Origin of the sequence: Pantoea sp. DY-5, assembly GCF_019795955.1 — a bacterium.
GTDB lineage: Bacteria > Pseudomonadota > Gammaproteobacteria > Enterobacterales > Enterobacteriaceae > Pantoea > Pantoea leporis.
The window spans coordinates 345,288-402,958 of the sequence record NZ_JAIMIE010000002.1; the positions used below are offsets into that span (position 1 = coordinate 345,288).

A 57,671-nucleotide genomic window follows, 5' to 3' on the forward strand; every position below is an offset into this window, starting at 1 on the left:
AGTCGATGATGCGGCTGTTTATCATCACCATCGTGCTGTTCGCGGTGATTGATGTGCCGCTGACCAAATTCTTCTTCACCAAAAAAATGAAGATGTCGAAGAAAGAGGTGCGCGATGAGCACAAGAACAACGAAGGAAATCCGCAGGTAAAAGGCCGCATTCGTAACCTGCAGCGTCAGATGGCGATGGGCCAGATTAACAAGCAAGTGCCGCTGGCGGATGTGGTGCTCACCAACCCCACGCACTTCGCGGTGGCGCTGAAATACGACCCGAAAAAGGCCGCTGCACCCTACGTGGTGGCCAAAGGTGTGGATGACGTCGCGCTCTATATCCGCAGCGTGGCCGGTAAACACAAAATTGATGTGGTGGAGTTTCCGCCGCTGGCGCGTGCCGTTTATCACAGCACGCGTATCAACCAACAAATTCCTGCAGCCCTGTTCCGTCCGATTGCACAGGTGCTGACTTACGTGATGCAACTGCAAACCTGGCGCACCGGTCAGGGTGAAAAACCTCGGCTGGATACCCAACTGCCGAACTTAGATGAGGTAATGAAAGCTCATGAGCCAACTTAAAACGCGCCAGTTCACACAACTGCTGCGCCAGGCCCACATCGGCGTGCCAGTACTGCTGCTCAGCGTGCTGGCGATGGTGATTTTGCCGCTGCCGCCGATTGTGCTGGACGTGTTGTTCACCTTTAACATCGTGCTGGCGATCATGGTGCTGCTGGCCAGCGTGAACAGTAAACGCCCGCTGGATTTCTCCATCTTCCCGACCATTTTGCTGATCACCACGCTGATGCGTCTGACGCTCAACGTCGCCTCGACGCGCGTAGTGCTGCTCGACGGTCACGAAGGCGTCGGCGCTGCCGGTAAGGTGATTGAAGCCTTCGGTAACGTGGTGATTGGCGGTAACTTCGTCGTCGGCTTTGTGGTGTTCATCATCCTGATGATCATCAACTTTGTGGTGGTGACCAAAGGTGCTGAGCGTATCTCCGAAGTGTCAGCACGCTTTACCCTCGATGCGTTACCGGGCAAACAGATGGCGATCGATGCCGATCTGAATGCCGGTTTGATCAATCAGGAACAGGCGCGCACGCGTCGTCAGGATGTGGCCAACGAAGCTGACTTCTACGGAGCGATGGACGGTGCCTCGAAGTTCGTGCGTGGTGATGCTATCGCCGGGATCATGATCCTGATGATCAGCGTGATCGGCGGGATTTTGATCGGCATGTTCAAACACGGTTTACCGGCGGGCCAAGCCTTTGAGCAATATGTTCTGCTGACCATCGGTGATGGTTTGGTGGCGCAGATTCCATCGCTGCTGCTTTCGACCGCAGCGGCGATTATCGTGACGCGCATCAGTGATGGCGCGGATATGGGCGATGACATTAAGACGCAGCTGCTGGCACGACCGGGCACGCTGTATACCGCCTCCGCCGTGATGTTTGTGCTGGCGATTGTGCCGGGCATGCCGCATCTGGTGTTCCTGATCTTTACCGCGATGCTGCTGTTCGCTGCCTGGCGTCAAAGCCGTGGCGTGAAAGCGCCGACGCAAGATCACCACGATATGGAAGCGATCAACCAGGCGCTGACGCAGCCAGAAGATCAGCCTGCTATCGGTTGGGACAATATCCCGATGGTTGAGCCGATCGGCTTGAATCTCGGCTACAAGCTGGTGACGCTGGTAGATAAAGGCAAAGGCGCGCCGCTGACGCTGCGTATGCGCGGCGTGCGACAAGTGGTGTCAGAAACCAGCGGCGTGCTGCTGCCGGAAATCGCCCTGCGTGAGGATTTCCATCTCAAGCCGGCGCAGTACGCGATCAAGATCAACGGCGTGCGCACCGCTGTCGGCGAAGTGCATGCCGATCGTCTGATGGCGATCCCGACGCCGGAACAGTACGGTGAAATCGATGGCGTATTGGATACCGATCCGGCTTACGGCATGGCGGTGACGTGGATTCTGCCCGAGCAGAAAGCTAAAGCGCTGAACCTGGGTTATCAGGTAGTGGATTGCGCCAGCGTGGTGGCTACGCATGTGAATAAAGTGGTGCGCGAGAACCTGCCCGAGCTGTTTAACTACGATGACATTACCCAGCTGCATCAGCGTCTGGCGAACGTGGCGCCTAAGCTGTCTGAAGATGTGAATGCGGCGGTGAACTACAGCTTGCAGCTAAAAGTGTATCGTCTGCTGCTGAACGATCAGGTGTCGCTGAAAGACATCATCACCATCGCCACGACGTTGCTGGAGAGCGCGGCGATCACCAAAGATCCGATCCTGCTGACTTCCGATGTGCGCTATGCCTTGCGCCGTGCGATGGTGGCGGCGATTGCGCCGGACAACAAACCGCTGTCGGCGTATACGCTGGAAAACAGTTTGGAGAACCTGCTGCTGGCGGCGCTCAATCAGGCGCAGCAAGCCGGTAAAGTGGCGCTGGATAGCTTCCCGGTTGATCCAAATATCCTGACGCAGCTGCAGAGCACGCTGCCGGTGATGATGGAGCAGTTGAAAGCGCAGAACCTGACACAGGTGCTGCTGGTGACGCCGCAATTGCGTCCATTGATTGCGCGCTACGCACGTCTGTTTGCTAATGGCTTGAATGTGCTGTCTTACAACGAAGTGCCAGATGAGGCGAATTTGCAGATTGTGGGGCAAGTAAGTTAGATCGTGCTGGCTGTACCAGATTGTGCTCGCTGTCCCCCATCCCGGCCTTCCCCCGCTAGCGGGGGAAGGAGATGCTGCCACATGCAGCTTCATCACAGGCATGTGGCAGCATCTTCCTCCCCCATTTATGGGGGAGGACCGAGGAGGGGGACAACGGGCACACACATCACCCAGCACTATCCCATCAACGCCGCCATAATCACCGCAAAAACCGCGCCCGACTCGAGCATCACTTCATGATTCCAAAATCTCAGCACACGCCAGCCATGTCTATTCAACCGTTGCGTGCGTTCATCGTCATATCTGACGTTTTCACCATGTTGCGATCCATCGAGTTCAATCACTAGCCGTTTCTCCAGGCAGGCAAAATCCAAAATATACGGGCCGAAAGGATACTGGCGGCGAAACCGCATACCGCCACATTGTCTGGCACGCAGCAGAGACCAGAGCTTAAGCTCTGCTGGCGTCATGTTATTTCTCAACTCCTTAGCGCGCAGCACATGATGTCGCATGGTTATTCATCCTAAAAAGCGCATCTTGTTCCCGGTATGACACCATCTCAACGTGTGCAGTGCAATCTTGAGCAATACATCCCAACTGTTATAAAAAAACACACCAAATCTGTCTCTAATTCGCTTCACTGTTATGTGCTTTACTGGCAGGCAGTGATAATTAGAGGTGAACAATGGACGCGATCAAACAAATCCTGCTCGACGAAATCGCCACGCTGAACCGCGAGGGACAGCGCGATAATTTGCCGCGCTTTAGCTTTTCCTTCCTGAAAACCCATCCGGGGCTCTGGGCCATCATGTATCTGTGTTACGCGCTGTGCGTGGCGCTGATCTTCTCCACCGACATGCTCGGCTGGCCCGCCTTCTGGTTTGCCACGGTGTTTGTGGTGGTGATGAGCGTGCTGATGCTGATGGATATCAACCCGAAATATCGCTTCGAAGATATCGATACGCTGGATCTGCGCGTGTGCTACAACGGCGAGTGGTATTACGTGCAGCCGGTTTCGCAACAGGCACTGGACAAAATTCTCGATAATCCGCACACGCCGGATCGCGTGCGCAGCGGCATTGATCGCCTGATGAAGCAGAAAGGTGAAGTGGATTTCTACGACGTCTACTATCTCACCTGGGGCCACCAGCAGGCGGCCCAGGTTTAACGATTTAGCTCGGCAATCAGTTTTCCCAACGTCTCTACCGCCGCTTCGGCGCGTTCATCCCACGGCCAGGCGGTGTTGAAGCGGAAACAGTGGCTGAAGCCTTCGCTGCTGGAAAACAGCTGACCGGGAGCGATGCTGATTCCCTGCTGCAAGGCGAGATGATACAGCTCAGTGGTGTTGATCTGCGCTGGCAGCGCAACCCAGAGAAAATAGCCGCCCGGCGTGTCGCTGATGCTGGCATCGGCAGGCAACACGCGGCGCAGCGCCTGTTGCGCCAGCTGCTTGCGCTTTGCCAGCGTCTGCCGCAGCTTCTTCAGATGCGTATCATAGCTGCGCGTGCTGAGGAAATCGGCCAGCGCCAGCTGCATCGGCGCGCTGGTAGACAGCGTGCTCATCAACTGAATACGCTGCACGCGCTGTGCGTGACGTCCGGCTGCTACCCAACCAACGCGAAATCCCGCCACCAGATTCTTAGAGAAACTGCCGCAGTGCAGCACGTTGCCATCGCGATCAAAGGCTTTGGCCGGTAGCGGTTTGTCATGGCCTTCATACAGATCGCCGTAAACGTCGTCTTCAATCATCGCCACGTTGTAGCGCGCCAGCAGTCCCACCAGCTGCTGCTTGCGCTCGGCGCTCAAGGTAAAGCCGAGCGGATTTTGCCGGTTGGTCATCAGCCAGCAGGCTTTCACCGGCCAGCGCTGTAGCGCCTGCTCCAGCTCTTCCAAATCCATGCCTTGCTCCACATCGCTGGCGATGGCAATCGCGTTCAGCTTGAGGCGTTCAATCGCCTGCAGCGCGCCATAAAACGACGGATTTTCGAGGATTACCCAATCACCGGGTTCGGTAACGGCTTGCAGGCTGAGATTGAGCGCTTCCATCGCGCCGTTGGTGATGACGATGTCATCCGGCGACAGCGTGATGCCCTGCTGTGCATAGCGCTGCGCCAGAATTTTGCGCAGCGCTTCATTGCCTGGCGGCAGGTTGTTGAGCGCATCGGTGGGCTTTAAGTTGTGTGAGACTTTTACCAGCGAGCGCATCAGCTGGCGCTGCGGAAAAAGTTCGGGATCGGGAAAGGCTGAGCCAAACGGCATGATGGCGGGATTGCGGGTGGCTTGCAGCACATCAAACACGAAGCTGTTGGTATCCGCCTGATCGGTTTTAGCGACCTCATGAGTGGGCAGCCGGGGACGACTTTCGGCGGCGCGCGGCGCCACGTAATAGCCCGATTGCGGCTTTGAGACGATCCAGCCCTGACTTTCCAGCACTTCATAGGCGTGCATCACCGTCATCAGGCTCAATCCGCTCAGCTCCGCCTGCTGGCGTAGCGATGGCAGCTTTTCACCCGGCGGCCAGATCCCTGCTTCAATTTGCGTACGAAGCGTTTCCACCAACTGCTGATATTTCGCCACTGACTCTCCGTGCTACTGGATTTTTACCTCATAGTGTACAGAGGTTGATCGCGAGCGCCGCAGGAAAATATTTACGCTTATTTAACGCTTTCCATGCCTCTATTAACTTCATCCAGGATTTTTCCTACTTCGGGACATTTCTCGTACATGCATTTAAGTGTCCCTCTTACTCTCACGTCCGCCAGATTAACGAAACAATTAATCTTATCTAACCCCAGAAATCTATGTTGAAGGACACAACCATGAGTAACCCTATTGGTACCACGAACGAAAAATGGACTAAAGATCGACAGAGTAAATTCAGCGGCACCGAAGTCGCTGAAAAAGGCAGCACCATGGAGATCGTGCTGAATGGCATGGTCTACACCACGCTGATTGATCCCCTCACCGGCAAATGGGACTGGAAGCCGCCCTTTGAACTGGAAGATGGCCGCTACACCCTCACTTTCCGCATGATTGATCAGGCCAAGAATATCGGCGCGCCCTATATGATGATCCTCAACGTCGATAACACCGCCCCGGGCCAGCCGGAAATCCTGCGCGTGGAAGACAAAGCCGGAGATAAGACAGGCTGGTTAACCCCGGGCGCGCAAACCGATGATAAAAAACCGACCTTCAGCGGCAGCGCCGAAGCGGGCTCTATGGTGCGCCTTTTAGATGGTAATACGGAGATTGGCAGCGCCGTTGCCGATGAGAACGGCCGCTGGACAATTATTCCTAAAGATCCCCTGACTGACGGTGATCACAATTTCACTGTAACCAGCGCGGATAAACTGGGCAATATCAGCGTGCCTTCAGACAACTTCAAGCTGTCTATTGCTAAAGATCCAGCCGATAATCAATTTTTAAGGGGACATGAAAACTTTGATGACTATCAAAGTACGGGAAATTTATCTGAAATGGAATTTGATTCTGGCTTGAAATTCACCAGCAAGTCCAACAGCCTGAGTATAGGTACAGAACTTGACATGGGCCATCTACTGGAAATAAATACAGATCCAGCAACGATGAGTTTTGGTTCTGCAGTTGAGTCAGTATCCTTTAGATATCAAGCAGTACCTAATGGATCAGTCGTTTTTCTTGACGAAAATGGAAAAACCCTCGACAGATATAGTTTAGGAAAAGACGACTATGAATACTTCCATGATATGAATTATAAAGCACCATCCGGGAAGACAATTGCTTCAGTTAAATTTATACCTGAAGAGACTCCCGGCATCGACTATGGCGTGTTATTTATTGATACGATTAGTTGGAAATATCCTTCCTCATCCGTTAATAAGACAATGGATATTCAGGATGAAACTCATAACGACATCAGCATCCACGAAGTCTCACTGGATAAAATTTTAGCCGAGGGTGATAACAGTCTGTTTATTGACGACGGTAAAACCCAGTTTATGGTCAACGGCAATAACGGCGATGTTGTGCAGCTAAAAGACATTCTGCCGCAGGGCGAGGAGTTTACCGGCTGGCAGCAGCAGACGGGAACCGTCACTATCGCGGGGACGGAATATCACGTCTATAACCACGGCGAAGCTGAACTGCTGGTGCAGGAAGGCGTGAAAACCGAACTGGTTTAACCCCTTTTTTCCTCTTTTTGCAGGCGCACCGCGCCTGCCCTTTAACCCTGGGTGTTAACAATGAACACAGTACAAAACGCGTTAAAACAATGGATCAAGGATCCAAATTGGAAATTTAGTAGCAAAGCTCCTGGTGAAAATGGTTCAACTGTGGAGATCGTGCTTGATAATATAGTTTATACCGTCATTGTGCAAAATGAACGATGGGAGTGGACACCACCTACGCCGTTGAGCGAAGGCGAACACACTTTTAGCGTTCGCCTTATTGATGCAGCCGGTAATTATGGCGCTCCTCTGCTGGTAATATTAGACGTTGATACTCAACATCCCGATGCGCCGTTAATCCTTCAGGCATTTGATGATGCCGGGAAGCAAACGGGCATGCTTTCTCCGGGCGATATCACTGATGATAAAACGCCAACCCTGAAAGGCGTGGCAGCTCCTAATAGCAAGGTAAATATCTATGACGGTGACGAACTGATCAAAACTACCACGTCGGACAAAAACGGTTTCTGGGAGGCGTATGTTGAGTTGGAGGATGGTAAGCATGAACTGCGCGCCGAAACTGTTGATTCACACGATCGTAAAAGCAGCAAGTCAGAGCCCTTTACGCTGATAGTGGAAGCGCTTCCGGGTGGCATTGATGACGCGCCGGTGCTGGATCGCATCTATGATGATGTTGGCGCTGGTATTGGCGATCTGTCCAACGGCAGCAAGACCAACGACAACCAACCCACGCTGTATGGAACCGGCATCGCCGGACATAAGGTTGAGGTTTTTGATAATGGTGTATTGATTGGAGAGGCTCCCATCGCCGCCGATGGCAGCTGGAACTTTACTCCGGGGAGCAAGCTGGCGGAGGGCGCACACACCTTTAGCGTGGCGCATAAAGGAAGCGACGTAAAATCTCCTGTCTGGGATATAACAGTGGATACCATTAAGCCACCGTTGCCGATTATTAATGCAGTGCTGAGTGAGGCCACAGAAGGAATCTTTATCGCCAATGGTAAAACGCAGCAATTACTGGGCGGCGATGAAGCTGAGGTTGCACAGTGGCATGCCGCGCTTAATAACAGCGAAAGCGGTTGGACACAACAAGCCGGTACGTTGACGGTAGCTGGCGTGCAGTATCAGGTTTATAGCCAAGGTGAGAGTGAGTTGCTGGTGCAAACTGAGCAGTTCTAATAACTTTATTTATCTTATTAGCAGGCACTCTGTGCCTGCTTTTTTTTCAGTAATAAAAAAGCCACTCAAAGAGCGGCCTTTCTCATCATTATTACCACTGTAACACGGTGTTATTTCTTCACCGTTTCCATGCCCATCAAACCAATCTTCAGATAACCGGCTTCACGCAGTTGATCCATCACTTCCATCAGGGTGGCGTAATCAACCGATTTATCCGCCTGGAAGAAGATGGTGGTGTCTTTCTTGCCTTCGGTTTGTGCCGTCAACGCATTCACCAGCGTCTCTTTGGTGACCGCATCGTTACCGATGAAGATCTGCTTATCTTCCTTGATGGAGAGATAAACCGGTTTTTCCGGACGCGGCTGCGGCGCGCTGGTCGATGCTGGCAGGTTTACGCGCACATCGACTGTAGCTAATGGCGCGGCGACCATAAAGATGATCAGCAGAACTAACATGACGTCGATAAACGGCGTCACGTTGATTTCGTGCATTTCGCCATCGCCGACCGAGTCATCGTTTAAACGCATCGCCATAATACTTATCCTACGCGCAGTTTCTGTGCCGCCGCTGGACGGTTGGCTTCTTTCGCGGTATCGACGTTGCCGAGATCCAGATCGCGGCTCTGCAGCAACATCACCTGTGCGGCGACATCGCCCAGCGACGCTTTGTAGCTGGCAATCATACGCGCGAACACGTTGTAAATGACGACTGCTGGGATTGCTGCCACCAGACCAATCGCGGTAGCCAGCAGCGCCTCGGCGATGCCCGGCGCGACGACTGCGAGGTTAGTGGTTTGCGTTTTCGCGATGCCGATGAAGCTGTTCATGATGCCCCAAACGGTACCGAACAGACCGATAAACGGCGCAACGGAACCGATGGTGGCGAGGAATCCATTACCGCGACCGGCATGACGGCTAAATGCAGCCACGCGGCGTTCGAGACGGAAGCTGGTGCGCTCTTTGATGCCATCCAGATCTTCAGTACCAGCGGAGAGCTCCAGCTCATTCTGCGCGTCGTTTAGCAGCACAGCGCTGTGGCTGTTGCTTTTGAAGTTTTCAGCAGCACGGTAAGCATCGTTTAATGAGCGGGCTTCGCCCAGCGCTTGCTGCTCGCGTTTCAGGCGACGTTTCGCCCCGCTCAGCTCAGCAAACTTACCGAAGAAAATTGCCCAGGTGACAACCGAAGCCAGTAACAGGCCAATCATCACAATCTTTACCACGATATCGGCATGCTGATACATGCCCCAAACGGAAAGATCCGTTTGCATCAAATCACTGGCTACCACGCTGCATCTCCAACTTCTGTTGCACAGTTCACGATTGAAGCGCGGATCATAGCAAAAAAAACGACCGAAGTGATAGTGGTTCTCATTACTATTTACAAAGCAAAGATGCCCGCTATTTCCACAAGTTAGCTGATGTTATGCGCAATACTGGCCTCACTCTGATAATCCGCAATCAGGCTCAACCCGCTACACTGATTCGTGGTAACGTGAATGTTTTGTGGGAAATGTCAGGAAAGGCAGTGATGGCAACGAAAAAAATAGACACCACGCTTGTCAGCGCGGGACGCAGTAAACGTTATACGCAAGGCTCAGTAAACAGCGTAATTCAACGCGCTTCATCCCTGGTTTTTGACACGGTCGCCGACAAGAAACGCGCTACCGCTGGTCGCGCGTCAGGCGAGCTGTTTTATGGTCGTCGCGGCACCCTTACCCATTTCTCGCTACAAGACGCCATGACCGAGCTGGAAGGCGGCGCAGGTTGCGCGCTCTATCCGTGCGGCGCGGCGGCGGTCTCTAATGCCATTTTGTCCTTTGTCGAAGCCGGCGACCATATTCTGGTGAGCGGCGCCGTCTACGAACCGACGCAGGATTTCTGCTCGAAAATTCTCAGTAAGCTGAACGTCGCCACCACCTATTTCGATCACTGCATCGGCAGCGAAATTGGCGAACTGGTGCAGCCGAATACGCGCGTGGTGTTCCTGGAATCACCGGCATCGATCACCATGGAAGTGCAGGATATTCCAGCAATTGTTGCCGCCGTGCGCGCCAAAGCGCCGGAGGCGATCATCATGATCGATAACACCTGGGCGGCGGGCGTGTTGTTTAACGCGCTGGAGCATGGCATTGATATTTCGATTCAGGCCGGTACCAAATACATTATTGGTCACAGCGACGCGATGATTGGCACGGCGGTAGCGAATGAACGTTGCTGGCCGCAGCTGCGCGAGAACTCCTATCTGATGGGCCAGATGGTCGATGCCGATACCGCCTATATGGCGAGCCGCGGTATTCGTACATTGGGCACGCGTCTGCGTCAGCATGAAGAGAGCGGATTGCAGGTGGCCGAATGGCTGGCAACGCAGCCGGAAGTGGCGCGCGTTAACCATCCGGCGCTGGCGCAGTGTAAAGGCCACGAATTCTGGCAGCGCGATTTCAGCGGCAGCAGCGGTTTGTTCTCCTTCATCCTGCATGAAAAACTCAGCCGTGAGCAGCTGGCAAATTACCTCGATCATTTCCACCATTTCAGCATGGCGTATTCGTGGGGCGGCTATGAATCACTGATTCTGGCCAACCAGCCTGAAGAGCTGGCGGCGATTCGTCCGGCGGGCGGCGTGGATTTTGACGGCACGTTGGTGCGTCTGCATATCGGCCTTGAACATGTCGACGACTTGCTGGATGACCTTAAAGCCGGTTTTGCTCGTTTAAGAAGTTAAACAGAAGATAAACCACGCTGTGGCGGCGATAAGAGATCAACGTATGCAATGCCACAGAAGGTTAAAATTAGACTCCTTGTGACTCGATGGAATAGCTGATGGGTGTTTTACATGAGATTGTCCAGGCGCTTTGGCATCAGGATTTTGCCGCGCTCGGCAATCCGGATGTGGTTTGGATTGTCTACGGCGTGATGTTTTTAACGCTGTTTCTGGAAAACGGTTTGCTGCCCGCGTCATTCCTGCCGGGCGATAGCCTGCTGTTACTGGCGGGCGCGATGGTCGCCAAAGGGGTGATGGACTTCGTGCCGACCATTGTGATTCTGACCACGGCGGCCAGTCTCGGCTGCTGGCTCAGCTATCTGCAAGGACGCTGGCTCGGCAACACCAAACTGGTGAAAAGCTGGTTGCTGCATCTGCCCGCGCAATATCATCAGCGCGCGTGGAATATGTTTAACCGCCACGGTTTGATGGCGCTGCTGGTTGGCCGCTTCCTGGCCTTTGTGCGCACCTTACTGCCGACCATGGCCGGGATTTCCGGCTTAAACAATGGCCGCTTCCAGCTGTTTAACTGGCTGAGCGGCTTGTTGTGGGTTGGGATTGTGGTGACGCTAGGCTACGGCATCAGCCATGTGCCCTTTATCAAGCGCCATGAAGATCAGGTGATGGCGATCCTGATGATTCTGCCGATCGCGCTGCTGTTTATCGGCCTGGCCGGCAGCATTGTAGTGATCTGGAAAAAACGCCGTCAGAAACTCTCCTGATTACGACGCGGCGTCAAACGGTAAAGTTTGACGCACGCGGCTCGCCTCTTCTCCCGGCGTCACGCCGAAATAGCGCTTAAACTCACGCGAAAACTGCGATGGGCTTTCATAACCGACGCGCACCGCCGCCGCGCTGGCTTTCATGCCATCCTGCAGCATCATCAGGCGCGCCTGATGCAGGCGATAGCGCTTAAGGTATTGCAGCGGCGAGGTTTGCGTTACCGCTTTGAAGTTGTGATGAAACGCCGAAACGCTCATGTTCACTTCGGCGGCCAGCATATCGACGCTCAGGCTTTCAGCAAAATGGTTTTCGATGCGACGCAGCGCGCGTGCAATCTGGCTGAACTGCGTCTGCCGATTGACCAGCGACAGCAGCGCGCCGCCAATCGGTCCGGTTAACACGTAATAGATGATCTCGCGCACCAGCTGCGGACCAAGCACGCGGGCGTCGCGCGGGTTATTCATCACATCCAGCAAGCGTTCGGCCGCACACAGCATCTCTTCACTCATAAACGCCGAATGGATGCCGGAGGTTTGCGCCTGCGGCTGGAACTGCTCGTCATCGCCGATGTCCATCAGCAAATCCTGCAGGCTGGCAACATCCACGCTCAAACACATGCCGGCTAACGGCTCCGCCAGCGTGGCTTCGGTTTCGCACTCCACCGGCAGCGGCACGGTGAGCATCAGATATTTGGTGGCGTCGTAGTGGAAAACCGTGCTGCCGAGATAACCGGTTTTACGTCCCTGAAACAGAATCACGATGCCAGGTTGATACATCATCGGCGTACGCGGCAAGGTTTCGCAGGCGTAGATCAGTTTGACGTTTTCTACCGCGCACAGCGGCTTATGCAGATCACTCATCAGCGCAACTACACGCTGCGCTAGCTGACGGCAAAGGGCGTCGTTTGGCATGCATCTCTCTCGGGCAGCTAAAAAGTCAGTTTGCCGTAAGGCTGTGCAAAGCTCCACTATTCTGGAGAATCAGGCAAGATTCTTGCAGAAATCCATCAGGCAAAAGTGCCGCCCGCTTGCCACAATGATCCTGAGGTGAGGTTTGTTGACTAGACTTAAGCACATCTTTTCTACGGTAAGTCCCTGCAACAGATAAGGAGCAATTATGGCAGATCAACCCATTATTAAATTGCGCGACGGCAACATGATGCCGCAGCTTGGCCTCGGCGTGTGGCAAGCGAGCATTGAGGATGCGCGTAACGCCATCCTGGAAGCCCTGAAAGTCGGCTATCGCTCCATTGATACCGCCGCTATCTACAAAAATGAGGAAGCGGTTGGGCAAGCGCTGCAAGAGACCGACGTGGCACGCGATGAGATTTTTATCACCACCAAGCTGTGGAACGACGACCAGACCAACTGGCAACAGGCAATGGAAACCAGCCTGAAGAAGTTGCAGTTAGAGCAGGTGGATTTGTATCTCATGCACTGGCCGTGCCCGGAAAAAGATAACTACGTTGAAGCCTGGAAAGGTTTGATTGAGCTGCAGCAACAGGGCTTAACCAAGAGCATCGGCGTTTGTAACTTCCACGAGGCGCACCTGAAGCGTTTGATCGATGAAACCGGCGTATCGCCGGTGGTGAACCAGATCGAGCTGCATCCGATGCTGCAACAGCGCACGCTGCATGCGTGGAATGCGCTGCACCAGATTCAAACCGAATCCTGGAGTCCGCTGGCGCAAGGCGGTAAAGGCGTGTTTGATCAGGAGATTATCCGCGAGCTGGCCAAGAAATATAGCAAGACGCCGGCACAGATTGTTATCCGCTGGCATCTGGATAGCGGTTTGGTGGTGATTCCGAAGTCGATTACCCCGGAACGTATTCGTGAGAATTTCCAGGTGTTTGATTTTAGGTTGGATAAAACTGAAGTGAGTGAGATCAGTAAGCTGGATAGCGGTAACCGTTTGGGACCGGATCCGGAGGCGTTTAACGGATAGTGATGTGAAAAGGTCGCCATAAATGGCGACCTTACGGTGCGCGATTATGCGCACCGTTTTTTATTAAGACGCTGAATTCACCAATAACTGCCCCGCCGTCCCGCGATCCGCCATCTCTAGGGTCTGGCTGTAATAGACAAACGGGAAGTGATCCGACGAACTCTGCGGGAAACTCACCAGCAGCTCCACGCTGCCATCCACCCACACGGTATCTTTCCAGCCGCGATCTTCGCCCATCGGCTGCGCGCCATTGACGTTCTTAATCAGGAACATCACGCCCTGAATATGCAGCGACTGCGGGCGATCGGCGTGGATAATCCAGCGCTCGAAGGTGCCCTGCTGCACGGTAGTATCAATGCGGTTCATGTCCCACAACACGCCGTTAATGCCCGGCTCGCTATCACCAATACGGAATTCGCGCGTGCGCACCGCCACGCCATCGAGAATCTGATCCGCCAGCAAACGCATCGGCAGATTGTCAGTTACCAGCGGCAACAAGCCGGTTGGGCGTAAGCTCAGCACCAGCGTATTGGTCAGAATCGATGACGGCTCAAACAATCCGCGCAGGCGATCCATCAAACCCGCCGCCGTTCCGGCCATGATCGAAACTTCATCGCCCTGTGACATATCCACCAGCACTTCACGACGTTCGCCGGGAGCCAACGTCAGCAGCTGCACCGCCACCGGCGCAGGCAGGAAGCCCTGATCGCTGGAGATCACCGTAAAGGGGCGATTATCGGAGAAGGTGAGATCGAAGCGGCGCGCGTTCGAGCCGTTCAGCAAACGCAAACGCACCCAGCCGCGTGAGACTTCGACATAGGGATTTTGCACGCCGTTCACCAGCAGCACGTCGCCCATAAAACCGCCGCTGGAGGGCGGGTTATAAACCGGCGTGGCGAAGTTATCGAGGCGCTTGTCCTGAATAATCAGCGGGAAATCATCGACGCCATAATGCTTCGGTAGCGGCAGCGATTTACTGACGTCATCTTCCACCAGCCACATGCCGGCGAGTCCGTTGTAGACGTGCGGCGCCATGCGGTTTGGCGTATTGGCGTGATACCACAATGTGCCCGCGCCCTGACGAATCGGCAGCACCGGCGCCCAGTCAGCTCCGGCCGACATCATGCGCGGCGCACCGCCCATTAACGCGCCCGGCACCTGCAAACCGCTGACGGTCATCGATACCGGTTCGTTGAGGCGGTTACTGTAAATCAGCTTCACATCGTCGCCGCTATACACGCGCACCGTTGGGCCGAGATACATGCCGTTAAAGCCCCACACCGGCACTTTGTTGCTGTTGCCGCTGAACGACCAATGGCTGCGTTGCAAGGTGAGAAACAGCGGCTGACCGCGACGGGATTCAATCAGCGGTGGAATAGGAAGTGGCGTATCGCCCAATGGCGCGGCGGCGCGGGCGGCGAAAGGCATAGCACCGGAAGCCAGTGCGACACCGGCAGAAAGCTGAATAAACTGACGTCTGCTGCAAGACATAAAACTTCAGACCTTTTGAGCGTGGCGTGAGGACGCCGTGTCCATGTTGTTCTAATTAATTATTAGTTGCTGTGTGGCTTGAGAACGGGGCAGATGATCACCTGCCCCATTTTGGCTGCTCAGAGTTTACCGTTTTTTTCGCGTTCGGCGACTTCGGCGTTCAATTCTTCCAGTTTAGTCGACATTAATTCACGGCAGTGCGTGGCGAGCTTACGCACCGAGGTGGTGGCAAACTGCGAGGTATCGACCGGCGGCAACATCTCCACAATTACTAAACCGTTGTTCCAGCGGTTCAGCTTGATCTTGTCGTGGGTGTTGGAAACCACAATCGGGATGATTGGCACACCGGCTGCTACCGCTGCATGAAACGCACCGGTTTTGAACGGCAGCAAACCACGACCGCGGCTGCGCGTCCCTTCCGGGAACATCCAGAACGAAATGCGCTTTTTGTTGAACTGCTCCACCAACTCACCGATGGTGCCGTGCGCTTTGGAGCGGTTGTCACGGTCAATCAGCAGGTTACCGGTCAGCCAGTAGAGCTGGCCAAAGAACGGAATCCACAGCAGGCTTTTCTTGCCCACGGTCACGGTGGTCGGCTGCACAATTTTGGCCGCCGTGATCATGTCGTAGTTGTTCTGGTGGTTGGCGATATAGATCGCGTTACCGTAATGCGCGGCTTCCGCCGGTTTACGCAGTTCCACTTTGAGGCCAAACACCGTCGACAGCCGACCGAGCAGATGGCCGAACGTCGCGACGTGACGCGGATTACGCGGTGAAAACAGACACCAGATACAGCCAACAATACTGACCAGAATCGAATAAAAAATAACAATAATTGCTCGTAAAATTAGTAACATAGATTCCTCAAATGGGGCATTCCATCGCCTGAATTACAGCGTTACTCTTCACTCGCGTCGGCTTTCGGACGCGCTGGTGCATTCACTTCTACGCTATCGATACGTTGCAGGCCACGCGCCACGCTGCCGCGACGACCGCGCTCGGCACGCACTTTCTGCAGATCTTCATCACGCATGATCAGCTTACGTTTACCGACATATACGGTGATTGACGCGCCCGGCGGCAGAATCAGCAACCATTGTAGTTTGTCGGTGCCCGCCGCGGCTTCCGCCGCAGGAATCGAGATGATCTTGTTGCCTTTGCCTTTCGACATCTGCGGCAGATCGCCAACCGGGAACATCAACATGCGTCCGGCCTGGGTAATTGCCAGCAGCATATCATCGCCCGAATGTACCGCCATTGGCGTCATCACTTTGGCATTTTCCGGCAGCGTCAGCAGCGCTTTACCGGCACGGTTGCGCGACACCAGATCGGCAAAGGTACAGATGAAACCGTAACCGGCGTCAGACGCCATCAACAGCTTCTGATCGTCAGGCTCCATCAGCACCTGCTCAATCACCGCGCCCGGCGGTGGCGTCAGTTTGCCAGTGAGCGGCTCGCCCTGCCCGCGCGCAGACGGCAATGAGGTCGGATCCAGCGTGTAGCTGCGTCCGGTGGAGTCGATAAAGGCCACCGGCTGATTGCTCTTGCCGCGTGCGGCGGCCAGATAGCTGTCGCCCGCTTTGTAGCTTAAGCCCGCAGGATCGATATCGTGACCTTTGGCGCTGCGCACCCAGCCCATCTGCGACAGTACAATGGTCACCGGCTCGGCGCTCACCAGCTCGGTTTCGCTCAGCGCTTTGGCTTCTTCGCGTTCGCGCAGCGGCGAACGGCGATCGTCGCCGTAGGTTTGGCTATCGGCCAGCAGCTCTTTCTTCAGCAAATTGCTCATCTTGCGCTCGGACGCCAGAATCGCCTGCAGCTGATCGCGCTCTTTTTCCAGCTCCGCCTGCTCGCCGCGAATCTTCATCTCTTCCAGTTTGGCGAGATGGCGCAGTTTCAGTTCAAGAATCGCTTCGGCCTGGGTTTCGCTGATGTCAAAACGCGACATCAGCACCGGCTTCGGCTCATCCTCGGTACGGATGATGTGGATCACTTCATCAATATTGAGGAACGCCACCAGCATACCTTCAAGAATATGCAGGCGACGCAGCACGCGATCTAAACGATAGTTGAGGCGGCGCGTCACGGTATCACGGCGATACACCAGCCACTCAGAGAGGATTTCCAGCAGGTTTTTCACCGCCGGACGGTTATCCAGTCCGATCATATTCAGGTTAACGCGGTAGCTTTTTTCCAGATCGGTGGTGGCAAACAGGTGATTCATCACCTGCTCGAGATCCACGCGATTGGAGCGCGGCACAATCACTAAACGCGTCGGGTTTTCGTGGTTGGACTCATCACGCAGATCTTCCACCATCGGCAGCTTTTTATTGCGCATCTGGTTAGCGATCTGCTCCAGCACGCGTGCGCCCGACACCTGATGCGGCAACGCGGTGATCACCACATCACCATCTTCTTTTTTCCACACCGCACGCTGACGAATCGAACCGCGACCGCTCTGATAAATCTTACGGATTTCGCTGCGTGGCGTGATGATCTCCGCTTCGGTCGGGTAATCCGGACCTTGCACAATATCCAGCAGCTCATTCAGCGTGGTTTTCGGGTTGTCGATCAGCTTGACCGCTGCTTCCACTACTTCGCGCAGGTTATGCGGCGGAATGTCGGTCGCCATCCCCACGGCGATGCCGGTGGTGCCGTTGAGCAGAATGTTGGGCAGACGCGCCGGCAACATCTTCGGCTCCTGCAGGGTGCCGTCGAAGTTCGGAATGTAATCGGACGTGCCCTGACCGAGTTCACCCAGCAGGATTTCAGCGTATTTAGACAGGCGCGATTCGGTGTAACGCATCGCGGCGAAGGATTTCGGATCGTCCGGCGCCCCCCAGTTTCCCTGGCCATCCACCAGCGGATAGCGGTAGGAGAACGGCTGCGCCATCAACACCATCGCTTCATAACAGGCGCTGTCGCCGTGCGGATGGTATTTACCCAGCACGTCACCAACGGTACGCGCCGATTTTTTGAATTTGGCATTGGAATTGAGACCCAATTCCGACATGGCATACACAATACGGCGCTGCACTGGCTTGAGGCCATCGCCGATGTACGGCAGCGCGCGGTCCATGATCACGTACATGGAGTAGTTCAGGTACGCGTTTTCGGTAAACGTGTGCAGGGCAAGACGCTCTGCACCATCCTGCGTCAATTCGCTCATTCAGCTCGCATCCTCACTTCGTGTCCCGCAACGGCGGGACATCCGGCGGTCATTTGGCGAGGATATTACCTTATTCGTGCGGTTTAGTCACAGAGAAGCCCGTTCAGCAAACAGAATCGTCTTGCATTAAATAGCGTGATATTGGTTGGAAAATTAAAACGGAATGGGAGCCATGTCACAGTGAATATCGGCAATAATCTGTGAGCAACTTCGCAATTAATATCGCGAGGCATTTAGCGTATTAATGGTGTCCGCAAGCCGGGACAACATTTAGTATTGTTGCTTAGTGATTACTCTCCTAAATTCATACTCCACAAGCCCCACATTTTTGCGCGTCTGATTTCTGGCATGGAATAAATATAACCACCAATTAGCCATAAACGTTTTGCCAAAATAAGGGTGAACGAATGCAAATACTGACTTCGCGACAACACCGATTAGTAAAATTGCTGCTGCATCATGCCGCACCGCAGCCGACAAAAGAATTAGCTTTACAGCTTGGCGTGTCGGAGAAAACCATCCAGCGCGATTTGCAATGGCTGGAGAGTTGGCTTCGCGACTGGTCGCTGCAGCTGGAAAAAATGCCGGGACGCGGCATACGTCTGCGGGTAGACGATCTGCAGCAGCGTCTGCAACTGGAGCAGCAGCTTAACGGCGACGAAAGCAGTTCGGATGCGCTGAGCCACAACAGCCGACGGGTGAAGATTGCCTCGCAGCTGCTGAGTGATGCGCCACGCGCGACTTCAATCAGTAAATTGTCGGAACGCTACTTTATCAGTCATGCGTCAATCGTGAATGACCTGAAGGTGATCGAAGAGTGGCTGCAGCCGCTGGGTTTGGTGCTGCAGCGCGGCCCCGGCGGCACCCACATCGAAGGCAATGAGCAGACGCTGCGCCAGGCGATGGTCTCGCTAATTAATGATGTGATGCAGCAGAACGTCGCCGGCACGCCGCTGCTACCACGCCTCGATCCCGGCAGCCAGCAAGCGCTGGTGCACTATTTTGGCGACGAGGATGTGGCTTTTGTGCAGGCGCTGCTGCAGCAGATGGAGCAGCAACTGAGTTATCCGTTGGGCGACGCGTGGTACCTCAATCTCTGCACCCATATTCTGATCATGATGCATCGCATGGCGCAAGGTAACGCGCTGGCGCTGGAAACCCTGACCAGCGCGCAGGATCTCGATCAGCGCATTCTGAAGATTGCCCAAAACATGGTGGTGCAGATTGAACAGCGCATGTGCTGCGCATTGCCAGCCGATGAAGTGGGTTTTATTTATCAATATATTGTCTCGTCCGGCATTGTGGTAGAAGAGCGTGGCGATAATGCCCCGCTGCATAATCAATTTTCCACCGCTGAATCAGTGAAAATAACCTGTGAATTAATCGATCGCTTCGCGTCATTTATTCAGCAGGACTTAGCGCAGGACCGATTATTATTTGAAGGGTTATTAGTTCATATAAAGCCATTATTAAATCGACTCAAATATCATATTCATATTCGTAATCCGCTGCTGGAGGATATTCAGCAGGAAATGAAGGAAATATTTTCATTAACGCAACAGGCGATGCAATTAACCGCGCGCAGCCAGGGACTTTCATCGGTGGCGGATGACGAAATAGGTTATCTGTGCGTGCATTTCCAGGCAGCGCTGGAGCGACAAATCGCCCACAAACGCATTCTGGTGGTGTGCTCCAGCGGCGTGGGAACCTCGCATCTTTTGAAGAGTCGCATTCTGCGCGCCTTCCCGGATTGGGAGATTGTCGGCGTGGTTTCCGCCAGTAATCACGCGGAGTTTTGCCAGCGAGAAACGGTGGATTTGGTGATTACTACTATTCACCTCAACGCCGGAGCGGTTCCGGCGGTGTATGTCAGCGCCTTTTTTAACGATGACGATATTCGGCGGGTGACTGACGCCATGATTGGCAGCCAGCTGCCCGACGGCGCCTCCTGCGCTTTGGCTGAACATTAATTGAATGAGGATTGATCATGGATATTTCGCGCATTCTGACGCCACGCCGCGTTAACCTGGCGCTGACCGCCACCACCAAAGAGCAAGCGATTCATGAGCTCACCGATTTGCTCTACCACGACGGCGCCATCAGCGACCGCGCTGCCTTTATTGAAGACGTCTGGCTGCGGGAAGCTGAAGGTTCCACCGGCTTCGAAAATCATATCGCCATCCCGCACGGTAAATCCGCCGCGGTGAAACAAACCACGCTCGCCATCGGCCGCACCCAACACGACATTCCGTGGGAAACGCTCGATGGCAGCCAGGTGCGCTGCATCATCCTGTTCGCGGTGCGACTGGAAGATCAGAACACCACCCATATTCGCCTGTTGTCGCAGGTGGCCAGTGCGCTGGCCGATGATGAGGTGATAGCCCAACTGCTGGTGGAAAACGATGCCAGCAATATCATCCGGCTGTTTAGTCAGTACGCCGAAACCGACCTCTGTTAACACCCTAACTCTCTGAGGTGACACATGAATATCGTCTGTGTAGCGGCCTGCACGGCAGGCATCGCGCATACCTACATTGCGCGCGAAAAACTGATTAAAGGGGCCCACGCGCTGGGCCACACCATCCACGTTGAAACTCAGGGCACCATCGGCACCGAAACGGCGCTGACGCAGCAAGATATCGCCGCTGCGGACGTGGTGATCCTCGCCGTTGACGTGAAGATCAAAGGCGAGGAGCGCTTTCAGGGCAAACCCATTGTGCGAGTGAAAACCGAAGTAGTGATCAAATCACCGGTGAAATTCCTCGAAAAAGTGGCGGATTCACTGGCGCGCGCCTGAGGAGATCCATCATGAGTGACAACAAACGTCAGTACGGCCAGGAGATCAAAGGGCATTTGCTTACCGGGATCTCGTGGATGATCCCGCTGATCGTCGCCGCCGGGATCTGCATCGCGCTCGGCCAGGTGATCGGCGGGCCGGATGTCGGTAAACAGACCGGCACCCTCGCGTGGATGTTGAATCAGATCGGCGGTTGGGGCATGGGCCTGATTGTGCCGCTGATCAGCGCGGCGATTGCTTACTCGATTGCCGATCGTCCCGGCTTCGCGCCTGGCCTGATCGTCGGTTTTATCTGCGGGCAGATCGGTACCGGCTTTATCGGCGGCATCTTCGGTGGCTTCCTGGTCGGTTACACGGTGCTGCTGCTGCGCCGCACCATTAAGTTGCCGAAATCGATGCAGGGCTTGATGCCGATTATGGTGCTGCCGGTGCTGAGCACCATCATCGCCGGGCTGCTGATGATGACCTTTATCGGCCAGCCGATTGTCTGGCTGCAGAAGGCGCTGATTGCCCTACTGGAGTCGATGCAAGGCGGTTCGAAATTTGTAATGGGCGCGATCCTCGGCGCGATGGCCACCTTCGACTTCGGCGGTCCGGTGAATAAAACCATGTCGCTGTTCGCCGACGGCATGCTGGTTGACGGCATTTACGGACCGGAAGCGGTGAAGTTTGTCGGCTCAATGATTCCGCCGTTCGGCATCACGCTCTCTTATCTGCTGAGCCGCAACAAATATACCAAAGCGGAAAAAGAAGCGCTAAAAGCCGCCTTCCCGATGGGCATCTGCATGATTACCGAAGGCGTGATTCCGATTGCAGCGCGCGACCTGTTCCGCGTGGTCGGCAGCTGCGTGGTGGCCTCCGCCATCGCCGGTGGGCTGATTATGGTGTGGGGCGTCGGCGCACCGGTGCCGCACGGCGGCATGTTTGTGGTGCCGTTGTTCACCAAACCCTGGCTGTTCTGTTTGGCACTCGGTATCGGCACCACGGTGTGCGGCGTGATGCTGTCGGTACTGAAAAAGCCGGTGACGCAGGCGGATGAAGAGTTCGATGACGTGGAAGCCCCCGGCGTCCGCGATGAAGAGATCAAATTCACTCTGGAATAAGGAGCCACCATGTTTGCCATGATGAACGACCTGATTCAGGCCGCCGCCCAACAGCGCTATGCGGTGTTAGCGATCAACTGTTTCAACCTTGAAACCGCGCGCGCCGCCATTCAGGCCGCCGAGCAGCAGCGCGCTCCGCTGATCCTCAATGTTTATCAGGGACACAGCGCGCACTTCCCGCCTGCTATCGCGGTGCCGTTAGTGCATGCGCTGGCCGAGACCGCCAGCGTGCCGGTGGCGCTGGCACTCGATCACGGCAAAGCCTTTCCGCTGATTGGTCAGGCGTTTCGCGCTGGTTTTACCGGCTTGATGATCGATGCCTCTTCTGAACCGCTCGCCGAGAACATTCGCCAGACCGCCGCCGTGGTGAAAATGGCGCATACCGCCGGCGTGTGCGTCGAGGGCGAGCTAGGACATATCGCCGATGCGCCAACCTACGAACTGGCTGATGCCTCAGTGAAGATGACGCAGGTGGCCGATGTGCTGCCGTTTATCGAGCAAACCCACATTGATTTGCTGGCGATTTCGGTCGGTACCGCGCACGGGCTCTATCCGGCGGGCGTGAAGCCAAAGATAGACTTTCAGCGCTTGCAGGAGTTGCAGGCGGTTTCTTCGCGACCGCTGGCGCTGCACGGCGGATCGGGCACGCCCGCTGAGGATATTCGCCGCGTCAGTGAGTTTGGCGTAGCCAAGATCAACGTCGGCGCGGCAGTGTTTGATGCCGGAAAAATGGCGGTGGAACAGGCCTCGAAGCAGCATCCTCACGCTGAGTTAGCCGATGTGCTCGGGCTGATGGAGTCCGCCTGCCGCGAAGTGGTGGCGGAGTATCTGAGCTGGTCGGGATCGGCGGGCAAGGTTTAGTCATCAGGTTGGTTGGTGTTCGCCATGAATGGCGACACAAGGTCGCAATATCAATTTTACATTCATATCCACTATCGGGTCGGCGCATGCGTCGGCTCCGGTAAACATCACGCTGAGGAAATATTAACATGTTGATTTCAATGAAAGAGATGTTGGCACCGACTCGTGAGCACCGCTACGCGATTGGCGCTTTTAATGTGGCCGACAGCTGCTTTATCCGCGCGGTAGTTGAAGAAGCTGAAGCTACCCATACGCCGGCGATCATTTCCATCCATCCAAGCGAGCTGGAGTTTGTCACTGATGAGTTCTTTGGCTATGTGCGCGAGCGCACGCTGAAAAGCAAAGTGCCGTTCACCATCCACCTCGATCACGGTGCGTCCATTGCTCAGGTGCTGCGCGCTATTCAATGCGGCTTTACCTCAGTGATGATCGATGGTTCATTGCTGCCTTATGAAGAGAACGTGGCGCTGACCAAAGAAGTGGTGAAACTGGCGCATGCGGTGGGCGTTTCGGTGGAAGGTGAACTCGGCACCATCGGCGATACCGGCACTTCAGTGGAAGGCGGCGTGAGTAAAGTGATCTACACCGAACCGGCGCAGGCAGAGGATTTCGTGCAGCGCACCGGCGTAGATACGCTGGCGGTAGCAATTGGCACCGCGCACGGCATCTACCCGAAAGATATGAAGCCTGAGTTGCAGATGCATATCCTCAGAGACATTGCGCAGCGCACCACTATTCCGCTGGTGCTGCACGGCGGTTCAGCAAATCCGGATGCCGAGATCGCGGAAGCGGTGACGCTGGGCGTGGGCAAAATCAATATTTCCAGCGACATGAAGTTCGCCTATTTCGCTAAGCTGCGCGAGATTCTGGCACGCGAAACCTGGTGGGATCCGAATGTGATTTATCCCGATGCCATTGCGGCGGCGAAGGAAGTCATTCGCTACAAAATGAATCTGTTTGGCGGGTTGGGTAAGGCGAGTTTGTATCGCTGAGTTAAGTAGTAAGCCTGGCATCTTCAACGTGCTCGGCAATGCGCAATAAATTGCGCCGCTACGGTATGTGCAGATATTAAGTATGGTAATCAGCCACGCGCACATATTTGTAGCGGCGCGATTTATCGCGCTCTTTTGTTATTTAGTCGCACCCAACCATTGTTTAGCAATCTGCGCGTATTCGCCGGTGGCGGTGCTGAGATGCAGCCACTGATCGACATACAACTTCCAGCTCATATCATCGCGCGGGATCATGTAGGCCTTCTCGCCGTACTGCATCGGTTTGTCCGGATTGATGGCGCACAGCGCGGGATAATGCTGCTGCTGGAACAGCGCTTCAGACGCATCGGTGATCATTACGTCCGCTTTGTTATCCACCAACTGCTGGAAAATCCCCACATTGTCAGCCAGCTGCAGCGTTGCCTGCGGCAGATGGCTGTGCACGAAGGCTTCGTTGGTGCCGCCCGCCGGTTCGATCACGCGCACGCTCGCCTTGTTAATCTGTTCAACCGTCTGATATTTCGCTTTATCAGCACAGCGCACCAGTGGAATTTTTCCATCGACACCGAGCGGCTGGGCAAACCAGGCGATCTGCTGACGCTTGAGGGTGACTGATACGCCGCCCAATGCGATATCACACTGCCTGGCCACAAAATCATCGCTCAGGGTTTTCCATGTGGTTGGCACCCACTGCACTTTAGCGCCCAGGCTTGCCGCCAGCGATTGCGCCATGCTGATATCCAATCCTTCGTATTGGCCATCGCTGCGCAAATAGCTATATGGCTTGTAATCACCGGTGGTACAGACTTTTAAGGTTTTGCTTGCGCGGATGTCATCGAGGTGGGATTGCGCCTGAGCAGCGCCCGTCACCATAAGTAATGCACTCAGTATCGCGGTTTTCATGTTTTCTTCTTTTATGGGAGTTGATGTTGGTTTGCTCACGGATTGTTTCATAACCCTGCGTATTATTGCTTTATTAGCAAAAGTGTTGTGATCGATCACGCATTTTTCTCGCTGCTGCGCGCGCGTAGAGTGTGCGGCATCAACGAGAAACGGAGCGGATGACATGAACTTTTTAATTATCGATGGTGGCAAAACCTTCGCCCATTCGAAAGGCGAACTGAACCATACCTTAACTGACGTCGCAGCCAGCCAGTTGCGCGATCTTGGTCATCAGGTACAGGTAACGATTGCCGACAGCGACTACAACGTGGCAGAAGAAGTGCAGAAGTACCTCGACAGCGATGTGGTGATTTATCAAATGCCCGGCTGGTGGATGGGCGAGCCGTGGACAGTAAAAAAGTATATCGATGATGTCTTCACCGAAGGTCACGGTTCACTGTATGCCAGCGATGGCCGCACACGCAGCGATGCCGGTAAAAAATATGGCTCCGGCGGCCTGATTCAGGGTAAGAAATACATGCTGTCATTGACCTGGAACGCTCCGCTGGAAGCCTTTAACGATCCTGAGCAATTCTTTGAAGGCGTGGGCGTGGACGGTTTGTATCTGCACTTCCACAAGGCCAACCAGTTTCTCGGTATGGAAGGTTTGCCGACCTTTATCTGTAACGACGTGATTAAAATGCCGGACGTACCGCGCGATATCGAACGTTATCGGACTCATCTCAGCCAGATCTTTGCTTAACTGTAAGCACCCAGGGAAAAGAGGAAGCACTATGTTAACCGTCGTTGCAGAGATTTGTGTCAAACCGGGCCGTCGCCAGGTGGTTTTGGATGCGATTAATCAGCTGATTCCTACCGTGCTGGAAGAAGATGGCTGCCATCAATATGACGCATTAGTTGATCATCAGGCGCAAGTGCCGTGGAAACAGAATTCACCCGATTCCATTTTCATGCTGGAGCTGTGGGAATCACTGCGTCATCTGGAGCAGCATCAGCAGATGCCACACATGGATGCGCATCGCGCGTTGATTAAAGATGAAGTGGTAGATGTGAAGATTCTGGTGCTGGAAGCGGCTAAATAACTCGATTTACTTGGTCGTTCAGTACCTTACATAAAAAAAGGCCCGGTCTCGCGACCGGGCCTTTTATTTAGCAGCTAATCAGAGATTAGTGCTGTTGTTCCTGCATCAGATACTGTGGAACCATCACTTCAGCATCGCCACCGTTGTTCTGGTAAACGTTGTATTCAACGCCTGCCACGGTTACGGTGCCATTTGCCTGGGTCCAGTTACTCACTTCTTCACCTTTCGGCAAGATATCTTCCAGAGCAACTTCTTTACCTGCGTCAGCAATCATCAACTGGGTTTTACCGTTGTCGATAAACAGGGAATCATCGCTCATTCCCAGGATGTCATTCAGAGACATTGTCATCAGAAGGCTATTCACTGAGTCTGGGAACAGATCGCCCGGATCAACAGATGGTGGTGGAGTAACGTCAATTTCCAGCTTGAACGTTTCGCTACCCGCAGTTTCATTACCTGCAGCATCGCGGTAACCGAAGGAGAAGTCGTAAACGCGTTCTTCAAGCGCAACGGTCTTAAGTTCCCACTCGCCCGCAGTCACTACAGCGCTGCCGAGTACCTCAGTGTGTGCAGCATCGCCATATAGCACAACAATGGTGCCATCTTCACCTGTACCTTTCAAAGTCAGCAACTGGCCATTCATCTTTCTTGGATTACCGTCATTAGTTGGATTGGTATCCAACGTTTTAGTATATCCATATGCATCAATATAGGTACCGCCCACGAAGGTACCACCACCAGGAGGAGTCAGATCCACCTCAAAGTTGATACCATCGTTAATTGGACCACGAACACCTGATGCGCTGACAGGCTGAACGCGGATGTTATGCGCACCTTCAGCCAAGTCTTTCAGATCATAGCTCCACTGTCCATTAGTGACCACGGCAGTGCCAATTTCTGTATTGCCATCCCAGATAATGACTTTAGTACCATCTACACCGGTGCCGCGTACGGTTGGGGTTTTATCGTCGGTGATGTCACCTTCAGAAATTAGGCCGGTTTTAACGCCAACATCATCCCACATTTCAAAATTGGCAATTTTATCTGGCACTTGAGTATCAATGATCAGATCAATTGGGTCTGAAGGGTCTGATTTGTTACCTGCCGGATCGGTGACTTCAACGATAACTTCATATTCGCCATCACCAATTGGATCTGTTGGTGTCACAGTCCAGTTACCACCTGCATCAACCTTGCCGCTACCAATAACTTTCTCGTCACCATTTTCGTCAATGATAACGACTTCAACGATATCACCTGGATTCGCGCCACCACCTTTGAATTCAGGTTTGGTTTCGTCAATTGGCGTTCCTGGCTGAACCGTACCCAGGTCACCACCGGTATTATCAATAATTTCAGGCACACCAGGTTTATTTGGTGGAGTGAGATCCACCACGATAATCACTGGGGTAGAGAAATCAGACTTTTTACCTGTCGCAGGATCCTCAACTTTAATCTTCAGCTCATGCGAATTCTCATCTAATGGATCGAGTTCGATCTCCCACGTGCCGTCAGGTTTAACTACAGTTGATTTAACTACATTGTTTCCGTCATAAACGTGAACAATCTCACCTTGATTACCGGTACCGCGCAGTACAGGCGTGTCATCATTGGTTGAATCACCACTAACCAAAACACGATCGGTGGCACCGTTGTTAGCAACAACTTCACCGATTTCTGCTGTTGGTGGAGATGTAGTATCTACAATGAGGATGAATTCATCGGATTTAGCAGAAGCACTCCCCCCTTTTGAGACCGAGTCTACACGCAGTGAGTGTGAGCCTTCAGCCAGATCCTTATCCACATCAAAGCTCCATTGGCCGCGATTATTAGCAACAGTGCTACCAATGATCTCATTGCCATCCCAAATACGCACGATTGAACCGGCATCAGCTACGCCAGAGAGATTAGGCATGGTGTCATCGGTTTTATCACCCGAATGCAGTACGGCTGTTTTACCAAAATCATCAAAGGCTTCATTAATTTCTGGTGTGCTTGGTGCAGTTGCATCCAGCTTCAGGATGAAGTTGTCAGATTTCGGGCTCATACGATCAAACCTATCCTTGTACGCCACGCTGAAGACATAAGTATCATCGTTAGTCAGATTTGGGAAAAAGCTCCAGCGGCCATCCTGGCCTGCAACAGTACTGCTAATTGGGGTAGCAGAGGCGCCATAGAGGTATACCATAGAGCCCGGTTGAGCAACGCCTGACAAGGTTGGCGATTTGTCATCGGTATATTGGCCTGATGTTAAATAGTCAATTTTGCCTTCATCATCAATGACACGCATAATTTGTGGCGCTTCAGGGCCTTCAGCTTGAATGTAGAAAATAACTTGAGTTGGTTTCAACCCCCAGTTACCTGCTTGATCACGCTCACGATACTGGAAGAAGTAGGTGCCATCAGGCAGTGCATCAGAGCTAAAGGACCATTTTCCGTCAGCATCTGCTAAGACGGTGGTTACCGTATTGTTAATCGTAATCTCAATCGTGCTAAAAGGTTCAGCCTTAAGAGATGTGCTGATCACGTTGTTCTTTGTGTATTTTACATACGCGTTTGCGAAGGTGCCAAAATCGTGAGTAGTTGCTACTGGCTCAATGTGTTGCTCAGCCACTGGCGCCGAATTTTCGGCCATCACCACTTTGCCAGATTCAATTTTAAGATTGAAAGCCGCAGACGCCGGGCTTTCGTGTTTACCCGCATCTTTTACAACAGCGGTCAGACTGTGGTCGCCATCGGTCAGAGTTAGTGGAATTGTCCACGCACCCATGCTATTCACTTGCGCGGAATTTATGGCGGTTGTGCCGTTATTATCAAAGATATAAACGATTGAACCAGGCTCTCCTACACCAGAAACCACTGGATTAGACTCATCAGTAGTATCGCCTGGAGTCAAATTACCTTTATCTTTACCGGTATTATCTACTACACGCCAAATTTCTGGGGCTACTGGCGCTTTGGTATCCAGATTAACAATTAATGAAGTTGGCGCTGCACGGTTTCCTGCTGCATCAATAATGGTAATCTGAACGGCATGCAAGCCTTCATCCCAACCAGCCGGAGGAGTGAATGACCACTTACCTTCTGCGTTAATATCGACATAAGTAGTCACGCCGTCGATAATAATTTCAACCCTTCCATTTTCACCATTTGAAGCATAGATATTATTCCAGCCAAAATTACTGTCGGTGATGGTATTTATTGCCTGTTTTTTAACTTCATTAATGCTGTTATTAGCCATGATAGCATCCTTTTTTGATATTTCGGTTTAGAGTTCCGGTTCCATCCCGGTACACAAACATTCTGAGCCAGTTAGCGAAGTAGCTAACACAAGATATGTCCCAATTAATTGGGAAGATAAAAAAATTAATGGGATACTGATGTTTATAAAATGGTCTAAATCTATACAATTCAGACCGTGCGAAAACTAAAGCGGGGAAATAAAATTATTTCCTTTCTACACTGATTACTACACGGCGCTCGGTCGCATAGCACAAACGCTGCTGTTTTAATGACCCTGAGCAGTGTTTAGAGACCTGACTTTCACCCATACTTTGCGACTGAATCTTGTCACCATTTAAACCATTATTGACTAATAATTCCTTAATAGTATCAGCGCGGCGTTGGCCTAACTTTAGATTACTCTGTTCATCACCAATAGGATCGGTAAAACCAGTAACAATAATATGCTGCTCCGATTTGCCACTGCGTTTCAGTAAATGCGCGAATTGCTGAATAGCGTTATGGCCTTGAGAAGAAATATCGTCACTGCTGGCACTAGCGAAATTAAATAATAGATCAGATGAAAACTCGTAATTATTATATGATTGAGCGGCATCCATCTTACATGAGATAACGGAAGAGGCACGGGAAAGCAAATGCGCTTGCTGCCGGGTACCCATCAACTGTTGCTGCGCCACGGAGGTTTCTACAACATGGGGACGACCAGAGCCATCAAGACTTGCAGAAACATAATAGGTTTTCCCCGCAGCCAATGAATCTCGCCACTGCTGTTGTTGTTTACCTTGATAGCGTGGTGCATCATCGGTGTAACTTCCTAATGAATGCATACCTGGCTTTAGACAAAACACCGTGTATCCACCCGATAAAAGTGCGGTCTGGAATTCACCATCCACATAGATATGTGCCGCACTTTTATCATTATCAGCAGTTCGATAATAAACAATTTTGGTTTGATCTTCCGCCGCTGCTGGCACTGATAGCCATGATTTCCCAAAAATAGTTTGCGCTTGAATTCCCGTAGTTATGGACAATGATGCAATAACGGCGATAATCGAAACACTTTTAATATTCATTACAACTCCCTAAAAGAAAGTGCCAAATGACACTTTCTTTTATCCAAAATTAAAATTAGCAAATGTATTAATTATTCAGATAAGTCACGAAAAACCAAGTGATTATCAAGCGAAGAGACATCTAACGAAACCACCCCATTAAGGGTAGAATGATTGACGTTAAAATCAGACGTAATATTATTTAAAGAACTTTCATCAAGATCTTTGGAAAGAATATTTTCTTCCTGAGATTCGCCAAACAACGTGTCATGCTGATCTGAAAGTAAATCAGAAATGTTAATTTGGTTTGTTGAATCGGGGAAGAGATCACCCGGAGCAACAGATTCTGGCGGTATAGTGTCGATTTCAACTGCAAATACAGGCGTTTTAGCCGTCACAACACCATCAGCATCCTGGAAAGCAGCCTCAATATTATATTTATCATCTGGAAGCTCTGGTGTTGGGATACTCCACTTTCCTGTTGCATCGACTGTAGATGAAAGATAAAAGTGATTTTTAGCACCATTTATCCAAACATATACGATGTCCCCGGGAATTCCGGTGCCGCCAACAAAGATGGTCGAATCATTTACTGCATCGCCGCTCGCAATAGGTTGCTTACCCACAGGTATTTTTTTACCACCATCCAATTTTTCATCGCGATAAACATCTCCAATTACACCGGTTACTGGCACATTTGGATCAGGAATAACTTCTTCAACCGGATCAGGGTCGACTGGTGCCTTTGGATCATTAATATCAACGACGACTTTTTCAGAACTCTCAGATTCATTACCGGCTGGATCTACAATGATGATTTGGAATTCATGTTTACCGTTTTGTAAAGATTCTTCCGGTGTAAAGGTCCACTCGCCTTTATGATCAATTACGGCACTACCTATTACTTTGCCGTTATCGATAATTTTGACGATATCACCTTTCTCACCGACACCAGAAAACGTTGGGGTGCTATCTTGAGTTTCATCACTATTTTCTATCGGTTTTTCATTGCTATCTTTAATTGCACCGATGCCTTTATTTTCTGGCGCAATGGTATCAACCTCAACAGCCCATTCATCTGATCCAAAAGATTTATTACCTACCTCATCAACGACCACAATGCTGAATTTATGTATTCCGTCGGCCAATTCTGGGCTAGTGAATTTCCAGTTACCTTCACTATCAGTTTTCGCGGTACCCAGCAATTGACGATCTTTCCAGATTTCAACAGTAGAGCCAACTTCAGCTTTACCTGAAAGACTTGGCGTATTGTCTTTGGTGACGCCATTTTTTTTAATTTCTTTTGGTGGATTCGTACTGTCGTCGAACATGCCACCAATGGTACCTTGTGCTGGTGCAGTCAGATCAATTACAAAACCCCATGCTTCACTTGACTCGCTCACTACGCCGTTTTCATTGCGCTCACGGGTAGTAATGCTGTGGCTACCTGCTCCCAGCGCTTTTCCAGGTGTGAAAGACCAGGTACCATTTTCACCAACGGTAGTTTCACCAATTTTGGTGGTGCCATCCCATACTTCAATCACGTTTCCTTTGGTGCCAGTACCATTCAGAGTCGGCGTGACGTCATCGGTTCGGCCACCTTTAGCGATCAATCCAGTGATGCTACCTACATCGTCGAATATGCCATTCACCACCGGAATGCTTACATTGCCGCCACCGTTTTCACCACCACCTTTGCCGCCATCGCCACCTTTGCCGCCGTCTCCGCCTTTACCACCCTGACCGCCATTGTTGCTGTCTTGATACTGATCTTTGGCTGCCACATAGCCCAATCCTGCAGCAGCAGCAATCGCCGCCATGCTACCTAAAGCGATCAATGCCGGTGACCACTCAAAACCCGATGCCAATGCAAATCCATCATTATTGTTATCGACAACGGCTTCGCCTAAGGCCAATGCTGCTGTTTCACCATCAGCAAGTGCTTCAGCTTCATGACTGGCATCACCATCGGTAGCAACATATGCATGCATTTCGCCATCTTCAGCTTTACCCACTAAGCTGCCGGATTTAGCAAAGAAATCTTCGATAATAAGGTCGGGGTCATTGCTATCAGAACCTTCCAGCATTACCAGAAGATTTTTTCCTACGCGTTTGACAGTAATATTTTCCGGTGCAACACCGTCACTACCTTGCGCAAGCATATATTTACCGTTGGTAATAGCCTGAACTTTCGCGGCTTTACCCTCTTTCCCAACACGCAACACCTCTGCTTTAGTTATTGTTTTTTTATCAATAATCGCAACACTCACGGGCGAAACATTCATGATTAATCCCTTTCATACATTATTTTCGACTGCACGATTGCTGACAAACGCAACAATCTCCCTGGCTAAACCTACCGAAGCAGGCTCAAAGTGAGCGTCATAATCCGGAAAGTGAGATTTCCGAGACATAAGAAATGTCCCGTATAGGAAAGAAAAAGTGTCTAACGTTGCCTAAAGTGAAAAATTCCAATCAACTGATTGAATTAATATATTTAATTGAATCTCAAACTAGCGGAAAAAAAATTATTTGAGGGCTATAACAGATGATTTTCCTGAATTTTTTTGCTTAAAAAATCCAGAAAACAGGTAATGCGCGAGGTAAGGGATTGATTGCGGTAATAGACTGCGTGAATAGGTAAACGCTGCTCACGGTTTTCCGTTTCAAGAATCTGCACCAGGCGCCCACTGACGCGATCTTCACGGCTGACAAAATCGGATAAACGTACGATACCTTGCCCAGCTAAAGCCAGTTGACGCAATGTTTCGCCACTGGAGGCGGAAAGCGTAGGTTTGATGCGCAGGAACTCACCTTCCCGCTGCCACACCGGCCAGACGTTATGGGCATCAAGCTGACTGAAACCCAGTAGTTGATGGTTTGCTAGTGCATCAACGTTTTCCGGTAAACCAAACTTATCCAGATACGCAGGACTTGCTAGCAAACGTATTGCGCTGCTTCCAAGCACACGCGCACGCAGCGTTGAGTCACGCAATTCGCCGATACGAATGGCGATGTCCGTTTGCTGTTCCAGCAGATCGATCACGATATCGTCGGTGTTGAGTTCCAGCTGAATCAGCGGATAGCGCTGACGGAACTCCGCCACCAACGGCACAATGACGTGTAGAGTAAACGGGGTATTGGCGTTGACGCGTAAACGTCCTGACGGGATGTCCCGACGCTGCGCAATTTGTTCTTCCGCTTGTTCAACCGAAGCCAGAATCTGCCGCGCGTGATCGAGAAAAATCAGCCCCTCTTCGGTCAGAGCCAGGCGACGCGTGGTGCGATGCATCAAGGTGGTTTGTAGCTTACTTTCGAGGCGGCTAAGCGCACGACTCACGCCAGAGCTGGTTTGATCTAGCTGCTCTGCGGCTGAAGTGATTGATCCGGTATCCACCACCGTGACCCAGGCACGCAACTCTTCCAGTGTTATTTTCAAATTTCCATCCTCAAAGAACCAGACCTGTCTTAGCGCTGTTTCTGACACTTTTGACTTAAATTACGCCACTTTATTAGCAGCAGGGTATCACAATGCGTCATAAACCTCGGATGGCTAACGATTTACGTCAGCAACAAGCGGTAACCCAGTTGCTGCAGCAAGGGCGACAGGAAGAAGCCTGGCGTAAGATTCGAGCGCATCTGACGCTTGCTCCCTACGATAGCTGGTTCCTGTTTGAAGCCGCACGACTTGCACGACGCAGCGGCGAACTCGATCTGGCTCAGCGCTACTATCAGCGGGCACTGAAGCTTACGCCACAGGATGCCGGATTACTCAATGGACTCGGCTTAACCCATTATGAAGCCGGACGTTGGGACGAGGCGGAAGCCTGTTATCAGACCGCGATTAAAGTGCATGCTGGCTATGCCGCCTGCCACAATAACTATGCTATTTTGCTGCATAAGCAGCAGCGCTATCACCTGGCTTTAAAGCAGTATCAATTGGCGCTGCAGAGCCAATCTGATTATATCGAAGCCCGCTATGGTATGAGTACGTTGCTGGCGCATATGGGGCAGCTGCAAGAAGCAGAAAGTCTGATGCAGCAAGTGTTGCACGTACGTCGCGCCGATCGACGCTGTCGTACTGCGCTCGGCATGGTGCAACTGCAGCAGGGCAACTTTGCTGCAGGCTGGTCCAACTATCAGGCGCGTTATGCGTCGGATAATCCCGATCGCTTCTTTACCTTACCTAAACTGCCCATTCGCTACTGGCAAGGAGAGGATCTGCGCAATAAAGCGCTGCTGGTGCGGACTGAACAGGGAATGGGCGATGAGATTCAGTTCTGCCGCTTTCTCACACGCGTGAAAACCGAAAAGCAGGCGAAGACAGTGATCATGCTGGGGAGCGCGGCCTTAAAACCGTTGATGATTTCGCTGCCACAGCTCGATCATTATCTTACGCGGGGAGAGTCACAACATACGCTGCCACAGGCTGATTATTGGTGCTCGCTACTTGATTTACCGCAGCATTTCCTCAATTCAACGCAGCCCTTCAGCGCGCAACATCCTTATCTGTTCAGCACCGCTGATCAGCAGGAAAAGTGGCCGATTAAGGGCAACGGAAAAAAAATCGGTATCGTGTGGAAAGGATCCAGCGAACATAAGAATGATAGCCAACGCTCGCTTGCGCATTTGTCACAGCTTGCACCGTTATTTGACCTGCCTGATATTATCTGGATAAGCCTGCAAAAAGGCGCGGGTGAAGAGGACGTTATCGATTTCCCACACGTGCAGCCACTTGGTGCGCAGTTCAGCAGTTATCAGGACACGGCCGCAGTTATTGCGCAGCTGGATTTGGTGATAGGCGTCGATACATCAGTAATTCATCTGGCAGGAGCATTGGGTAAACCGTGTTGGGTATTGTTACCGGCCTGGGCGCGCGATTGGCGCTGGTTAGAAAATCGCGAAGATTCGCCGTGGTATCCGCAAATGAGACTGTTTGCGCGCGGGCAAGATGAAGAGTGGAGCGCGGTCATTGCGCGGGTTAAACAGGCATTGCTGCAGCAATAAACAGGGACGCCATGGCGTCCCTGTTTTTTATACTTCGAGGTCGGCTAAATCGCCTTTCTCTTGCAGCCAGTTGCGGCGGTCTTCCGAGCGTTTCTTCGCCAGCAGCATGTCCATCATGCGTAGGGTTTGATCGACATCCTCATCGCTGATCGTCAATTGCACCAGGCGACGTGTATTCGGATCGAGCGTGGTTTCGCGCAGCTGCAGCGGGTTCATTTCACCCAAGCCCTTAAAGCGTTGCACGTTTGGCTTACCTTTCTTGCGCTTCAGCTGATCCAGCACGCCCTCTTTCTCATCCTCATCCAGGGCGTAATAGACTTCTTTGCCGAGATCGATGCGATAGAGCGGCGGCATGGCCACATAGACATGGCCATGCTGCACCAGCGAACGGAAGTGCTTCACAAACAGCGCGCACAGCAGCGTGGCAATGTGCAGACCATCAGAGTCCGCATCCGCAAGAATACAAATCTTGCCGTAACGCAGTTGGCTCAAATCTTCACTGTCGGGGTCGATACCGATCGCCACTGAAATATCATGCACTTCCTGCGAGGCCAGCACTTCGTCCGAAGAGACTTCCCAGGTGTTAAGGATCTTGCCTTTCAGCGGCATAATCGCCTGATAATCACGATCGCGCGCTTGCTTGGCGGATCCGCCCGCAGAATCCCCTTCGACGAGGAACAGCTCGGTTTTGTTCAAATCTTGTGCGGTGCAGTCAGCCAGTTTGCCCGGCAGCGCCGGGCCGCTGGTGAGTTTTTTACGCACCACTTTCTTCGCGGCGCGCATGCGGCGCTGCGCGCTGGAGATCGCCAGCTCGGCCAGCATTTCAGCCGCCTGCACGTTTTGATTCAGCCACAGGCTGAAGGCATCTTTGACCACCGCGGAGACGAATGCCGCACACTGACGCGACGACAGGCGCTCTTTAGTCTGCCCGGCAAACTGTGGATCCTGCATCTTCACCGACAGCACGTACGCACAGCGATCCCAGATATCTTCTGCCGACAGCTTCACGCCGCGTGGCAGAATATTGCGGTATTCGCAAAACTCGCGCATGGCATCCAGCAAGCCCTGACGCAAACCGTTGACGTGCGTGCCGCCTTGCATGGTTGGGATCAGGTTAACGTAGCTTTCTGTTAGCAGCTCTCCGCCTTCCGGCAGCCAAAGCAGCGCCCAATCCACCGCTTCCACATCGCCAGCAAAACTGCCCACAAAGGGTTTTTCCGGCAGCGTGGGTAAGCCGTCAACCGCTTCACACAGGTAATCGGTCAGGCCATCCTGATACATCCAGGTTTGTTCGGTGTCGTTGACCTTGTCTTTAAAAACAATTTCAACGCCCGGACAGAGCACGGCTTTGGCTTTTAACAGATGTGATAAACGAGAAACCGAGAAACGCGGGCTATCAAAGAAGCTTTCATCTGGCCAGAAGTGCACGCTGGTACCGGTATTGCGTTTACCGACGGTGCCAGTAACCGTAAGATCCTGCACCTTGTCGCCATTTTCGAAAGCAATCTGGTAGATTTCGCCGTTACGACGCACGGTAACTTCCACACGCTTCGACAAGGCGTTAACCACCGAGATCCCAACGCCGTGCAAGCCGCCTGAGAACTGATAGTTTTTGTTGGAGAATTTGCCACCCGCATGCAGGCGACAAAGAATCAGCTCAACCGCAGGCACGCCTTCTTCCGGATGGATATCCACCGGCATGCCACGACCATCATCAATAACTTCCAGCGACTGGTCGGCATGAAGAATCACTTCCACACGTTTGGCGTGACCGGCCAGCGCCTCATCGACGCTGTTATCGATCACTTCCTGGCCCAAGTGGTTCGGGCGCGTGGTATCGGTGTACATCCCAGGACGACGACGCACCGGTTCAAGGCCGGTCAGGACCTCAATGGCATCGGCATTATAGCTTGATTGGCTCATCGTAAATGTCTGATTAGCAATAGGAAAATGGCCCCACTTCGCAAGGTTACTGGGCGTTTAATCCCAGAAAATCAACTATCTGTGCGAAATGGCGTTCGAATCCGATATAGGCATGATTGCCGCCCTCTTCAACCGTCTGGCGGCATGCGCTGTAATACTCCAGCGCCTGGCGATAATCGAGTATTTCATCGCCGGTTTGTTGCAGCAGCCAGAGTAAATCGGGCGCTTCAAGAGGGTCAATCTGCATTACTTTCAGATCGTAAATGTGGCGAGACTCTAACACATATTGCTGGCCGGTGTAGGGATTACGGTTTTCGCCGAGGTAATCCACCAGCAGCTCAAACGGCCGTACGGCCGGATTGACCACCACCGCAGGCAACATGAAACATTGCGACAGCCAGGTCGCAAAATAGCCGCCCAGCGACGATCCCACCAAGCCCAGCGGTTCACCGGCATATTGCATTACCAGCTCTTCCAGCATACTGGCGGCTTCGGCCGGGAATGTCGGCAGTTGCGGCACCATCACATTAATATGAGGATGCTGCTCGTTGAGCCATTGCTGCAGCTGCGTGGCTTTCGCCGATTGCGGGGAACTGTTGAAGCCATGCAGATAGATCAGCGCCGCCATTGCTTAGTAGCCCTCGGAATCAAGATCGGGGCGGAACATGTCACTTTGCAGGCGATTCACTTCGGTGTGCAGCGTACCGTCAGGCTGCAAGGTGAACCAGCGCCAGCCCGGCGCCAACGTATCAATGGTGAAGTTGGTGCAATGCGGTTTGAACTGTACGCAGGTCGATGGCGAAGCCATCACGCGGCGACCATGCCAGTCGAGATCGAGTTCCTGGTGAATATGGCCGCACACCAGATTGCGCGCGCGCGGGAAGTGTTGCAGCACCGCCTCCAGCTGATGTGGATTGCGCAAGCTGTGCTGATCTAACCAGGTACAACCGGAAGCCAGCGGATGATGATGCAAAAGTACCAAAGTGTGACGTTCCGGGTACTTGCTTAACGCGGTGTGCAGCCACTCCAGCTGATATTCGCTCAACATGCCGTGCGGCACGCCAAATACCTGGCTATCCAGCAGCACCAGCTGCCAGTGATCGCCTAACAGAACGTGCTTGTCGGATTTGATGCCCGCGTCGGCCAGCGTATCCACCATCGCCGGCTGAAAATCGTGATTTCCCGGCAGCCAGACGCACGGTTTCGGCAGACGATTAATGCCCGCTACAAAGTGTTGGTAAGCTTCGACGGTGTGATCCTGAGCGAGATCGCCAGTGGCGATAATCAGATCATACTGGCGCTGTTGTACTTCAATAGCATCCAGTACCGCATCAAAACTCGACCAGGTATTTACCCCAAGCAGCGATTGATGTTTTCCAGCAAAAAGGTGGGTATCCGTGATTTGTAAAATCCTGATATCAGACCCATCTTGCGCAGGAAGAGTTAGCAGGCTATCCAAAGCGTTTCCTTAATCTCCACGCCATCGTTGCGTTTTTTACGCTATCAGCAAACCGGTACTGCCACAGCGCCGTGCGCTAAGCAGTAACGCAACCAATCCGCAAGGAACTGGTTAATCTGATGTTTTTCATCGCGCTGATGCAGTTTTTTATTAGGATAATCATAGCGCGCTTTAAATCGGTAGATCTGTTTAGTGGAACACACTTCAGCGACCATCGCATCATGATAGAGCCGCACCGACATAGAAGGCAGGCTCCAGTAACTCACCGCGGGCGCCACCTGACGCACTTCCACCAGCGTGGTGTATCGCGTCGATTCTTCGATGGTGAGCTGATAGCTGGCGCCATTCACCTGATAAATCACCGATGCGCCTGCCTCGTCACTGCGCGGCAGCAGGCGACGCAGCTGGGCGAAATTGGTTTCGCACAGACGCATCATTTCGGGAAAGTCAGGGGTATAGCGCTGTTTCATTTTAGCTTCCACTCTTCTCGTAGTTTTTCATGGTGCAACGCCAGCCATTGCAAGGCGATGACAGATGCCGCGTTATCAATAATCCCCTCTTCCACCCAGCGATAAGCCTGTTCGCGGCTCACCACATGGACAAGAATATCCTCATTCTCTTCCTCCAGCCCGTGATTTCCCTCTGCCAGGCTGGCATCCACTTCGCCTACCAGCACCGACAAACGTTCAGACGTTCCGCCGGGGCTGGCTAAGTAATTCACTATCGGTTTGACGCGGCCAACCTTAAGGCCAGCCTCTTCTACCGCCTCACGTCGTGCGACATCTTCTGGTGTTTCGCCAGGTTCGATGATGCCAGCCACCATTTCCAGCAGCCAGGGCGTTGGGCTGGAATCGAAAGCGGGTATGCGGATCTGTTCGATCAGTACCACTTCATCACGCAAGGGATCATAGGGTAGCAGCACGGCGGCGTGTCCGCGCTCAAAAACTTCGCGCACCACCTCACCACTCATTTCGCCATTAAAACGACGGTGGCGGAAACGGTAGCTGACGATGGAAAAAAAACCATCGTAACGCGTTTCGCGTGCAATAATTTCTACATCGTTTTTTGTGAAAGTCACAGGGGATTTTTTTTCACTCGCCATCGTCTGATTCCTTATGCAGATTGGGATGGAGCAAAGAAAAGCCAAGTCTACCGCTCCGTCCGAGTGGTTCTTTTTGAATTATTTACGTAAATTAGGGGAAGAAGGCACGTTCAGCCAACTTATCTCTGACGCCGCCTCTGTAGAATCGGCGATTATTTTTTTGGCTTACCTGCAGCACTACCAGTGCATTTTGCTGCAACAAAAGGAATGCAAATGAAAAAACTGCTCCCACTTTTTATTGGGCTGACTCTGGGCGGATTCAGCCTTGCCAGCCAGGCAGAAAACCTGTTGCAGGTCTATCAGCAGGCGCGCCTTAGCAACCCCGATCTGCGATCTTCTGCCGCTAACCGCGACGCTGCATTTGAGAAAATCAATGAAGCGCGTAGTCCTTTATTGCCGCAGTTAGGCTTGGGCGCAGATTACACTTATAACAATGGCTACCGTGACAGCAGCGGACTTCATTCCAACACGACCAGCGCCTCTCTGCAATTAACTCAAACTATTTTCGATATGTCGAAATGGCGTGCGCTGTCGCTGCAGGAAAAACAGGCCGGTATTCAGGACGTCACTTATCAGGTGGCACAGCAAGATCTGATCCTGAACAGTGCAACGGCTTATTTCAACGTGTTGAAAGCGATCGATACGCTTTCTTACACCGAAGCACAGAAACAGTCGATCTATCGCGAATTGGATCAAACCACTCAGCGCTTCAACGTGGGTCTGGTCGCGATCACTGATGTGCAGAACGCCCGCGCTCAGTATGACACCGTGCTGGCCAACGAAGTGACTGCACGTAACAACCTCGATAATGCGGTGGAATCGCTGCGTCAGATTACCGGCATGGATTATCTGTCGCTGGCTTCACTGAATATCGATCGTTTCAAAACCGCGCGTCCAGATGCCGTTGCCAGCCTGCTGAAAGAAGCAGAGAGCCGCAACCTGACCTTGCTTTCTGCGCGTCTGAGCCAGGATCTGGCACGTGAACAGATTCGTTCAGCCGAAACCGGCCACATGCCGACGCTGGATTTGACCGCCTCAACCGGTATGTCGAACAGCAAATATGGCGGCAGCCGAGCCAATCAGAGCGCTGGCAGCACCGATTCCATCACCGGTTCTAACCAGGTTGGCCTGAGCTTCACTATGCCACTGTACAGCGGCGGTTCGGTGACTTCGCAGGTGAAACAGGCGCAGTACAACTATGTCGCGGCCAGCGAACAGCTGGAAGGCGCGCATCGTAGCGCGGTTCAGACGGTGCGTTCTTCATTCAATAACGTGAATGCCTCTATCAGCAGCATCGATGCTTATAAGCAGGCAGTTGTCTCTGCACAAAGCTCATTGGATGCGATGGAAGCCGGTTATCAGGTCGGTACGCGTACCATCGTTGATGTGCTGGATGCGACTACCACGCTGTTCAATGCTAAACAGCAGCTTTCTGATGCGCGTTATAGCTACCTGATTAACCAGCTGAATATCAAATATGCGCTGGGTACGTTGAACGAGCAGGATCTGCAGCAGCTGAACAGCACGCTGGGCAAAGAGATCACCACGACACCAGAAGTGGTGGCGCCGGAGAATAACCAGCAGGCCGCGCGTGTGGATAACGGTCCGAAAGCTTCATCGCCTTCAGCCGCCGCACAAGCCCGTCCAGCTGCCACACGCAGCAGCGGAAATCCATTCGGTAATTAATTCCCCAGGGGGCCGTATGCGGCCCCTTTCGCCTTCAATCGTATAGCTACGTAAAGATCCTTTCCCCATCTGGCTTCGCGCTTCATTTTCCACCGCTCATCCCCTATCCTTACCCCACCTTTGGGCACAGGATGAAAATAATGAAACGGACGAAAAATATTCGCCATGCCGCTTTTCGTAAAAGCTGGCAGGCACGCCACTTAACGCCAGTCGCCTTTGCCGTTAGCGCAGTGTTTATGCTGGCAGGCTGCGAACAGAGTGATGAAACGGTGTCGCTCTATCAAAACGCAGATGATTGCGCCAAAGCCAATCCAGGCCAGAGCGCGCAATGTACCACTGCGTATAACAACGCAAAGAAAGAAGCCGAACGTACCGCGCCAAAATACGCCACGCGTGAAGATTGTGTGGCTGAGTTTGGTGAGAACCAGTGCCAGCAAACGCCTGCACAAGCGGGTGTGGGCACCACCGCTAACAACGCTGAAGCTCAGCAAAGCGGTAGCTTCTGGATGCCGTTGATGGCCGGTTACATGATGGGACGTATGATGAGCGGCGGCGCAGGCTTTGCCCAGCAGCCACTGTTCTCGCCAAAAAATCCGAACAGCCCGGCAAACGGAAAATTTGTTGATGCGGCGGGTAAAAACTACGGTAATGCCACATCGGGCCGCACCATCAACGTGCCGAAAACAGCAATGGCGCCGAAACCCGCGACCACTTCCACCATTACGCGTGGCGGCTTTGGTGACAGCGTGGCAAAACAAAACACCATGCAGCGCAGCAGTGCTTCTGGCACCGGCAGCCGCTCGCTGGGAGGCTAAGCCGCAGCATGCAACGTATTGCAATCCCCGAACGTCCAGACTGGCGTGAAAAAGCCGCGGAGTATGGTTTCCAGTTTCACACCATGTATGGCGAACCTTACTGGTGTGAAGATGCGTACTACCAATTCACGCTAGCGCAGGTTGAACAGCTTGAGGATACCACCGCCGAACTGCACCAGATGTGTTTGCAGGCGGTGGAAAAAGTGGTGAACAGTGACGAGCTGCTCACCCGTTTCTGTATTCCTAAGCACACCTGGGACTTTGTGCGTGATTCCTGGAAGTTGCGCCAGCCTTCGCTCTATTCGCGCCTCGATCTGGCATGGGATGGCAAAGGTGACGCCAAGCTGCTGGAAAACAACGCCGACACGCCAACCTCGCTGTATGAAGCAGCCTTCTTTCAGTGGATATGGCTGGAAGACCAGGTTAAAGCGGGCAACCTGCCGCAGGGCAGCGACCAGTTCAACAGCCTGCAAGAGAAGCTGATCGAGCGCTTCGCCACGCTGCATCAACAGTTCGGTTTCAACTGGCTGCACTTCTCCTGCTGTCGTGATACCGAGGAAGATCGCGCCACGGTGCAATATCTGCAGGACTGCGCCACCGAAGCCGGATTGCCGAGCGAGTTTCTCTATATTGACGAGATTGGATTGGGTGAAAGAGGCCAGTTTACCGACGTAAACGACCAGGTCATCAGCAATCTGTTTAAGCTCTATCCGTGGGAATTCATGCTGCGCGAAGTGTTCTCCACTAAGCTGGCGGACGCGGGCGTGCGTTGGCTGGAACCGGCATGGAAAAGCATCATTTCCAATAAAGCGCTGTTACCGCTGCTGTGGGAGATGTTCCCTAATCATCCCAACTTGCTGCCCGCTTATTTTGCCGATGATAACAATGCGCCGCAGATGGATAAGTACGTGATGAAACCGCTGTTTTCGCGCGAAGGTGCCAATATTCGCATCATTGAGAACGGTCAGGAGATCGCCCGCGCCGATGGCCCGTATGGCGAAGAAGGCATGATTATTCAGCAGTTCTATCAGCTACCGAAATTTGGTGACAGCTATACGTTGTTCGGTAGCTGGCTGATTGATGATCAACCTGCCGGTATCGGCTTACGTGAAGATCGTGCATTGATCACGCAGGATCTGTCGCGCTTCTATCCGCATACCTTTATTGAGTAAACGATGTGCCGCCCGTAATATTCGGGCGGCCACGCGCATTAACCAATCTGCACCGACATCATGCTGATCGCGCCCATCTCCATACCTTCCACGGGAAGGCTGATCGCTTCATCAGCAGCACGCGCCCCAAGAATATAGAGCAGCGGTAGATAGTGTTCCGGCGTAGGGTTTGAAAGCTGTGCATCCGGATGCTGCATAAAGTTCACCAATGGGTGCTCCGCCACCTCGCCCTGAAAATCCAGATTCTCACGTACAAACTGATCAAAGCTCTCCGCCCACGGATACGCCGTTTCCGCACCCTGCCAGCGCAGCATACGCAGATTGTGTACCACGTTACCGCTGGCCACGATCATCACACCTTCCTCTCGCAATGACGCCAGCTTTTGCCCCAATGCGAAGTGCCATTCAGCAGGTTTAGTGCCGTCAATACTCAGTTGCACCACCGGAATGTCGGCATCGGGATACATTTTTGCCAACACGCCCCAGGAACCATGATCAAAACCCCACTCCTGATCGGCATGAATGGCGATCGGTGCCAGTAAATCAATCACTTGCTGAGCCAGTTCTGGCGATCCAGGCGCGGGATAGCGCACATCAAATAGTGCCTGTGGGAAACCACCAAAATCATGGATAGTGCGTGGATTATTCATCGCCGTCACCGCCGTACCGCGTGTGTACCAGTGCGCCGAAACCGCGAGAATCGCACGTGGACGCGGCAACGTTGCGCCCAAATGCTGCCAGGTTTGGGTATAACGATTATCTTCCAGTACGTTCATCGGGCTGCCGTGACCAAGGAACAACGCAGGCATGCGTCTAGTGCTCATGATTAATCCTCTGACGAAGTGTAGCTTTGTTAACCGCTACGATACGCGCTTTCGCTGGGGGATTAACGCTGATAAGTATGATGATCTCTGTCAGGGAATTTGAATGATATTGGGTGGGGAAATTCGAGACAAGATGGGTCTCAATATTGCGTGCGGACCTTTTAGATATCAGTGATATAGCCCGCACCTAAGACCGAGCGAGACCGGTCTTGTTACATTCAGTGAATCTACTTCATAAACTCCACCCGGTTTTAGAAACATGAGTTGGAATTTATGTTAATTCAGGGAGCAATACTGTGCCTGGCGATGAATATCTACCATGAGGCGCGTGGCGAACCGATTAAGGGACAAATAGCGGTTGGCACCGTGACGATGAATCGGGCCAACTGGGATGTCAAAGAGATCTGTCCTGTGGTGTATGCACCTAAGCAGTTCTCCTGGACGTCTCTCAAAAAGAATCCTTATCGGTATCCACCACATGAAGATAAGAGCTGGCAACGCGCCAGAAAGCTGGCACAGAAGATCGTTGAAGGGGAATTACAGGACGTAACTCAAGGCGCAACCTTTTTCCATGCACATAGCGTCAAACCGGCCTGGCGTCATGCCTTTCAACGTACAGTGGTAATTGGCAATCACGTGTTTTATGCCAATCGCTAAAACAAAAAAAGAGGCCGGATAGATATCTATCCGGCCTCTTTCTTATATATCTATTCAGTTAGCTGGCGTGACGCGTTTCACGCTGACGGCGATAAGCCACCAAATCTTCGATGGTAACGACCGCCATATCATGTTGCTTAGCAAACACGATCGCTTCTGGCGCGTGCGCCATGCTGCCATCATCATTGGTTAATTCGCACAGTACACCTGCCGGTTTGAACCCTGCCAGAGTCACCAGATCGATAGTTGCTTCGGTGTGTCCACCACGCGACAGAACGCCGCCTTCACGCGCACGCAGCGGGAACACATGGCCCGGACGGTTAAGGTCTGAAGGCTTAGCGCCATCAGCCACCGCCGCGCGAATAGTGGTAATGCGATCGGCAGCAGAAACGCCGGTGGTCACACCGCTTGCAGCTTCGATCGTCACTGTAAAACCGGTGCCGTAAGCGCTGGTGTTAGTTTCCACCATCATTGGCAGCTCAAGCTGCTGGCGGCGCTCTTCGGTGATGCAGAGACACACAATACCGCTGCCGTGACGGATGGTTAATGCCATCTGTTCAACGGTCATGGTTTCTGCCGGGAAGATCATGTCACCTTCGTTTTCACGATTTTCATCGTCGAGCACCATTACACCGCGGCCGTTGCGCAGCGCATCAATGGCGCGCTCTACACGCTGTTCAGGCGTGCCAAATTCAGAAAAAAGCGTCTGATTCATGGTAAAAAAACCTTATAAAATATGAGTTACCAGAACCAGGGCGTGCTTAGGAGTGCGTACAAAACACATGGCAAAAACGTGACGCGGGCAAAGCCCGGCTGATGTCGTTACCCTCTCCCATCCGGACTCTAACCGTCGGCTCCGGAATTACACCGGATCTGCTGACCTTTCACATTGCTGTGAGAGCGCTCGCGGGCTTTCAGCTAGAGCTGATTTACCGCCGGTGGGGAATTTCGCCCCGCCCTGAGAATAAGCGAACAAACTATAACGCCAATCATCTGGTCGGGCAATCGACAAAAGTGCAAATGCTTTTGCATTTCCTGCGTTGCGGATTTCAGGTTTAACCTTTTCGTTTCAGGCATTACACTTAATAGCTATTGAGTCCGAACACGCGCAGCTATCGGCCACCGTAATCAGGAAATAATCATGATCGACACGAAAAAAATTGAACAACTGGCTCGCCAGGTACATGAAGCTATGCCGAAAGGGATTCGCGATTTTGGCGATGATGTCGAAAAGAAAATCCGTCAGGTATTGCAGGCGCAGTTGACGCGCATGGACCTGGTTAACCGTGAAGAGTTTGATGTGCAGACGCAGGTTCTGCTGCGCACGCGCGAGAAATTAGCTGCGCTGGAACAGCGCCTGGCGAAGTTAGAAAGTGAAAGTCCAGCAGCACCCGCGCCGGCGATCGTCACGCCAGATCCCGCAGGGAAAATTGATACTCCACAGTAAGCTAATGGGCGGGAGTTTTCCTCCCGCCCATTCACACTTAATGACTGCGAATGGGCGGGAGTTTTCCTCCCGCCCATTCACACTTAATGACTGCGAATCGTTTTGATGATGTTGCTGGTTGAGATGCCATCTTCGAAGTTCAATACGCGCACGTCACCACCGTTCGCCCACACTTCTTTGCTACCCGCGATGTCTTCCGGCTTGTAGTCGCCGCCTTTTACCAGCAGATCCGGCAGCACTCCAGCAATCAGACGTTGTGGCGTGTCCTCTTCAAACAGCACCACCCAATCCACCGCTTCCAGCGCACCCAGTACAATCATGCGGTTTTCTTGCGGATTGACTGGACGCGTTTCGCCTTTCAGACGCTTAGTCGAGGCATCACTGTTAACGGCCACAATCAGGCGGTCGCCCAGCTTGCGCGCGTTTGCCAGATAAGAAACATGGCCAGCGTGCAGGATGTCAAACACGCCGTTGGTCATTACCACTTTCTCACCACGCTGACGCGCCAACGCAACAGCGGCTTTCAGCTCCGCTTCGGTCATCACACCAAATCCCGTTTCCGGACGGGCGTGAATGGCATTTTCCAGCTCAACAGTGCTGACAGTGGAAGTACCCAGCTTACCGACGACCACGCCAGCTGCAGCGTTTGCAAGGAAACAGGCTTCTTCCAGGCTGTCGCCAGCCGCCAGCACCGCGGCCAGTACGCCAATCACCGTATCGCCCGCACCTGTCACGTCATAGACTTCCTGTGCCTGCGTAGGCAGATGCAGCGGCGCTTTGCCCGGCTGCAGCAGCGTCATACCGTTTTCCGATCGGGTTACCAGCAGCGCGGAGAGCTCATAATCCGCGATTAACTGCATGCCACGGCTAACAATCTCTTCCACGGTTTTGCATTTACCCACAACCGCTTCGAATTCAGACAAATTCGGTGTCAGCAGCGTTGCACCGCGATAACGTTCAAAATCAGTGCCTTTAGGATCAATCAGTACCGGCACTTTAGCTTCACGCGCCAGTTGAATCATGGTCTGAACGCTGTTCAGCGCGCCTTTGGCGTAGTCAGACAGCACCAGCGCACCCGCTTGCGTCAGCGATTGACGCATACGATCGTGAATCGGCTGCGGATCAATCTCCTCAAAACCCTCTTCGAAATCGAGGCGAATCAGCTGCTGATTGCGCGAAAGCACGCGCAATTTGGTGATGGTTGGATGGCTTTGTACCGCCACAAAATCACAGTCGACGTTGACCTTTTGCAGGGTTTCGCTTAACACGCGCGCGGCATCATCGGCGCCGGTCAAGCCAATCAGCCGTGATGCTGCACCGAGCGCAGCAATGTTCATGGCGACGTTTGCCGCGCCGCCTGGACGCTCTTCAATGGTATCCACTTTCACCACCGGCACCGGCGCTTCCGGGGAAATACGGCTGGTTGGGCCATACCAATAGCGATCTAACATCACATCGCCGACGACTAGCACAGTGGCCTTGCCAAAAGTGGGCAGTGTTACTTTCATTCAGAGACTCCAACACGGTCAAAATAATGCGCGGGATATTACCACATAAGCCATCAGGCTCACTGTTCCGCGCTGTCAGATTGGATACCGCTTAACCAACGCTGCCAACTGTTGTTGACCACCGCGCGTTCAGCGACAAAGGCTTCAGGCGCCACATGGCCCGGTAATTCCTGCAATGCCAGATGGTGCAGCGCATCACGCAGCGTGACGTACGCATGCGTCAAAGCCTGCGCCTCTTCATCCGGCATAATGTCATGACGCGCCATCAATTCGAAAATGCGGACATTATCCGACCAACGCGTCAACGCTGGCTGATCGGCCGCGTAGCTTAAGACAAGGTATTGCGCGATGAATTCAATGTCGGTGATACCGCCCTCATCGGTCTTAATTTCCCAGCGACCTTTCTGTTTGTTGCTGAGATGCGCCCGCATTTTTTCGCGCATTTCACGCACTTCTTTTTGCAACGTCTCAACGTCTCGCGGCAGGCAAAGAACGTTACGGCGGATTTCATCAAAGCGTTCACAGAGCGCAGGTTCGCCAAACACGATGCGCGCGCGCACCAGCGCCTGATGTTCCCAGGTCCATGCTTCGCTGCGCTGGTATTCGTTGAAAGCGGAAAAAGTACTGACCAGCATACCCGCCGCGCCAGAAGGACGCAGACGCGCATCCACTTCATACAAAATGCCGGACGACGTGCGCGTGCTAAACAGATGCATTACACGCTGCGCCAGGCGCAGATAGAACTGGCGACCATCAATGACGCGCTCGCCATCGGTTTCCGCATCATCCGGACAATCATGCAGGAATACCAAATCAAGATCAGAGCTGTAACCCAGCTCCCAACCACCGAGCTTGCCGTAACCGACAACCGCAAAACCGCGCTCATTGTCGCTGGTGAGATGCGATGGGCGACCATATCGCTGCACCATCATCTGCCAGGCTTGCTGCACCACGGATTCGATAATCGCTTCTGCCAGCCAGGTTAAGTGATCGCTCACTTTCATCACGGGCAGCGTTTCAGCAATATCAGCAGCGGCGATGCGCAGATGCTGAGCCTGTTTAAACTGGCGCAATGCTTCCAGTTGCTGCTCTTCGTCATCAGTGGGAATACGCAGCAGATATTGGCGCAGTTCGTCGCGGTAAGCGTCGGTCGCGGTTGGTTGATACAACGTTGCGGGATCGAGTAGTTCATCCAGCAGCAGCGGATAGCGCGCCAGCTGGCTGGCAACCATCGGTGATGCGGCACACAGACGAATTAGATGACGCAGCGCGCCATGATATTCGGTGAGTAATTCCAGATAAGTGCTGCGCGTCAGCACGCCCAGCAACAGCGGCGTCAGACGATTCAGCAACACATCAGCGTCTTCGCGTGGACAAACTTCACTGAGCAGACGCGGCATCAACTGGTCGAGCGCCAGACGACCGCGCGGACCAATGGTACGGCGGCTCACATCCTGGCGGAAGTTATTCAACGCATTGTAAAGCGCGTGACGCTGCGCATCGTCCAACTGCGGCACCACCGGAATGAGATCACTCTCTTCCAGCGCGTCCTGCCACAAGCCAGCAAATTCAGCCAACTGCGGCTGATCGTCGACATCCGGAGCATCGTCGCCAATCAGCTCGTCAAAGATGGCGCGCACACCGGCCATTTGCAGCTCAAGCTGTGCCATCAGCGCGTTCCAGTCTGCCACGCCCATCGCCCAGGCTAAGCGCTGGCGATCAAGTTCGTTTTCTGGCAGCGTTTGCGTTTGCTCGTCATTAATGCTTTGCAGCAGGTTTTCCAGCCGACGCAGGAACAGATAGGCTTCACGTAGATGATCGACCTGATGCTGGCTTAACAAAGCCAGCTCGCCAATCGCTTTGAGCGTAGGGAGCAATGATCGCAGTTGTAGTGAGCGCTCACGTCCACCGCGAATCAGCTGGAACACCTGCACAATGAATTCCGTTTCACGAATGCCGCCGGCGCCGAGCTTAATGTTGTCTTTCAAACCGCGTCGACGCACCTCGCGTGCGATCATGCCCTTCATGTTACGCAGCGATTGAATCACGCTGAAATCGATATAGCGGCGATAGACGAACGGCCGCAGCATTTGTTGCAACTCCTGGCTCCAGTGGCCGTGGTCGTCGCCCATTAGCCGGGCTTTGACCATCGCATAGCGTTCCCAGTCGCGGCCTTGCTCCTGATAATAATCTTCCAGTGCCGCGAAACTCAGCACCAGCGGACCGCTATCACCGAACGGACGCAGGCGCATATCCACGCGATAGACAAATCCATCCACTGTTGGTTGATCGAGCACTTTGATCAGCCGCTGCCCCATGCGCGTGAAGAATTGCGCATTGTCGAGCTCGCGCCGTCCACCTTGAGTAACGCCGTTTTCCGGCCAGGCAAAAATCAGATCGATATCAGAAGAGAAGTTGAGTTCGCAGCCGCCGAGTTTACCCATGCCGAGAATCAGCATCGGTTGGGCTTCAACGGCTTCATTGCATGGCGTGCCAAAGTCGCGGCTGCAATCCTGCCAAACCCAGTCGCGCGCGGCAGCGATGAGGATCTCTGCCAGCGTGCTGAGTTGCTGCAAACTTTGTTCGGTAGTGGAGTGTTGCAGCGCCTGCATCCAGGCGATGCGCACCAGCATATGACGACGGAACAAACGCAGTTCACGCATAAGGGAGGTTTCATTATTAACCGTTTGCAGTGCATCGTTCAGCCAGCTGGCATAGTTTTGCCACTCATCGGGGGCAGGCGCTTGCTGTTGCAGATGCTGCCACCATTCGGGATGCTGATGCAGGTTATCGAGGATAAAGTCACTAAAGGTCAGCGCACCCGCCTGTTCTGGCGTGAACACTGAGGGTGGCAAATTAAGTCGCTCTGCCACATTAGCCAACTGCGCCTGCATGAGCGCCGGTAACGGTAACAACATCTTCTCTCCCTGATTGGATTTTTCGTTAGCGTTTGATTCCGCTATTGAGCCAGAAAGGTGCGGGGCGCACGGCCAGGTTAACCAGATGCATTAAGCCACGTTCCTGCTTCTCTCGAATCGCATGCTGTAACTCCAGCCAACCGTCCAGCCAAACATTCACCTCTTCGGCCGGATAAGCACCCGCCAGCAGGTTCACCGCCAGCAGTTGGCGATTCAGGCGCGTCGCTTTATCCTGGAACTCATTGAACAGTTGTACATCAACGAAAGTTTCTCTGAGATCGGCGGCAATACGACTCAGCATAATATCGCTGAAGCGCTTGAACGATCCCTGCAGCTTGCTTTTGCTCTTGTCGTCGAGCCAGTTTTTCCATTGAGACTCAACCAGCCAGTGAGTAAGCGCTAACTGGGCTTCAACGGAGGTCAACGAGAAGCAAGTGGCTTCAGCATTATTCTCTTCATCGGCCAGCAACTCTTCCTGACGGGTTAATTTCTGACGCAGATCGCTGCTGGCTTTGCGTGGTACCAACGCACCAAACAGTGAGAACGCCTGGCGCAGCGTTTCCAGCGCATCAATTACCGCCGCTTTGGCATCTTTATTACCACGCAGCCACACTTCTTCGTGATATTGCCAATGATTCAGTGCCGCGGTCATTGCGTTGATCATGCCCTGCTCAACCGACGCTTTCGCGGCGATTTTCTGCAATGGCAACGTACGGATGGGGCGCGGTAAGTTACCCTGCGCCAACTGGTAGCCGCGCGCGGCTTTGCTCAGGCTGCCGAGGCGCAATCCGCCCTGCGCAATCAGCGCTTCAGCGAACTTCAGCATGTCATCGCGTTGCCCACTTTTGAGCTCCAGCTCGACTTCATAAAGCGGTTCGCTGAATTCACCGGCAGCCACTTCGCCGCGGTCAAATGCCACTTCAATTTCGCTGTCGCCAAATTGCACCAGCCAGGCCTCACGCTGAAAATGAGTGCTGAACAGCGGCTGCAGGCGCGATTGCAGTACGGCGATATCGGTGTCCTGCGGCCAGATATCGGCTGGCAGGCGCGCGATATCGAGCTGCGGCTCAGTGAGATCAACATTGTATTCCGGACGCTGATGCAGTCCGCCAACGGTTTTACCGGCCGCTTTCAGCGTCATTTCATAGCGTTGGTCAACGCCACGAATACGCAGGCCCATGTCCCAACGACGCAGTTGGTTGTCATCGGTTTCATAATAGATATTGGTCAGCTCGCGCGCGGCGAAGTGCTGATGTGGCCACGCGGCAAGATTTTCCGCCAGTTTTTCGGCGGCTTGCGGTGTAGCAATGAACTTTAATTCGATTTCGATGGTCATAATTTTTTATTCAATACGCTGCTGGCACTTACGAGTTTAATCTGGCGAAGAGTAATGCACCGGAAGCCCGCTGTCTCCGCTTTCTTGTGCTTTTACGACCCTTTTCGCACCGGATTGAGACCAGGATAGTTCTCATTCAGATTTTTGAGAAGCGTCTCCAGACTGTGCCGGTAATTTTACGCCATTAAGAAAAAACGACATCGAATGAAAAAAATCACACTTGCTGCCCTTTCTTTGCTGGCTTTCAGCGCCATCACACCTGCTCATGCTGCTGACGAAAAGCGTTACATCTCCGATGAATTATCCACTTGGGTGCGCAGCGGTCCGGGCGATCAATATCGCCTGATCGGTAAGCTGAACGCCGGAGAGGAAGTCACTTTGCTGCAGACCAATAACGACTCTCAATATGGTCAGATTCGTGATGCAGAAGGCAAAACCAACTGGATTCCACTTTCGCAGCTGAGCGCCAGTCCTAGCCTGCGTACCCGCGTACCACAGCTGGAGCAGCAGGTTAAAGACCTGACGGCCAAACTGGCGAATATCGATAACAGCTGGAATCAGCGCACTTCTGAGATGCAGAACAAAGTCGCCAACAGCGACGGCACCATTGATGGCCTGAAAGCCGAGAATCAGAAGCTGAAAAATGAGCTGATTGTCGCGCAGAAGAAAGTCAGCGCCGCCAATGTGCAGCTGGATGACAAGCAGCGCACCATCATCATGCAGTGGTTTATGTATGGCGGCGGCGTGCTGGGCGTTGGTCTGCTATTAGGTCTGTTGCTGCCGCATATGGTGCCGCGTCGTAAGAAAAACGATCGCTGGATGAACTAACGCGCCACGCAGATTTGTTCTTTTATTTAAGGGGATCGTAAGATGCCCTTTTTGGCGTGCCCGATATTTAGCCAAAGTATGCAACAATCAAGTAACAAGCGTGTTCAGCACGCAATTTTTGATCTGCCTCTGGAGTGGTTGAGTGAAGACGTTTCTGGTCGGTGGCGCAGTGCGCGATGCCTTACTGCGTTTGCAGGTAAAAGATAGAGATTGGGTTGTTGTAGGCGCGACGCCAGATACGATGCTGGCGGAAGGTTATCAGCAGGTTGGCCGGGATTTTCCGGTTTTTTTGCATCCGCGAAGCCGAGAAGAGTATGCGCTGGCGCGTACGGAACGCAAAAGCGGCAACGGTTACACCGGCTTTGTGACGCAGTTCGCGCCGGATGTCACGCTCGAGCAAGATCTGCAGCGCCGCGATCTCACCATCAATGCCATCGCCCAAAGCGACAGCGGCGAGCTGATTGATCCTTATGGCGGTCAGCGCGACCTGGCGAAACGCCAGCTGCGCCATGTTTCCGCCGCCTTTAATGAAGATCCGCTGCGTGTATTGCGCGTGGCGCGTTTCGCCGCCCGTTTTGCCCATCTTAATTTCCGTATTGCCGATGAAACCCAGGCGCTGATGCGCGAAATGGCGGTCAGCGGCGAACTGGCACATCTCACCGCAGAACGGGTGTGGAAAGAGACGGAAAAAGCGTTGCTGACGCGCAATCCACAGGTCTATTTCCAGGTGCTGCGTGATTGCAGCGCGCTGCAGGTGCTGTTCCCGGAAATCGATAACCTGTATGGCATTCCGGCCCCGATCAAATGGCATCCCGAGATTGATACCGGCATCCATGCGCTGATGACGCTGGCGATGTCCGCCGCGCTTTCGGATCAGCTTGATGTGCGTTTCGCTACGCTGTTCCACGATGTCGGTAAGGCGCTGACGCCAGCAGAAAAATGGCCGAGCCATCATGGTCATGGCCTCGCGGGCGTGCCGATTGTTGAAGCGCTGTGCCAGCGCCTGCGCGTACCGAATCAGGTGCGTGATTTGGCGTTAGTGGTAACCGAATTTCATGACGTGGTGCACACCATTGAGCGCCAGCCAGCTGACGCGTTAATCGCGCTTTTTGATCGAATTGATGCCTGGCGCAAGCCCGATCGTGTGGAGAAGATGGCGCTGACCAGCGAAGCGGATGCGCGCGGGCGTGCGGGTCTGGAAAGCATGGCTTATCCGCAAGGCGACTATTTGCGTCAGGCGTTTGCGCTGGCGCAAGCGGTGCCAACCAAAGATGTGGTGGCAGCAGGTTTTAAAGGGGCGGAAGTGCGGGAAGAGTTGACGCGTCGGCGTGTGGCGGTGCTGCAGGCGGAATTGATTAACGCGCGGCCAGTGTAACCAGCCGCGCGGGGCAACTTACATAAAGATGGCGTAAACCACGGCCGCAACAATGAAGCGGTAGATAGCGAAAGAGACGAACGAGATACGCTTGATCAGCTCAAGGAACACCTTGATCGCCAGCAGCGCCACGACGAAAGCCGTTACAAAACCGACGGCAAACATTGGGAAATCCTGCATCGTCAGGAAGCCGAGGCTCTTGTAGAGATCCAGTCCGGTGGCGCCAATCATCATCGGCACCGCCAGAATGAACGAGAACTCTGACGCCGCATAACGGCTCACGCCCATCAGCATACCGCCAGAAATCGTCGCACCTGAGCGCGAGAAGCCCGGCCACAGCGCCAGACACTGGAAGCAGCCAATCATAAATGCCTGACGGTAGGTGATATCGTCAACGCCAACCGCTTTCGGCTGCTTCGGCTTGAAGTATTCCGCCACCAGCAGCAGCACACCGCCGACCACCAGCGCATACATCACGTTGATCGGGTTAAACAGCGTTTTGATTTGGTCGTGCAGCAGCAAACCAATCACCACCGCAGGCACCATACCTAACAGAATATGAATCAGGGTTAATTTGCCCGTCCCCACGCCTTCATGTTTGACCTCACCGAAGTGAATGCCGATCAAACCAAACAGGCGGCGCCAGAACATCACGACCACAGCCAGAATCGAACCGAGCTGAATCACCACTTCGAAGGTTTCAGCGGTCTGGCCTTCAAAACCCAACAGATGGCCAACAATAATCATGTGGCCCGTGGAAGAGACCGGCAGGAATTCCGTGAGGCCTTCTACAACCCCCAGGATTGCAGCTACCCAAAGCTGGTGAATGTCTGCCATCAAAATATTTCCTCTATCCGTTTTAAACAGTAAAAAGGCGGTCGCAAAGGGCTACCGCCTGAAATTATGCCTGCGTCACGCTGAAGGAAACCTTAAGAAATTCGGTCACTTCCTGCTGGTTAGCGCAACGGTCTCAAGTGAGACACACCATAATTTGGTTTGGTTTCATTGTGATGGCAATCACGGAAGATTTATTTCGGAATAGTCCCGCGCTCAATACGTACGCCAACGCTGGCCGCCTGCGCTACAGCGCCCGGTTTTCCTACCTTTATGCGTACTCCAGGGGTTTTGAAACGATTCATCAACAGATCGGCGATTTCTTCTGCTACCCTTTCGACCAGGGCAAAACGCTGGCCTTGCAGATGATTGAGGATCACTTCCGTGACATCGGCATAGCTCAGACAATCATTCACATCGTCGCTGGCGGCGGCGTGACGGTTGTCCCACGCCATTTCGACATCGAGCACCAGCTTCTGCTGCATGCCCTGTTCCCAGTCGTAAACGCCAATAGTTGTGAACACGGTAAGCTGCTCGATAAATACGATATCCATGATGTCAGTCTCTGTTTTTGGCTAAGCCGGATACCACTTCCGGCGGATTATGCGTATTATCCACGCTTATCGAGAACAAAACGACCCAAAAGGAACGGTACGACGCTATGAGTGCTATCGCGCTTGGTATGATTATTTTCGCGTATCTTTGCGGCTCGATTTCCAGTGCGATATTGGTCTGTAAACTGGCTGGTTTACCCGATCCGCGCTCGCAAGGCTCAGGCAATCCTGGCGCGACCAACGTTTTGCGCATTGGTGGCAAAGCCGCCGCTGCGGCGGTGCTGATTTTCGACGTGGCAAAAGGCATGCTGCCGGTGTGGATTGCTTATCTGCTGCACGTTGCCCCGCTCTATCTTGGCCTCACGGCGATTGCCGCCTGTCTGGGCCACATCTATCCGGTGTTCTTTCGTTTTCGCGGCGGTAAAGGCGTGGCGACGGCCTTTGGTGCGATTGCGCCGATTGGCTGGGATTTGACGGGACTGATGACCGGAACCTGGCTGCTGACGGTGCTGCTTAGCGGCTATTCGTCACTTGGCGCGATTGTCAGCGCGCTGATCGCACCGTTTTACGTGTGGTGGTTCAAACCGCAATTTACTTTCCCCGTTTCGATGCTCTCGTGTCTGATTCTGTTGCGGCACCACGACAACATCCAGCGCCTGTGGCGCGGCCAGGAAAATAAGATCTGGAAGCGGAAAAAGAAGAAATAAAAAAACCGGCGCGAGGCCGGTTTTTTGGTTTTAAATGGCGGGCAATTCTGCCAGCGGCCAACGCGGCCGCACGCTGACGCCGAGTCCACCGCTGGTGCCGCCTTTGAGACGCACCATGCCCGCGTAAGCAATCATCGCGCCGTTATCGGTGCAAAACTCAGGGCGCGCGTAAAACACTTCGCCACCACGCTTTTGCATCATCTCGGCCATGCGCTCACGCAGCGTGCGGTTAGCGCTGACGCCACCCGCAATCACCAAACGTTTGAAGCCGGTTTGCTCAAGCGCGCGTTTGCACTTAATCATTAAGGTATCCACCACCGCATCTTCAAATGCGCGGGCGATATCCGCGCGAGCTTGCTCGTCGCCCTGATGCTCGCGAATGGTATTCGCCGCAAAGGTTTTCAGGCCGGAGAAGCTGAAATCCAATCCCGGACGATCGGTCATTGGCCGCGGGAAGCGGAAACGGTTTGGCGTGCCCTGCTGCGCCATACGCGACAGCATCGGTCCGCCGGGATAATCCAGCCCCAGCAGCTTGGCGGTTTTATCGAACGCTTCGCCTGCCGCATCGTCAATCGATTCGCCCAGTAAGGTGTATTCACCGATACCGGTTACGCTGATCAATTGCGTATGCCCACCGGAAACCAGCAGCGCGACAAACGGGAATTCCGGCGGATTCTCTTCCAGCATCGGCGCCAGAAGATGCCCTTCCATATGATGCACCGGCACCGCCGGCACCTTCCAGGCGAACGCCAACGCACGGCCAATGGTGGCGCCAACCAGCAGCGCGCCCACCAATCCGGGCCCGGCGGTGTAGGCGACGCCGTCAATCTGTTGTGGCTCAAGGCCCGCTTCTTTCAGTGCCGCCTGAATCAGCGGCACGGTTTTACGTACGTGGTCACGCGATGCCAGTTCCGGCACCACGCCGCCGTAATCGGCATGCAGTTTCACCTGGCTATATAGTTGATTTGCCAGCAGACCGGACGCATCGTCGTAAATCGCGATGCCGGTTTCATCGCAGGACGTTTCAATACCCAGAACTCGCATAGCTTTTATCACCCTCTTCGTGCGGCGCGCAGTGTAACACAGGCAATTCTCACGCCAGAGACTTTGCCCCTGAAAAAGTGTTTTTCTGTCGCACAAAGAGTGCGCTATACTCCACGGCCTGAAAAAACCGGCAGCCGCGATGGCATATGCCCCTGTTGGTTCTAAATTATACATGGTGCTTTACAAGTCGGCCGCGGCTGGAGTAAAATGCTGCACCATTTTGAAATGTGCTGGCGCCGCAGTCAGCAGCAAAAACCGAATTTTATCGAGGTAAGAGTTACATGCCGGTAATTAAAGTACGTGAAAACGAGCCGTTCGACGTAGCACTGCGTCGCTTTAAGCGTTCATGCGA

At 53.1% G+C, this 57,671-nt stretch carries 52 protein-coding genes and 1 riboswitch (2 of these 53 cut by a window edge); of the genes, 26 read left to right on the forward strand and 26 right to left on the reverse strand.

Going from position 1 to position 57,671, the window contains the following annotated elements; all coding sequences use genetic code 11:
- Together flhB and K5Y30_RS09765 are read left to right on the forward strand one after the other, a co-directional pair.
- Positions 1–572 carry the 3' portion of a flagellar biosynthesis protein FlhB gene (flhB, locus tag K5Y30_RS09760; RefSeq protein ID WP_222211208.1) on the forward strand. Its footprint begins 565 nt before the window's first position, so 572 of the gene's 1,137 nt are visible here — the last part of the coding sequence; its start codon lies beyond the left edge, outside the window; it ends in the stop codon at positions 570–572.
- Positions 559–2,661 (forward strand): flagellar biosynthesis protein FlhA, encoded by a 2,103-nt coding sequence (locus K5Y30_RS09765; RefSeq protein WP_222185412.1) that lies wholly within the window; start codon positions 559–561, stop codon positions 2,659–2,661. The genes flhB and K5Y30_RS09765 overlap by 14 nt, the downstream gene beginning before the upstream one ends.
- A 176-nt stretch (positions 2,662–2,837) precedes the next feature.
- Here K5Y30_RS09765 and K5Y30_RS09770 read toward each other — a convergent pair whose 3' ends face one another.
- On the reverse strand, positions 2,838–3,173 hold the full coding sequence (locus tag K5Y30_RS09770; protein WP_255602697.1) for an endonuclease domain-containing protein: 336 nt from the start codon (positions 3,171–3,173) through the stop codon (positions 2,838–2,840).
- 173 nt (positions 3,174–3,346) lie between these two features.
- On the opposite strand from K5Y30_RS09770, the gene K5Y30_RS09775 reads away from it, so the two are divergent.
- Positions 3,347–3,829 (forward strand): YlaC family protein, encoded by a 483-nt coding sequence (locus tag K5Y30_RS09775; RefSeq protein WP_176971763.1) that lies wholly within the window; start codon positions 3,347–3,349, stop codon positions 3,827–3,829.
- Here the strand turns inward: K5Y30_RS09775 and K5Y30_RS09780 are convergent.
- The gene (locus K5Y30_RS09780; RefSeq protein ID WP_222185410.1) at positions 3,826–5,238 is read right to left on the reverse strand and encodes a PLP-dependent aminotransferase family protein; all 1,413 of its coding nucleotides are present in this window, start codon (positions 5,236–5,238) and stop codon (positions 3,826–3,828) included. The two genes, K5Y30_RS09775 and K5Y30_RS09780, sit on opposite strands and share 4 nt — an antisense overlap.
- Positions 5,239–5,480: 242 nt before the next feature.
- On the opposite strand from K5Y30_RS09780, the gene K5Y30_RS09785 reads away from it, so the two are divergent.
- Both K5Y30_RS09785 and K5Y30_RS09790 read left to right on the forward strand, forming a co-directional pair.
- Positions 5,481–6,821: an Ig-like domain-containing protein gene (locus K5Y30_RS09785; RefSeq protein WP_222211210.1), complete on the forward strand. Its 1,341-nt coding sequence runs from the start codon at positions 5,481–5,483 to the stop codon at positions 6,819–6,821.
- 60 nt (positions 6,822–6,881) lie between these two features.
- Positions 6,882–8,006, forward strand: coding sequence for an Ig-like domain-containing protein (locus tag K5Y30_RS09790; protein WP_222185408.1), 1,125 nt, complete (start codon positions 6,882–6,884; stop codon positions 8,004–8,006).
- 110 nt (positions 8,007–8,116) lie between these two features.
- On the opposite strand, the gene exbD is transcribed toward K5Y30_RS09790, so the two are convergent.
- Complete coding sequence (gene exbD / locus K5Y30_RS09795) at positions 8,117–8,539, reverse strand: TonB system transport protein ExbD (protein WP_008103349.1); 423 nt, start codon at positions 8,537–8,539, stop codon at positions 8,117–8,119.
- Positions 8,540–8,544: 5 nt separating this feature from the next.
- On the reverse strand, positions 8,545–9,273 hold the full coding sequence (gene exbB / locus K5Y30_RS09800; protein WP_192236537.1) for a tol-pal system-associated acyl-CoA thioesterase: 729 nt from the start codon (positions 9,271–9,273) through the stop codon (positions 8,545–8,547).
- Between the two features lie 260 nt (positions 9,274–9,533).
- On the opposite strand from exbB, the gene metC reads away from it, so the two are divergent.
- Both metC and K5Y30_RS09810 read left to right on the forward strand, forming a co-directional pair.
- Positions 9,534–10,724 (forward strand): cystathionine beta-lyase, encoded by a 1,191-nt coding sequence (gene metC, locus K5Y30_RS09805; protein WP_222211212.1) that lies wholly within the window; start codon positions 9,534–9,536, stop codon positions 10,722–10,724.
- 98 nt (positions 10,725–10,822) lie between these two features.
- Positions 10,823–11,485 (forward strand): DedA family protein, encoded by a 663-nt coding sequence (locus tag K5Y30_RS09810; protein ID WP_101761796.1) that lies wholly within the window; start codon positions 10,823–10,825, stop codon positions 11,483–11,485.
- On the opposite strand, the gene K5Y30_RS09815 is transcribed toward K5Y30_RS09810, so the two are convergent.
- Complete coding sequence (locus K5Y30_RS09815) at positions 11,486–12,397, reverse strand: AraC family transcriptional regulator (RefSeq protein WP_101761795.1); 912 nt, start codon at positions 12,395–12,397, stop codon at positions 11,486–11,488. It lies immediately after the preceding gene.
- Positions 12,398–12,602: 205 nt separating this feature from the next.
- On the opposite strand from K5Y30_RS09815, the gene dkgA reads away from it, so the two are divergent.
- On the forward strand, positions 12,603–13,430 hold the full coding sequence (gene dkgA / locus K5Y30_RS09820; protein WP_210081114.1) for a 2,5-didehydrogluconate reductase DkgA: 828 nt from the start codon (positions 12,603–12,605) through the stop codon (positions 13,428–13,430).
- 63 nt (positions 13,431–13,493) lie between these two features.
- On the opposite strand, the gene ftsP is transcribed toward dkgA, so the two are convergent.
- The 3 genes from ftsP to parC form a co-directional block, all read right to left on the reverse strand.
- On the reverse strand, positions 13,494–14,921 hold the full coding sequence (gene ftsP, locus K5Y30_RS09825) for a cell division protein FtsP (protein ID WP_222211213.1): 1,428 nt from the start codon (positions 14,919–14,921) through the stop codon (positions 13,494–13,496).
- A 119-nt stretch (positions 14,922–15,040) separates the two neighbouring features.
- Positions 15,041–15,778 carry a 1-acylglycerol-3-phosphate O-acyltransferase gene (locus K5Y30_RS09830; protein WP_222211215.1) on the reverse strand — a complete coding sequence of 246 codons (738 nt, stop codon included), beginning with the start codon at positions 15,776–15,778 and terminating at the stop codon, positions 15,041–15,043.
- 41 nt (positions 15,779–15,819) lie between these two features.
- Positions 15,820–18,090, reverse strand: a complete 2,271-nt coding sequence (parC, locus tag K5Y30_RS09835; protein ID WP_222211217.1) for a DNA topoisomerase IV subunit A — start codon at positions 18,088–18,090, stop codon at positions 15,820–15,822.
- Between the two features lie 407 nt (positions 18,091–18,497).
- Here parC and K5Y30_RS09840 point away from each other — a divergent pair, with 407 nt between their 5' ends.
- The 6 genes from K5Y30_RS09840 (at position 18,498) to K5Y30_RS09865 (ending at position 23,843) form a co-directional block, all read left to right on the forward strand.
- The gene (locus tag K5Y30_RS09840; protein WP_101763010.1) at positions 18,498–20,060 is read left to right on the forward strand and encodes a transcription antiterminator; all 1,563 of its coding nucleotides are present in this window, start codon (positions 18,498–18,500) and stop codon (positions 20,058–20,060) included.
- 17 nt (positions 20,061–20,077) lie between these two features.
- Positions 20,078–20,548 (forward strand): PTS sugar transporter subunit IIA, encoded by a 471-nt coding sequence (locus K5Y30_RS09845; RefSeq protein WP_061720482.1) that lies wholly within the window; start codon positions 20,078–20,080, stop codon positions 20,546–20,548.
- Positions 20,549–20,572: 24 nt separating this feature from the next.
- Positions 20,573–20,887, forward strand: a complete 315-nt coding sequence (locus K5Y30_RS09850) for a PTS fructose transporter subunit IIB (RefSeq protein WP_101763009.1) — start codon at positions 20,573–20,575, stop codon at positions 20,885–20,887.
- 11 nt (positions 20,888–20,898) lie between these two features.
- Positions 20,899–21,990 carry a PTS fructose transporter subunit IIC gene (locus tag K5Y30_RS09855; protein WP_101763008.1) on the forward strand — a complete coding sequence of 364 codons (1,092 nt, stop codon included), beginning with the start codon at positions 20,899–20,901 and terminating at the stop codon, positions 21,988–21,990.
- A gap of 9 nt (positions 21,991–21,999) precedes the next feature.
- Positions 22,000–22,851 (forward strand): class II fructose-bisphosphate aldolase, encoded by an 852-nt coding sequence (locus K5Y30_RS09860; RefSeq protein WP_222211218.1) that lies wholly within the window; start codon positions 22,000–22,002, stop codon positions 22,849–22,851.
- 128 nt (positions 22,852–22,979) lie between these two features.
- Positions 22,980–23,843: a ketose-bisphosphate aldolase gene (locus tag K5Y30_RS09865; RefSeq protein WP_101763006.1), complete on the forward strand. Its 864-nt coding sequence runs from the start codon at positions 22,980–22,982 to the stop codon at positions 23,841–23,843.
- Positions 23,844–23,981: 138 nt separating this feature from the next.
- On the opposite strand, the gene K5Y30_RS09870 is transcribed toward K5Y30_RS09865, so the two are convergent.
- The gene (locus K5Y30_RS09870) at positions 23,982–24,746 is read right to left on the reverse strand and encodes a transporter substrate-binding domain-containing protein (RefSeq protein ID WP_222211220.1); all 765 of its coding nucleotides are present in this window, start codon (positions 24,744–24,746) and stop codon (positions 23,982–23,984) included.
- 163 nt (positions 24,747–24,909) lie between these two features.
- On the opposite strand from K5Y30_RS09870, the gene K5Y30_RS09875 reads away from it, so the two are divergent.
- Together K5Y30_RS09875 and K5Y30_RS09880 are read left to right on the forward strand one after the other, a co-directional pair.
- A complete protein-coding gene (locus K5Y30_RS09875) occupies positions 24,910–25,488 on the forward strand; it encodes an NAD(P)H-dependent oxidoreductase (protein WP_008103382.1) in 579 nt (192 codons plus the stop codon).
- Between the two features lie 31 nt (positions 25,489–25,519).
- Positions 25,520–25,828 (forward strand): putative quinol monooxygenase, encoded by a 309-nt coding sequence (locus K5Y30_RS09880; RefSeq protein ID WP_008103384.1) that lies wholly within the window; start codon positions 25,520–25,522, stop codon positions 25,826–25,828.
- Positions 25,829–25,913: 85 nt separating this feature from the next.
- Here the strand turns inward: K5Y30_RS09880 and K5Y30_RS09885 are convergent, their stop codons facing one another.
- From K5Y30_RS09885 to K5Y30_RS09900, 4 genes are all read right to left on the reverse strand, one after another.
- Positions 25,914–29,069, reverse strand: a complete 3,156-nt coding sequence (locus K5Y30_RS09885) for an Ig-like domain-containing protein (RefSeq protein WP_222185398.1) — start codon at positions 29,067–29,069, stop codon at positions 25,914–25,916.
- 205 nt (positions 29,070–29,274) lie between these two features.
- On the reverse strand, positions 29,275–30,144 hold the full coding sequence (locus K5Y30_RS09890; protein ID WP_222185397.1) for an OmpA family protein: 870 nt from the start codon (positions 30,142–30,144) through the stop codon (positions 29,275–29,277).
- Positions 30,145–30,215: 71 nt separating this feature from the next.
- Complete coding sequence (locus tag K5Y30_RS09895) at positions 30,216–32,408, reverse strand: Ig-like domain-containing protein (protein WP_222211222.1); 2,193 nt, start codon at positions 32,406–32,408, stop codon at positions 30,216–30,218.
- Between the two features lie 254 nt (positions 32,409–32,662).
- Complete coding sequence (locus K5Y30_RS09900) at positions 32,663–33,562, reverse strand: LysR substrate-binding domain-containing protein (RefSeq protein WP_222185395.1); 900 nt, start codon at positions 33,560–33,562, stop codon at positions 32,663–32,665.
- Between the two features lie 92 nt (positions 33,563–33,654).
- On the opposite strand from K5Y30_RS09900, the gene K5Y30_RS09905 reads away from it, so the two are divergent.
- Entirely contained in the window at positions 33,655–35,130 is a 1,476-nt protein-coding gene (locus K5Y30_RS09905) for a tetratricopeptide repeat protein (RefSeq protein WP_222185394.1), read from the forward strand.
- A gap of 27 nt (positions 35,131–35,157) precedes the next feature.
- Here K5Y30_RS09905 and parE read toward each other — a convergent pair whose 3' ends face one another.
- The 5 genes from parE to nudF are packed head-to-tail and all read right to left on the reverse strand — an operon-like array spanning position 35,158 to position 39,614.
- Positions 35,158–37,053, reverse strand: a complete 1,896-nt coding sequence (gene parE, locus K5Y30_RS09910) for a DNA topoisomerase IV subunit B (RefSeq protein ID WP_222185393.1) — start codon at positions 37,051–37,053, stop codon at positions 35,158–35,160.
- A gap of 46 nt (positions 37,054–37,099) precedes the next feature.
- Positions 37,100–37,681: an esterase YqiA gene (gene yqiA / locus K5Y30_RS09915; protein WP_176972208.1), complete on the reverse strand. Its 582-nt coding sequence runs from the start codon at positions 37,679–37,681 to the stop codon at positions 37,100–37,102.
- A 3-nt stretch (positions 37,682–37,684) separates the two neighbouring features.
- Positions 37,685–38,512 (reverse strand): 3',5'-cyclic-AMP phosphodiesterase, encoded by an 828-nt coding sequence (gene cpdA / locus K5Y30_RS09920; protein ID WP_222185392.1) that lies wholly within the window; start codon positions 38,510–38,512, stop codon positions 37,685–37,687.
- A gap of 44 nt (positions 38,513–38,556) precedes the next feature.
- Complete coding sequence (locus K5Y30_RS09925; RefSeq protein WP_222185391.1) at positions 38,557–38,982, reverse strand: DUF1249 family protein; 426 nt, start codon at positions 38,980–38,982, stop codon at positions 38,557–38,559.
- A complete protein-coding gene (gene nudF, locus K5Y30_RS09930; RefSeq protein WP_222185390.1) occupies positions 38,979–39,614 on the reverse strand; it encodes an ADP-ribose diphosphatase in 636 nt (211 codons plus the stop codon). The genes K5Y30_RS09925 and nudF overlap by 4 nt, the downstream gene beginning before the upstream one ends.
- 213 nt (positions 39,615–39,827) lie before the next feature.
- Here nudF and tolC point away from each other — a divergent pair, with 213 nt between their 5' ends.
- From tolC to K5Y30_RS09945, 3 genes are all read left to right on the forward strand, one after another.
- On the forward strand, positions 39,828–41,300 hold the full coding sequence (tolC, locus tag K5Y30_RS09935) for an outer membrane channel protein TolC (RefSeq protein ID WP_222185389.1): 1,473 nt from the start codon (positions 39,828–39,830) through the stop codon (positions 41,298–41,300).
- A gap of 140 nt (positions 41,301–41,440) precedes the next feature.
- Positions 41,441–42,115, forward strand: coding sequence for a DUF1190 family protein (locus tag K5Y30_RS09940; RefSeq protein WP_222185388.1), 675 nt, complete (start codon positions 41,441–41,443; stop codon positions 42,113–42,115).
- An 8-nt stretch (positions 42,116–42,123) separates the two neighbouring features.
- Positions 42,124–43,287, forward strand: a complete 1,164-nt coding sequence (locus tag K5Y30_RS09945) for a glutathionylspermidine synthase family protein (RefSeq protein ID WP_222185387.1) — start codon at positions 42,124–42,126, stop codon at positions 43,285–43,287.
- 38 nt (positions 43,288–43,325) lie between these two features.
- Here K5Y30_RS09945 and ygiD read toward each other — a convergent pair whose 3' ends face one another.
- Positions 43,326–44,111: a 4,5-DOPA dioxygenase extradiol gene (ygiD, locus tag K5Y30_RS09950; RefSeq protein ID WP_222185386.1), complete on the reverse strand. Its 786-nt coding sequence runs from the start codon at positions 44,109–44,111 to the stop codon at positions 43,326–43,328.
- A 273-nt stretch (positions 44,112–44,384) separates the two neighbouring features.
- Between ygiD and K5Y30_RS09955 the strand changes: the two genes are divergently transcribed.
- A complete protein-coding gene (locus tag K5Y30_RS09955; protein ID WP_222185385.1) occupies positions 44,385–44,768 on the forward strand; it encodes a cell wall hydrolase in 384 nt (127 codons plus the stop codon).
- A gap of 58 nt (positions 44,769–44,826) precedes the next feature.
- Here the strand turns inward: K5Y30_RS09955 and ribB are convergent, their stop codons facing one another.
- Positions 44,827–45,483 carry a 3,4-dihydroxy-2-butanone-4-phosphate synthase gene (gene ribB / locus K5Y30_RS09960; protein ID WP_222185384.1) on the reverse strand — a complete coding sequence of 219 codons (657 nt, stop codon included), beginning with the start codon at positions 45,481–45,483 and terminating at the stop codon, positions 44,827–44,829.
- A gap of 105 nt (positions 45,484–45,588) precedes the next feature.
- Positions 45,589–45,738, reverse strand: a riboswitch (FMN riboswitch).
- 171 nt (positions 45,739–45,909) lie between these two features.
- Between ribB and K5Y30_RS09965 the strand changes: the two genes are divergently transcribed.
- Entirely contained in the window at positions 45,910–46,215 is a 306-nt protein-coding gene (locus K5Y30_RS09965) for an accessory factor UbiK family protein (RefSeq protein WP_110867312.1), read from the forward strand.
- A gap of 83 nt (positions 46,216–46,298) precedes the next feature.
- Here K5Y30_RS09965 and hldE read toward each other — a convergent pair whose 3' ends face one another.
- Genes hldE through K5Y30_RS09980 form a run of 3 tightly spaced genes read right to left on the reverse strand, consistent with a single transcriptional unit; the run spans position 46,299 to position 51,977 of the window.
- Entirely contained in the window at positions 46,299–47,723 is a 1,425-nt protein-coding gene (gene hldE / locus K5Y30_RS09970) for a bifunctional D-glycero-beta-D-manno-heptose-7-phosphate kinase/D-glycero-beta-D-manno-heptose 1-phosphate adenylyltransferase HldE (RefSeq protein WP_222185383.1), read from the reverse strand.
- Positions 47,724–47,782: 59 nt separating this feature from the next.
- A complete protein-coding gene (gene glnE, locus K5Y30_RS09975) occupies positions 47,783–50,641 on the reverse strand; it encodes a bifunctional [glutamate--ammonia ligase]-adenylyl-L-tyrosine phosphorylase/[glutamate--ammonia-ligase] adenylyltransferase (protein ID WP_222211225.1) in 2,859 nt (952 codons plus the stop codon).
- Positions 50,642–50,666: 25 nt separating this feature from the next.
- Positions 50,667–51,977: an inorganic triphosphatase gene (locus K5Y30_RS09980; protein ID WP_222211227.1), complete on the reverse strand. Its 1,311-nt coding sequence runs from the start codon at positions 51,975–51,977 to the stop codon at positions 50,667–50,669.
- Positions 51,978–52,181: 204 nt separating this feature from the next.
- Between K5Y30_RS09980 and K5Y30_RS09985 the strand changes: the two genes are divergently transcribed.
- Together K5Y30_RS09985 and K5Y30_RS09990 are read left to right on the forward strand one after the other, a co-directional pair.
- A complete protein-coding gene (locus tag K5Y30_RS09985; protein WP_101762988.1) occupies positions 52,182–52,805 on the forward strand; it encodes a TIGR04211 family SH3 domain-containing protein in 624 nt (207 codons plus the stop codon).
- Positions 52,806–52,947: 142 nt separating this feature from the next.
- Positions 52,948–54,180: a multifunctional CCA addition/repair protein gene (locus K5Y30_RS09990; protein WP_222211229.1), complete on the forward strand. Its 1,233-nt coding sequence runs from the start codon at positions 52,948–52,950 to the stop codon at positions 54,178–54,180.
- 18 nt (positions 54,181–54,198) lie between these two features.
- Here the strand turns inward: K5Y30_RS09990 and bacA are convergent, their stop codons facing one another.
- Both bacA and folB read right to left on the reverse strand, forming a co-directional pair.
- A complete protein-coding gene (bacA, locus tag K5Y30_RS09995) occupies positions 54,199–55,017 on the reverse strand; it encodes an undecaprenyl-diphosphate phosphatase (RefSeq protein ID WP_101762986.1) in 819 nt (272 codons plus the stop codon).
- A 191-nt stretch (positions 55,018–55,208) separates the two neighbouring features.
- Positions 55,209–55,568, reverse strand: coding sequence for a bifunctional dihydroneopterin aldolase/7,8-dihydroneopterin epimerase (gene folB / locus K5Y30_RS10000; RefSeq protein WP_101762984.1), 360 nt, complete (start codon positions 55,566–55,568; stop codon positions 55,209–55,211).
- A 107-nt stretch (positions 55,569–55,675) separates the two neighbouring features.
- On the opposite strand from folB, the gene plsY reads away from it, so the two are divergent.
- A complete protein-coding gene (gene plsY / locus K5Y30_RS10005) occupies positions 55,676–56,275 on the forward strand; it encodes a glycerol-3-phosphate 1-O-acyltransferase PlsY (RefSeq protein WP_061720459.1) in 600 nt (199 codons plus the stop codon).
- A gap of 30 nt (positions 56,276–56,305) precedes the next feature.
- Here plsY and tsaD read toward each other — a convergent pair whose 3' ends face one another.
- Positions 56,306–57,319 (reverse strand): tRNA (adenosine(37)-N6)-threonylcarbamoyltransferase complex transferase subunit TsaD, encoded by a 1,014-nt coding sequence (tsaD, locus tag K5Y30_RS10010; RefSeq protein ID WP_176972198.1) that lies wholly within the window; start codon positions 57,317–57,319, stop codon positions 56,306–56,308.
- A 281-nt stretch (positions 57,320–57,600) separates the two neighbouring features.
- Here tsaD and rpsU point away from each other — a divergent pair, with 281 nt between their 5' ends.
- Positions 57,601–57,671, forward strand: partial view of a 30S ribosomal protein S21 gene (gene rpsU, locus K5Y30_RS10015; protein WP_008103436.1) — the start only. Its footprint extends 145 nt past the window's final position; 71 of the gene's 216 nt are visible here — the first part of the coding sequence; its start codon is at positions 57,601–57,603; the stop codon falls past the right edge of the window.

Excerpts from the sequence above, each read along its gene's own strand:
- K5Y30_RS09765 (WP_222185412.1), top strand. The coding sequence starts at position 559 with ATGAGCCAACTTAAAACGCGCCAGTTCACACAACTGCTGCGCCAGGCC.
- K5Y30_RS09770 (WP_255602697.1), bottom strand. The coding sequence starts at position 3,173 with ATGCGACATCATGTGCTGCGCGCTAAGGAGTTGAGAAATAACATGACG.
- K5Y30_RS09775 (WP_176971763.1), top strand. The coding sequence starts at position 3,347 with ATGGACGCGATCAAACAAATCCTGCTCGACGAAATCGCCACGCTGAAC.
- K5Y30_RS09785 (WP_222211210.1), top strand. The coding sequence starts at position 5,481 with ATGAGTAACCCTATTGGTACCACGAACGAAAAATGGACTAAAGATCGA.
- K5Y30_RS09790 (WP_222185408.1), top strand. The coding sequence starts at position 6,882 with ATGAACACAGTACAAAACGCGTTAAAACAATGGATCAAGGATCCAAAT.
- exbD (WP_008103349.1), bottom strand. The coding sequence starts at position 8,539 with ATGGCGATGCGTTTAAACGATGACTCGGTCGGCGATGGCGAAATGCAC.
- exbB (WP_192236537.1), bottom strand. The coding sequence starts at position 9,273 with ATGCAAACGGATCTTTCCGTTTGGGGCATGTATCAGCATGCCGATATC.
- metC (WP_222211212.1), top strand. The coding sequence starts at position 9,534 with ATGGCAACGAAAAAAATAGACACCACGCTTGTCAGCGCGGGACGCAGT.
- K5Y30_RS09810 (WP_101761796.1), top strand. The coding sequence starts at position 10,823 with ATGGGTGTTTTACATGAGATTGTCCAGGCGCTTTGGCATCAGGATTTT.
- K5Y30_RS09815 (WP_101761795.1), bottom strand. The coding sequence starts at position 12,397 with ATGCCAAACGACGCCCTTTGCCGTCAGCTAGCGCAGCGTGTAGTTGCG.
- dkgA (WP_210081114.1), top strand. The coding sequence starts at position 12,603 with ATGGCAGATCAACCCATTATTAAATTGCGCGACGGCAACATGATGCCG.
- ftsP (WP_222211213.1), bottom strand. The coding sequence starts at position 14,921 with ATGTCTTGCAGCAGACGTCAGTTTATTCAGCTTTCTGCCGGTGTCGCA.
- K5Y30_RS09830 (WP_222211215.1), bottom strand. The coding sequence starts at position 15,778 with ATGTTACTAATTTTACGAGCAATTATTGTTATTTTTTATTCGATTCTG.
- parC (WP_222211217.1), bottom strand. The coding sequence starts at position 18,090 with ATGAGCGAATTGACGCAGGATGGTGCAGAGCGTCTTGCCCTGCACACG.
- K5Y30_RS09840 (WP_101763010.1), top strand. The coding sequence starts at position 18,498 with ATGCAAATACTGACTTCGCGACAACACCGATTAGTAAAATTGCTGCTG.
- K5Y30_RS09845 (WP_061720482.1), top strand. The coding sequence starts at position 20,078 with ATGGATATTTCGCGCATTCTGACGCCACGCCGCGTTAACCTGGCGCTG.
- K5Y30_RS09850 (WP_101763009.1), top strand. The coding sequence starts at position 20,573 with ATGAATATCGTCTGTGTAGCGGCCTGCACGGCAGGCATCGCGCATACC.
- K5Y30_RS09855 (WP_101763008.1), top strand. The coding sequence starts at position 20,899 with ATGAGTGACAACAAACGTCAGTACGGCCAGGAGATCAAAGGGCATTTG.
- K5Y30_RS09860 (WP_222211218.1), top strand. The coding sequence starts at position 22,000 with ATGTTTGCCATGATGAACGACCTGATTCAGGCCGCCGCCCAACAGCGC.
- K5Y30_RS09865 (WP_101763006.1), top strand. The coding sequence starts at position 22,980 with ATGTTGATTTCAATGAAAGAGATGTTGGCACCGACTCGTGAGCACCGC.
- K5Y30_RS09870 (WP_222211220.1), bottom strand. The coding sequence starts at position 24,746 with ATGAAAACCGCGATACTGAGTGCATTACTTATGGTGACGGGCGCTGCT.
- K5Y30_RS09875 (WP_008103382.1), top strand. The coding sequence starts at position 24,910 with ATGAACTTTTTAATTATCGATGGTGGCAAAACCTTCGCCCATTCGAAA.
- K5Y30_RS09880 (WP_008103384.1), top strand. The coding sequence starts at position 25,520 with ATGTTAACCGTCGTTGCAGAGATTTGTGTCAAACCGGGCCGTCGCCAG.
- K5Y30_RS09885 (WP_222185398.1), bottom strand. The coding sequence starts at position 29,069 with ATGGCTAATAACAGCATTAATGAAGTTAAAAAACAGGCAATAAATACC.
- K5Y30_RS09890 (WP_222185397.1), bottom strand. The coding sequence starts at position 30,144 with ATGAATATTAAAAGTGTTTCGATTATCGCCGTTATTGCATCATTGTCC.
- K5Y30_RS09895 (WP_222211222.1), bottom strand. The coding sequence starts at position 32,408 with ATGAATGTTTCGCCCGTGAGTGTTGCGATTATTGATAAAAAAACAATA.
- K5Y30_RS09905 (WP_222185394.1), top strand. The coding sequence starts at position 33,655 with ATGCGTCATAAACCTCGGATGGCTAACGATTTACGTCAGCAACAAGCG.
- parE (WP_222185393.1), bottom strand. The coding sequence starts at position 37,053 with ATGAGCCAATCAAGCTATAATGCCGATGCCATTGAGGTCCTGACCGGC.
- yqiA (WP_176972208.1), bottom strand. The coding sequence starts at position 37,681 with ATGGCGGCGCTGATCTATCTGCATGGCTTCAACAGTTCCCCGCAATCG.
- K5Y30_RS09925 (WP_222185391.1), bottom strand. The coding sequence starts at position 38,982 with ATGAAACAGCGCTATACCCCTGACTTTCCCGAAATGATGCGTCTGTGC.
- nudF (WP_222185390.1), bottom strand. The coding sequence starts at position 39,614 with ATGGCGAGTGAAAAAAAATCCCCTGTGACTTTCACAAAAAACGATGTA.
- tolC (WP_222185389.1), top strand. The coding sequence starts at position 39,828 with ATGAAAAAACTGCTCCCACTTTTTATTGGGCTGACTCTGGGCGGATTC.
- K5Y30_RS09940 (WP_222185388.1), top strand. The coding sequence starts at position 41,441 with ATGAAACGGACGAAAAATATTCGCCATGCCGCTTTTCGTAAAAGCTGG.
- K5Y30_RS09945 (WP_222185387.1), top strand. The coding sequence starts at position 42,124 with ATGCAACGTATTGCAATCCCCGAACGTCCAGACTGGCGTGAAAAAGCC.
- ygiD (WP_222185386.1), bottom strand. The coding sequence starts at position 44,111 with ATGAGCACTAGACGCATGCCTGCGTTGTTCCTTGGTCACGGCAGCCCG.
- K5Y30_RS09955 (WP_222185385.1), top strand. The coding sequence starts at position 44,385 with ATGTTAATTCAGGGAGCAATACTGTGCCTGGCGATGAATATCTACCAT.
- ribB (WP_222185384.1), bottom strand. The coding sequence starts at position 45,483 with ATGAATCAGACGCTTTTTTCTGAATTTGGCACGCCTGAACAGCGTGTA.
- K5Y30_RS09965 (WP_110867312.1), top strand. The coding sequence starts at position 45,910 with ATGATCGACACGAAAAAAATTGAACAACTGGCTCGCCAGGTACATGAA.
- hldE (WP_222185383.1), bottom strand. The coding sequence starts at position 47,723 with ATGAAAGTAACACTGCCCACTTTTGGCAAGGCCACTGTGCTAGTCGTC.
- glnE (WP_222211225.1), bottom strand. The coding sequence starts at position 50,641 with ATGTTGTTACCGTTACCGGCGCTCATGCAGGCGCAGTTGGCTAATGTG.
- K5Y30_RS09980 (WP_222211227.1), bottom strand. The coding sequence starts at position 51,977 with ATGACCATCGAAATCGAATTAAAGTTCATTGCTACACCGCAAGCCGCC.
- K5Y30_RS09985 (WP_101762988.1), top strand. The coding sequence starts at position 52,182 with ATGAAAAAAATCACACTTGCTGCCCTTTCTTTGCTGGCTTTCAGCGCC.
- bacA (WP_101762986.1), bottom strand. The coding sequence starts at position 55,017 with ATGGCAGACATTCACCAGCTTTGGGTAGCTGCAATCCTGGGGGTTGTA.
- folB (WP_101762984.1), bottom strand. The coding sequence starts at position 55,568 with ATGGATATCGTATTTATCGAGCAGCTTACCGTGTTCACAACTATTGGC.
- plsY (WP_061720459.1), top strand. The coding sequence starts at position 55,676 with ATGAGTGCTATCGCGCTTGGTATGATTATTTTCGCGTATCTTTGCGGC.
- tsaD (WP_176972198.1), bottom strand. The coding sequence starts at position 57,319 with ATGCGAGTTCTGGGTATTGAAACGTCCTGCGATGAAACCGGCATCGCG.